This is a genomic window from Bradyrhizobium sp. Rc2d, assembly GCF_900099855.1.
In the GTDB taxonomy this organism is placed as follows: domain Bacteria; phylum Pseudomonadota; class Alphaproteobacteria; order Rhizobiales; family Xanthobacteraceae; genus Bradyrhizobium.
The window spans coordinates 1-57,671 of sequence record NZ_FNCU01000038.1 but is presented as its reverse complement, the minus strand read 5'-3'; the positions used below and the strand labels follow the sequence as shown (position 1 = coordinate 57,671).

The following is a 57,671-nucleotide window of genomic DNA, read 5'->3' as shown; positions in this document are numbered from 1 at the left end:
CGCCGAGATGGCCCTCTCGGTTCTGGCCTATAATCTGACCCGAGCAATGAATATCCTCGGAATCAGGCCGCTGATCGCCTCGATCGCGGCTTGAGGTCAACGTGGGCACTGATCGCCACCAACTCGCCAACATGGCCAGGAAGGCTCGCGACGAGACGTCTGTCGAGACGCTCGAAGTCGTGGCAGACCGCGGCTATTACGATGGCGAGGAGATCAGGGCCTGCGAGGAAGCCGACATCACGGTGACGTTGCCGAAGCCGATGACTTCGGGCGCCAAGGCTGCTGGCCGCTTCGGCAAACAGGGCTTCGTCTATGTCCCCGCCGACGATGTTTATCGCTGTCCCGCCGGCGAGCGGCTAACTTATCACTATACGAACGTAGAGGACGGAAAGACACTGCGCCGCTATTGGACAAGCGCCTGTAAGACCTGCGCGCTAAGAGCTCAGTGCACGACAGGTCCCGAGCGCCGCATCTCACGCTGGGAGCATGAGGCCGTTCTGGAAAAAGTTCAGGATCGGCTCGACCACAACCCCAATGCAATGGGTGTCCGCCGTCAGACAGCGGAGCATCCGTTCGGCACGATGAAGTGTTGGATGGGAGCAACGCACTTTCTCACGAAAAAGCTGCCAAAGGTGGTCGCCGAGATGGCGCTCAACGTGCTCGCCTACAACATGAAGCGCGTGATGATGATTGTAGGCGTAGGCGGATTGCTGGAGGCGATGCAGGCGTGAGGCCGGCCTCTGCGCGACCAAATCGGCGCCTGCACGAAGCTCCCGGTTGCCACCGAGATGACAGGAGATCGATTCCACCGAATGAGAAGCTCGGCGGCCGCAATGCGCCGGGGCTCCCCAAGTTGCCGGATTTTCACACGGCCTGGGCCATTATCGGACTAACGCGCTGCAGCAAAAAGCATCTCTATTCGATCACTTCATCAGCCCGAACAAGTAAGGACGGCGGCACGGTGAGGCCGAGCGCCTTGGCCGTCTTCAGGTTGATCATCATTTCGAATTTGGTCGGCTGCTCTACCGGCAGATCAGCAGGCTTGGTGCCTTTGAGGATCTTATCGACGTAGCCGCCTGCACGGCGGAACAGATCGGCTATATCGGGGCCGTAGACGATCAATCCGCCCTCGGCGACTTGTCGGAAGAGATAAATCGCGGGCAGATGATCCTTCGCCGCGAGCGCGATAACTCGCGGACCCTCGACCCAGGTCAGAGCATCGCCGAAAACAATTATTGCATCGGCGCGCTGAGCGGCGGCCGAGGCAAACGCAATATCGAGTTCCTCGGCCGTGGTCGCCTCGACTATCGGGAGCGCCACGCCAAGGTTTCGGGCGGTGCTTGGTATCTCCTCGGCTAATAGCAGCCTGTGAATTGGGTTGCCCGGATTGACCAGGATCGCAATCTTCGAGGCGCCAGGAACCAGTTCCCGGAGGATTTCTATTCGTTTTGCAACCCACTCGCCTGGCACGTAGGTCGCAAGACCCGTTATGTTGCCGCTTGGCCGCGACAGGCTCTCGACGAGGCCGAGCGCCACGGGATCGAACACAGCCACGAATACGATCGGAACGGTAGCAGTTGCCGATTTCAGGGCTAGCACTGCTTGCGGTCCCGCGGCGATGAGCACATCGGGATGGAGCGGAATCAGCTCGGCAGCCAAAGCTGGTGCGCGATCCTGAGGCTGTGCGAAACGGTAGTCGATAGTCAGATTTCTTCCATCTATCCAGCCGTGGTCTCGTAGCCCATCAAGCAAGGCAAGCTCGGCTTGATTGGGAGCCCGCCCGCTCGCGTCACCTAGAGCGAGAAAGCCAAGCCGACGGCGAGGCCCCTGCGCCCAGGCACGCCTTGGCGAAACGAGCAGCGCCGCAGTAGCTGCTATGAACTCCCGCCGCTTCATTCGATCCTCATTGCAGCTTGAGGACGGTGCAGAGTATCACCTCTCGATGGTCGTGGCACCAGGCGGGTTGTCCGTTGCAAACGCGAGGGCACATGCCCGCTTCGGGTTAAAAGGCGATATCGTTCGGACTTAGAGGCACTTCTGCTTTGCTCCCCAAAGGCGGATATCGTCCGGCCCGCTCGACATGGCCGTTGCGGGCCAAATCCGGACTCATGCGCCGCAGCAAAGCGGATCGCTATTGGGAGCGAATCTGGGTGGTTCAAGCATCGGCAGCGGCCGAGGGTAAACTCGGCCGCTGTCACGTGATGTTAGCAAAGGCATTTAGGCGTGCGCCGACATCAGCGCGCGCTCACCGCTTTCGGGTGCGTTGAGCATGAAGGTGACGAGGAGAACCGCAGCACCGTTCGCCCAGTAGTACCAGGCGTCCAGCCCCTGCAGGCCGAGCACGAAGGGCACGGCGACGAAAACAATGCCGACGAGGCGGTCAACCGCGACATGCAGCCCATATGGTAGCACTCGGACTACACCGGTCTTGTGATCGGTGAACAGGGTCAGAATGAGGGCGGCGACGCCGGTTGCGACCGACACCCAGAGCGCCAGCGGATTGCCATGGCCGAGTCCGAGCAGGAACGGCGTTGCCATCAGGCTCAGCGCGACGGGATAGTCGAGGAAGGCGTGAACGGTCTTTGTGACGAAACGGATATTCATGACACTCTCTCCAGTTGATCAAGGCCTGCGTAGGCCCGGTGGGGACTTGCACACCGCTCATATGGAAGACTATGGGTGATGCCGGGTGCCAATAATTTTGCTGATCGTCCCGATGGACCCTTTTGCTGCCCTGTTCGCCCACGTGACGCCGACGGCCCGGAAGTTCTTCGCCGGGAACCTGTGCCAGACGTTGCAATTCACTGGTGTGGGTCATTTGCACCTGTTCAAGGCAGGCGCGCTCAGGGTCACCCGGAGCGGAGAAGCCGATCTTGAACTCGTTGAGCCGACCCTGCTTTTTTTACCGCGCGGGCGGACCCACAGTTTCGCAGTTGATCCCGAGCGCGGAGCCGACCTCGTCTGCGCGACCGTCGAACTCGGGGGTGCGGAGGGCAACCCGATTGGGCAGGGCCTACCTGAATGTGTGGTCCTGCCGCTCGCTGCGCATCCGGCGCTGGGCCCGGTTTGTGATCTGCTGGTCGGCGAAGCCTTCTCAGAGGGTGGTGGCCGCCAGGCGGCGCTCGACCGGCTGTTCGACTATCTCCTGATCCTGATCGTGCGTCACGTCGTCGAGAGCGGCGCCGTTTCGACCGGCGTGCTCGCCGGGCTCGCCGACCCACGCCTGGCCAAGGCGCTGACCGCGATGCACGAGGCGCCGAAGAAGCCTTGGAAGCTTGAGGATCTGGCCGACGTTGCGGGCATGTCACGCACGCGGTTCGCCGATCATTTTCGGACGCTGGTCGGCCTGACGCCCATTGAGTACCTGACGGTCTGGCGCATGACGATCGCGCGCCAGCTTCTCGGCAAGGGCAAGCCGGTCAAGAGTGTCGCGGCGCAGGTCGGCTACGACAGCGCGGCCGCCTTCTCCCGCGTGTTCAGCCGGGTGACCGGGCAGCCGCCGCGCGAATTCGACGCGCTGCGGGATGGATCTCGCTAATCGATGAACTCGGCACTAAGCGTCCGTACAATCAACGGCATGCTTACGGGAGCCTTGCGGCGAGAATTGAAATTAATTGGTCCGCGTCGCGCATGTCCGGTCGGGGTCACGAGCAGTAATGCTCTGACTGAGCGTAAGATTTCCGCTTGGCCGTCAGAAGCTGACATCTACGCCTTATGAGCACACCTACTACCCATGCCGACGCTCGGGGTCGATTTCGATTTCTCGCAGATCAAGCAGCACGCATGGACCTCGGCGCGACCGCGGATCAAATCCCCTACATCATGGCGACCACGCTCAACATGGCCGCCGAGAATACTCGGTCCTATCTGATCGAGACGACGTGGCCGACGTCGGTTACCGTCCGCAATCGTTCGTTCATGAATGCTGCGTTGACCACGAAAGGCTCGCGCGCGACGAAGGGCGATCTGACGGTCGAGATTTATGACAAGCTCAGTCGGGCGAACCTGTCCCTGCATGCCAAGGGCGGCACCCGGCGCGCCAAGGGCGGCAACCTCTCGATTCCGTCATCGGTCAACGTGCAGCGGACGAGCGGCGGGACCGTGCGGACGCAGCAGCGGCCGAAGAACTTGCGGAACAGCTTCAAGCGCGGGCGCTTCATCTTCCAACGCCAGAGCCGATCGACCCGCAAAGCGAAGAGCCGCATCAAGCTGATGTATTCGCTGCGGTCCTCGGTCCCGATCCGGCAAGACGTGCCGTTCTACAAGGACTTCGCCGAGGTGATGCGGCAAGAGATGACGCTAAACCTCGCAATCGCGGTCATCCGGGCGATGTCGACCCAGCGCCGCTAGCATGGAGAGAGCCATGGCAGGCAAGCCGAAAGAGGACGAGCACGAGGACCGGCGCCATGCGGACAAGCCGCCGGCGGATCAAGCCGAACAGAAGCAGACGCCAACGTAAGATCCCCCGCCCGGCGTCCCGCCTTACAAGGACTAGGCCGTGGTGATCCAGTGCGTTGCGCGAGATCGATCGGTCAACCGCCTCGATCCCGAGTACCTCGCGCAATGGCGCGGCTACTATCGCAACATCGTCGAGCGATACGTCGCTGGCGCCCTGTCATGGACCGAGGCGCACAATGGGCTGGTCTCTCTCGGCTTTCGCGACGCAGCGCTCAAGATCGAACTGCTCGAATTGGACAAGGCCCGCGCCAAGCAAGGCCTCGGCCCGACGCGCGAACGTGAATTGACTTGTCAGTATGGTTCGCCAGTTTGGACGGGCTAACGCTTTGACCTCAATGCCGAGGAGGTTCAGATGCGCACTCAGGCCTTGCTGATCCTGGCGACCGTGGCAGTTTTGACGTCGGCGCCTGCTCTGGCTCAGACATATGATCCGAACTATCCGATCTGCCTACAGGCCTATCGCTTGGGTGGAGGCTACATCGACTGCTCCTATACGTCACTGGCGCAGTGCAACGCGACGGCGTCCGGGCGCGCCGCCCAGTGCTACGCCAATCCATATTTTGCGTATGCGCCAATGCGACGGCAGTCTCGTCGGGTCTACTAAATTCGGCGCTCGTCGCGGATTCGCGCGGCACCGATCCTCCGCTACATGATCGGCTGGGATCGCCGGCGCGTGCTCGGATATGCCGACCGCAAAGGATGGCGCCCGACGTGGATCGATTGACCCTGCCGAGGGCCATCGATTGCAAAGGTACTTTGGGAAAGCCGACGCGGGACCGCGAACCTTGCGCATATCAGGGCCTTTCCGTTTCGGGCTTTGATTGAGCCCCGGAGCCCGGGAAACGGCCAATAAACCGGCAAATCATCGGACCTGAAATGGACGCTTTGATCGATAAAGCCACCGTTGAGGTATGGCCGATCGGGCGCCTGCGGCAGAAGCGCTCCTATGTCATCGCGGACAATCGGCTCACCGACGCGAGCGATTGGGATGACGAGATGCTGCGGCTCGAATTGACCGACCTTCTCGAAGGCGGCTTTGAGCTATCGCTGACCGGCATCACGGAAAGCGAGTTGTCGCGCCTGTCGGTTGGCGTCGGGGAGCTGGAAGCGATGCCGGAGGGCGAGCGGTCGCCTTACCGGCAACGGTACTCGCCTTTGGTGCTCGGCCCGATCGCCAATTCAAGACGCCGAAAGCCAGCCCCGCACCCAGAACACGTCGCGTCGCCCTTTTTCATACAAGCCCCGTAAACACCTCGGTGCTGCACCCTAGCATGGGTGATGGCGCTTTGATGGCTCACCGGCCAATTAGTAATATTATTGCGGCCAGTAGCAGAGCAACGCCCCGATAGCAGGTACAACGATCCGCGCGGTCTCATTCTTCATGGGACCAGAATTTACGAGAGGCTGGACCCGTTTGGCGAGGAGCATCTTTCCCGAGCGAGGTTTGGCTCTCACCAAATGCCCGGGACGAGCCGCCATCGGACCCGCGCGGCGTAGTCCGAATAGCCCGCAAGCTCTACGTGAAGAATTCGATCCTCGGTGATGGCGCGATGGAGCAGAAACGGCAGGCTGAAGATCACAACGAGCGCGGCCGCGAGCCACGATCCAAGTGCAGGTCCGCTTGCGGCTATGATCAGTATCCCGGCGGTGTATCCAGGATGGCGGACGAAGGCGTAAGGCCCCGTGGTAACGACGTACTGGTCGGACTGGATGCGAATGACCGAGGAGAAGAACCGGTTCACGTGCATCGCCCATAGTGCCAGGGCGTAACCGGACCCGACCGTGAACAGACAAATGCCTTGCAGCCAGCCGGGCACGTCGTCGCTCCAATGGAAACGGCCACGGTCGAGCCCGGCAACGATCCAATGCATAAACAGACCCAGCGAGAAGACTTTCAGCGCGAGTGGCGGCTTCATGCCGCCCGGCCGCATACGTTCGCGCAAGAGGTCTGGATCGAGCATCGCGAACGAAACGATCATGACGACGGCAAAGATTGCGAGATACGCCCAAAAGCCCGGGATGGCGACCGTGCCAGCTGCGACGAATAATGCGGCGGCCGCGGCGACCACGAACAAGCCTGCGTTGAGGTAAGCCGAGACTGGCATCCGCTACTAACCATTTCAGAAGAAGCGAAGTGGTGCCAAGCATGATCCTAGATCGCGTGGTCGCTACCGTTACTTCAGCAACAGCCCGGCAACAATCATCAGGATGCCGGTCGTCGGGATGTTCCACACGAGCGAACGAGCTAACGGGAAACTTGCCACATACAGAATTGCGTAGAGCATGCGACCCCAAAAGTAGAAGTGGGCTCCCCACACGGTCAGCCAGCTGTGGGTGTTTGTCACGGTGACGGCAAGAATTGCAGCGGCGAAGAATGGAAAGGTCTCAAGATAGTTTCGAAGTGCTCGTTCAGCCCTTCCGGCAATGCCGGTGAGCGGCGCAACGCTGTGTTCCCTTGAGCTGGCAGTCCACCAATAGCCTCGTTGCCAGCTCTGCAGATGCGACACGATGATGATGTGCACGATGCCGAGGACTACGCTTGCGGCGAGCAGGACGAGTTCGATGGTCATACAGGACAGTATACCCGCAGCCGCGTGGATGTCTGTTGTGGGTCAATCGCGTCGATCTCGCCGACGGGCGGTGAGGTCCGCTTTACCGTCAGCAGCCGACAGGTGGACGAACGCCCGATTTCGTCGGTATGGGCCGATTCCGTTGAAAAAGGCCGGCAGTATTCCGTTGTAATGGTTGGCCGGGGATGAGATCGAGGTGGTCCCTATGCGGGCCTCGCGATCAGCTTGGCCATCTTGCGAAGGTTCTGTGCGGTGGCTGCAAGAGTGAACTCGTCGCGTGCGCCGTTTGGGCCTCGTAACCGTAAACGGTCAAGCTTCAGAATGCGCTTGAGGTGCGCAAACAGCATCTCGATCTTCTTCCGCAACCGGCGTGAAGTACGGCCCTCCCATGATCGTGCTATCTCGCGCGCCATGTCGCGAGCGCCCTCGTAGATCGAGCGAGACACTTTGCGGACCAGGTCCTTGGGACAGCAGCGAGCCTTCAAGGCGCAGCCGGTGCAATCGTGCTTGCTCGCCCGGTAGAGCATCGTTGCGCCGTCGTTCACCAGTGTTCCGGTTGTGGTCAGCATCTTGCTACCGGGGCAGGTATAGACGTCGCTGGTGTGGTCATAGGTGAAGTCCTCGCGCGAAAAGGTCCCGTCTGCGCGGGCCGACTTGTCGAACACCGTCACGTGCGGCTCGATCCCGTGCTCGTAAACCAGCCAGCCGAGCATCTCGGCCGAGCCATAGCCGCTGTCGCCGAGGAGCCGGGTGGGGTAAAGGTCGAACCGTTCGCGCGAGCGCTCAATCATGCGCTTGGCAGCCAACACCTCCGCCTGCCGAATTGCCGTGCTTGCCTCGACATCGACGATGATCGCGTTCTCGACGTCGACCAGGTAGTTTGTCGAGTAGGCGAAGAAGGCTTGGTCGCCATGCGCGCCCGTCCAGCGTGCCGCCGGATCGGCGGGCGACACGAACTTCGGGGTGACCTCGGTCGCTGCTCCGAAAGCGGCATCGTCGAGGACGGCCAGGTACTCCCTTATCGCTCGGCCTGCCGCCTCCGGTGGGAGCCCCACGCCATATCGTGCAGGCGTGAGGCTCGTGATCGGCGGGAAAGCGAATCTCATGATTTCCGCTCACGCGTCCACCACCGACGGAAATGGCGCGCTCAGCCACTCGCGATACCCGGGATGGCCCCAGAGCCACGGGCGACTGGCCTGGGTGGAGCGAAATGCTCATGCTTGCCCCTTGAACGGCGATGATGCGGTGGGGCGCTCGGCGAAAGACGCCCGACGCGCTCGCGGGCAGCTTCGTCGGATCCGACGATACTGCCAAACAATCACGGGCTGAGAGCCCGAAGGCTCGTCGTCTTGGTCACCTCGACAATGGAGAAGGAAATCCGCGGCCAAAGTTCTGCGACGCAACGGCGGCGCTGAACTTCGTCATCATCGCGTTCGTGCTGTTCCTCGCCATCAAAGGCATGAACAAGCTCAAGAAAGAGGAGCCGTGCAAGAGTCTGTCGTTGGCAGCGAGCCTTCGATCCGGAAGGTAGCCCCGTCTCGCGCGAGAGGGCAGGTAGGCTGTTGATCAAGGGGAGCAATCGGCGAAAGCGGGTTCCGCGTTGGCCCTGTTCACACCTCGAAATGACTTGCGCCTTCAACAAAAGAGGCGAACAGTTTCGTCGTCCAATGCGATGGAGACGTCGATGAGCACTGATAAAGCGAGCTCTTCCGATCCGGCATTGCGCAATTTCGATGCCGCGCTTCCCGACCTGGTCGACCTCTACAAGGATGTCCATTCGCACCCCGAGCTATCTATGCAGGAGACCCGCACGGCGGGCTTGGCGGCCGACCGGCTTCGTGCCGCAGGCTACGAGGTCACGACCGCGGTCGGAAGAACCGGCGTCGTGGGCCTGCTCCGGAACGGCGAGGGGCCGACCGTTATGCTGCGCGCTGATATGGACGCGCTGCCGATCCAGGAAGCGACCGGTCTCCCCTATGCCAGCAAGGTGACGGCGACGGACAAGGAGGGCAAGACGGTTCCCGTCTCGCATATGTGCGGCCACGACATGCACGTCACCTGGCTCACAGGCGCCACCAAGCTGATGGCGGAGGCCAAGACTTCTTGGCGCGGTACGCTCATGGCGGTCTTCCAGCCCGCGGAGGAAACGGGCGAAGGCGCGCAAGCCATGATTGACGATGGCCTGTTCAAGCGCTTTCCGAAGCCCGACGTGATTTTGGGCCAGCATGTCATGGTGGGCCCTTCCGGCACGGTCGCCGGGCGCGCCGGCGCGATCACGTCGGCGGCGGACAGCCTGCAGATCCGCCTGTTCGGGCGAGGCGCGCACGGCTCGATGCCCCAGGCCAGCATCGATCCCGTCGTCATGGCCGCTTCGACAGTGCTGCGGCTGCAGACCATCGTCTCGCGCGAATTGGCCGCCGCTGACGCCGCCGTGCTGACCGTGGGTGTCCTGCAGGCGGGCACCAAGGAAAACGTCATTCCGGACGAGGCCATCATCAAGCTCAACGTCCGGACCTTCGACGCCGGCGTGCGCGCACGGATGCTGACTGCGATCGAGCGGATCGCCAATGCCGAAGCGGCCGCTTCGGGGGCGCCGCGGCCGCCGGAGATCACGACCATCGATCGGTACCCCCTGAACGTAAACAACCAGGAAGCCACCAGTCGAGTGTTGGGTGCATTCAAGGGACATTTCGGCGCCGAGCGGGTCCGGGCGACGGGGCCGGCGCCCGCCAGCGAGGACTTTGGATCGTTTGGGTCCAAGTGGCACGTGCCATCGGTCTTCTGGTTCGTCGGCGGTACGGATCCTGAAACCTATGCGAAGGCCAAGGAGGCGAACAAGCTCACCGAGCTTCCGGTGAACCACAGTCCGAAGTTCGCGCCCGTTCTCCATCCCACGCTGCAAACCGGCGTCGAGGCGCTGGTCGTAGCGGCCCGCGCCTGGCTACCGGCATAAGGAGGCGAGGAAAGCTGCGTCATGGACAAGCTACCTATCGCGCTCGATCTGGCCGGCACTTTCGTCTTCGCGCTTAGCGGGGCGGTGGCGGGCACCAGGCGCGGGCTGGACCTGTTCGGCGTCATGGTCTTGTCCTTCGCGGCGGGGAATTCGGGAGGCATCACCCGCGACCTCCTGATCGGCGCGGTGCCTCCCGGGGCGGTCGGCGACTGGCGCTATCTCGGCGTGTCGCTCCTCGCCGGCCTCGTCACCTTCTACTTCTCGCCCCTCATCGTGCGGATGACGAATGCGGTGCTGATGTTCGACGCGGCGGGGCTCGCGCTCTTCGCGGTCACAGGCTCGTCGAAGGCCCTATCGTTCGGGCTCAATCCGGTGATGGCGACGGTGCTCGGCATGGTCACCGGAATCGGCGGCGGCATGGTGCGCGACGTGCTGCTCGCCGAGATCCCGACCGTGCTGCGCGCCGATCTCTACGCGGTCGCAGCACTGGCGGCGGCGGCCATCGTGGTGATCGGCCACATGCTGCAGTTACCGGTCGCCGCGGTGACGGCGGTCGCGCTGACTTCATGCTTCGTGCTTCGCGTCATGGCCATCAGACGCGGGTGGAAGCTTCCGGTCGCGAAAGGGGCCGAACAACAAGACCCCGGGATTCAGAAGGAAGACTCGAAGTCTGAAGGGTGACGCTAGGCGGCGTCGGCTGCGGAATTCATGCTCCGAGCGGAGTCTGGAATGGCAAGGGCAGTCGTTGTGTGCGGAAAATTGTTCGACGGTCTAAGCGACATGATGCGCGGGCCGTCCGAGATCCTGATCGAAGACGACACTATTTCCGAAGTGTCGAACTCGGTCGGCCGCCCGGACGGTGCGAAGGTCGTCGATCTGAGCGATCGGACGGTGTCGCCCGGGTTCATTGACACTCACGTCCATCTCTGCGTCGACGGCTTGAATCTGGCGCGGCAGACGCTTCACTGTTCGCCGGCCAAGGCGCTTGCGGGCCTCTACTACGCACAGCAATACATGCGCTACGGGTTCACGACGCTGCGCGACATGGGCACGCTGGATCCGGAATGGCCGAGCGTCAACCTCCGCGACGCCATCGACAGCGGCATGGCTCGGGGGCCGCGGCTCATCGTGGCGCCGCACATGATCAGCGCGACCGCGGGACACGGCGATATCCAAGGCATGTTCCCATGCCGATGCCATATGAGACTGTCCAGGGTCGCGGACTCGCCGGCCAAGATTCGCGAGCTGGTCCGCATGGAGCACGCCTTCGGCGCCAACTGGATCAAGACCATGAACACCGGCGGATATATGAGCGCCGGCGACGATCCGGCGAGAGTGACCTGGTTCGAGGACGAGATGCTAACGCTCGGGCAGACCGCGCAGCAGCTCGGCCTGCCGCTGGCGGTCCACACCGGCGCTGCGGAGGGGTGCAAACAGGCCCTGCGCCGGCGCGCGCAGCCTCGAGCACTGCTATCTCATCGACGACGAGGGCGTCGCGATGGCGGAGAAGGCGGGAGCTTCGGCCTACTCCTGCGATGGCTCGCAGGGCTCTTGCGTGTCATCATCCGAGCTTTCATCGAAACCTTCCGGCTCTAAAGATCGCTTGAGCCGGGACGCTGCGTCAGTTCTTCACAGACGACTCCTTGGCGGTCCGGTGAGAGAGGCTGCAACTGGCAGGCCGATGTGCCCTCGCGCGTCCGCGCAGTCGACGGATCGCACTTTCTCTCGCGCCCAGGCGATCACTATACCAGATGAAGCCAGCTTCATCGCCAACGCGCCCCGGGATTTCGACTTTGACCGGGCGCAGGGCCGGGCCGGGTTGGATGAGTACCACGAGGCTTACAAGCCTTTCCTGCCGACTGTCTCGTCGTTCTCAGGCACGCGTCCGCCAGAGAGTAACCGCAAGCAGTACATAGGCAGCGCAGGTCCATAGCGACTGCCAGTTGGCCGGCCCTTCGTTGAACCCTATGTAGATCGCTGACACAATAAGCACGCCGACAAATATCGATTCCGCCATAGGGCGGATACCTTTCCTAGCCGGATCGAGCAGCGTCACAGCCGCAAAAGGCACCGTCGCCATCGTGAGAGGCGCGAAAGGAAAATCAATAAAGCGCGGATCAAAAACCAAGCCGAGTGCTGTGGCCGTGCCGATCACCGCGGTTGCGATCCGGACTAACCCGCTCCCGGTCGCGAGCACCGATTGGGTCCGGTGCTCCGAGGGACCCAGCAATTCCAGGAAACTGGGTGATACGCGGCCCGACATCAGGGCGTTGGCGCCAAACATCGGCGAGGCAACGGCCGCCGCCAGAAACGAGCCCCACAGAAGCCAGCCACCTGCTCCGTAACTTTCATAGAACGTCTTTTGGGCGGCAACCCCAAACAGGATTCCGGCCGTGGTTGCCGATATTGCTACTGCAAACCATGGGGCCGCTCCGGGCTCCCTGCCCTTGCGCCGCAGGGTCAGCCATGCCACGCCGAACATCAGGACTGACAGTGCCATTCCGCTGCACATCTGCAGTTTCCACAGCGGAAAATTGCTGATGGGGACTCCGGGAGGATATTTCAGCGTGCGCTGCACGGAATCGAATAGACCCCAGTATCCACCGATCGTGCCCTCGATTTCCCGTTTCCACGATTCATCATAGGCCTCGAACACGTTGACGCGGAAATTCTCGCGTCGGGCGAGGTCGAGGATCTCCGAGACCACGCGGGCCTGATTGACGCGCGACGGCAACGCCGATTCGCGCATCCGCCCTTCACTTGGCCAACCTATTTCTCCGATAAAAATTTCTTTACCCGGAAAAGCCGATGCAATCTGCCGGCGGATCGTGTCAACGTGCGCGGCGGCAAGCTCCGCCGGGACCGGAACATTTTCCCAATATGGCAGGATATGAATCGTGACGAAATCGACAACGTCGTAAAGTTCGCGATTGCTCAGCCAGAATTCCCAGACATCGGCATAGGTAACGGGGACAGAGACCTGTGCCTTCACCGAGCGGATCGTAGCGGCGAGGTCGGAAACTGTTATGTCATGACGCAACAAGGTCTCGCTGCCGACCACAAGCGCAATGATGGTTCCCGGATGTTTTTTGGCGAGACGCACCCCCGTGGATATCTGCGTCAAATTCTTCTGCCGATCCTTATCAAGAAAAATGCCCTGAATGACCTTCAGTCCCGCCTTGGCCGCAAGCTCGGGGATTTGATCAAGCCCAAGATCGTTCGCATAGGTACGGATGCAGTCGGATATCTTCGCAAGCTCGGCGAGATCTTCTGCAATCTGTTCCCGCGACACCCGCGTCGCCGACGAAAGCGACGTCTGATGGTTGCGGAAGGGAGCGTATGATATGCACTGAACTTTGTCGTTCGGATCGATCGGTGCGCGTACCAGGTCGACCGGGATCCCCAGCCACCACCAGACTGCGGCGATGGCGCCTAAGGATATCAGCAGAAGCGTTAGCGGTGTGCGGTGAGAAACCAGTGTCCTGCCGGCAGAAGTGGTATGCTGGGCCCCGTCAACGCGCGAGTCCGGCTCGTCGATGACCTTTCTTGTTTGTCGATGATGGATCGCGCGATCACACGTAGCATGTGTTGTCTCGCTCGCTGGCGGGCTCATCCCATCACGCATCAAGAGCGCCCCTGTGGTTGCGACTGCAGAGAAAGCAAGAGGATCAATAGATTGAGCTTGTTCGGCGCTCCCGGATCGGCTCACAATTTTCGCGAGATTGCTGCAAGCTCATTGATCCAGATCAGCCTCCAGGCCTCGCCAAGAATGACACGATCGTGAGCTGCCCGGAAGCACCATGCGTCCATCCTGCCTCGAGGCAGCTTGCGACGTCATCCCGGGCCGCAGCGAAGATCGCCACGACGCGCGCGCCTTGCACGAGCATTCCGGTCGTGAGAAAGTCGAGGCAAGCCGTCGCTCCGGAGGTCCGTCGGACGCCTGCGGACCGCCCGAACATTCTGTGGACCCTCAAGCCGCCCGACCATGCACTTTCAAACTGAAAAAACCGTACTGCGCTGCCTTGCCGCGGCAGCGTTGGTGATTTCTTTGATCGTCGGATGGGCGTTTGAACTAAGCGCCGAAGCCCGAACGCCGGCTGTAGGAACTCTTTCACCCGCGGCCCTGAAGCGAATTGACGACACCATCCGCAATGAGATCGCGACCGGTAAGATTCCCGGAGCCATTCTGCTGATCCAACAGCACGGCAAGCCGGTCCATTTCGAATGTTTCGGCGTGCGGGACCCCGACACGGGGCTGCCGATGACTCCCGACGCAATTTTCCAGATCTATTCCATGTCGAAGGCGGTTACGTCGGTTGCGGCGATGATGCTGGTGGACGAGGGCAAGCTCGCTCTCGATGATCCCGTGTCGAAATACATTCATTCCTTTGCGAAGACCAAAGTCGGTGTCGATGTTTCCGATGAGGCCGGAGAGTATCCGCTCAAGCTCGAGCCGTTGAAGCGCCCGATTACGATCAGGGACCTATTGCGGCACACGTCGGGCATCACCTACGGCTTCCTCGGTCGTACCCAGGTGCAGAAACTCTATGCAAATCCTCTATTGTACGCCGGGGATTTCGATAACGCCGACTTTGCCGACCGAATCGCAGTGCTGCCGCTTGACGATCAACCCGGAACGCACTGGAACTACAGTCATTCAACCGACGTGCTCGGCCGGGTCGTCGAGGTAGTCTCGGCGCAAACGCTGTACGAGTTCGAAAAGCAGAGGTTGTTCGATCCGCTCGGCATGTCCGATACCGCGTATTACATTTTGGATAGCGCAAAATTTCCGCTGATTGCGAAGGGATTTCCTGTTGATCGATCCCGGGTCGCCGGAATCAGGGATCCTACATTGCCGCGGCGCTGGGAGTCCGGCGGAGCGGGCTTGGCCTCCACGACAAGGGACTACGCCCGCTTCCTACAAATGCTGCTCAATGGAGGTGAACTGGATGGCAAGCGATACCTCAAGCGTGAGACCGTCGCGCTGATGACGTCGGATCAGATTGGGCCGGAGACCGGTATCATTCATGATCTCTTCTATTTTCCCGGACCCACTAGTGGCTTCGGTCTTGGCTTTGCCGTCCGCACCTCGTCACCTCCTGGTACGAGCTGGCCACTCGGCGAATACCGTTGGGACGGCGCCGGCGGCAGCTTCTATTTCGTCGACCCCGTGGACGACATGCTTGGAGTCTTCATGGTGATGTCGCCCACACAGGGCGGACGGATCCAGCTGAACTTGAAAACGATGATCTACGAAGCGATGGGAAAGGGCCTGCGCAAGGATTGACGGGCAGCCAGCAAGATCGATGCCATTTTTGATGCAGTGGACGGCTGCTCCATCGACAAGGGAGTGCCTTGACCGCTTAGCGCTTCGTTTTTGCGTCACGGCAAGCGACGACGGTCCCGGCACCGGCTGCTGAATTGGCCGCTAAAGCGCCGCTACGGGCCGGAAGCAACCTGTCTGTCGCTACGTTCGCCAACTATCGGAGGTCCTATATTGAATCGCTGACTGATCCGCAGGGTTTGAAGTTCTTGACCAGGTGTCCGTGCAAACACACATCATGTTTCTGGGCGAAGGCGAGCACGCCAATGATCATAAAACCCAGCAGGACAAGTCCGGCTACGATATTCTTCGTCATGGCTACTTGAATCCATCCCCACGCAATTGATCTGATACAACCCTAGAGCACGTGGCCTGCGCCCGGAATCCTTCGCAACGCTTCAGTCGCGCCCCAGCTCAGGAAGACAGTGAGCACGAATGCGGTCAGGCCCTTGGCAATCGCCGGGACGTCGAAGTCGAACATCCAATATACGAGCCAAAGCACAATCGGGTAGTGCACCAAAAACATGCCGAAGGCGGCAGGCTGCAAGGTATCGAGGCTGCTCCAGCCTGATTGCTTGAATCCCAGGAAATAGGCCAGGATCGTAAACATGATAGCCACGCTGAAGGCCGCGAAGAACAGTCCATAGATGGCTTCATACCAGTGGGGCAGCGGGGTCGGATTTCCCAGAATTTCGCGCTTGATGTAGATCAGCACCCACATGAGGCAATAGGGAACGAGCGCCGGAATCGTCCAGGCCAGGCTGTGCTTTCCGAGCTGGCCATCGGGAGCCAGCAATCCGCGGTGCAGGTACCTGGCGCCGATGCCCGCGCCAAAAAAGAAGTAGGTCGCATACAGCAGTACACGTCCGTGCTGGACCGAGAATGGACCGAACTCGAACCAGGAGTATGGTCCAAAGTGAACTCGCCCCGGGATGTAGAGCACGGTCGTGACGGCAAGCATGACTGCGAAGAATCGCGCCGGCTGGTCATGGCCGCGCAGCGACAGGCGATTGATCGGGTCGAGAAGTGTCGGCGAGAGCTTGTAAAGCAGGCTTGCGATGACGTCGAAGGCAACCAACACCCAGAGGAACCAGATCGGACCGCTCGGCCAAGGTCCTTCGGTGATGGTTTTCCACCAGAAGTCGGCGAAGCCGACGTCTGGATGCTGACGCAGTTCAATCGCGTAGTAGGCCAACGGGATGATCGTGAAGGCACCAATCACGAAGGGCAAGCCGAGCCGGATCAGGCGATCGCGCAGATAGTCGAGCGGTCCCTTGCGAGCGAGTCCAGGACACACAAACAGGCCCGAGAGAAAGAAGAACATCGCCATGAAGAAGCTGTCTGTGGCGAGCACGATGATGTCAAAACCGATCCACGACTTCGGATCGGTATGCCCGAAATAGGTATATGGAATGACAGCGTGATGCAGCAGTACCACCAGCGTGAGGAAGGTGCGGCAGCGATCGAGCGCGGCGTTGCGCACCTTTGCTTCTTGGGGCGCCTGAGCATCCGCAGGCACTGGCGTCCGCGCGATCGATGTCATCGTGCACCTCGCCTCGTTTTGTGAGTTCACGTCTCCCGCCGAGAGCAATAAGTATATATCCCGCCGCATATAATTACGAAGCATATTGATATCGGGCGCGCTCTTTTGCCTCTCCCAACGGCCGCCTGAAAGTTCGGTCACTGCGTGCGCGAGGTCATCGCACGGTTTGACGACTACTACGCCTCATTCACAGGGTGCGCATCGGCGAGATAATGCCTGAGGAAGCTGAAGCCAAAGCCCAACGCCAAGGGATCGGCGCACCTGCGACTAAGCGCCAATCCTCCACAAATGATCACTTGCAAGAGGCATGTGCACTCATCAAACGGATCTCGAGTTCTCTAGTTACGTATTCGCCCGTGCAGCTGAACTGTCTGAAAGAACAGAACCGCCGGCCGGTGAGTTATTTCCGAACTTCGAGCAGAATCTGAGCGCGGCACATCCTCGTTTGCGCGCTGGTGGAACAGTTACGTTTGAAAGTAAATGTCAAGTCTTCCTTGTTCTTCAACGCGTCCTGGGCCTTGCCGTAGGCCTTGCCGTTGTTATGAGGCGCGATGCGATAGATCTTGTGGAGCTGGGCCTGCAAGTCGTCGCGACGCTGCCGCAGCTGGGCCAGCGAAAGCGAGGGATCGCGTATGTCGGCCAGCAGGCTGAGATAGGCTTCGCGGATGTTCCAGATGTCGGAGGCGGCTTCGCGATGCTTCTGCGCGGCCTCACCGGGGTCAATGTCCTTGACGTAGCCGTTGACGAAGAACAGGGCGAAGGCCAGCACCGCCGTCGCGTAAGGAAAGTAGCGCGAGCTCGGATCGAAGATGACGCCGACGGCGCCGACTGTGGTCAGTCCAGACACCACGATCTGGCCGAGCTTGATGTGGCCGAGACGGGCAGTATAGCCTTCGGCCATCTTCTCATGGGTCTTGTGGGTGTAGGCGCAGCGCCCAAAGCTTTCCCGCACTTGGCTTTCGAAGGCGAGGCGCTCGGCCTCAGCCGGGATAAAGGGAGCCAAACACGTCTCTCCATTTCTGTCGCCGGGACCATTCGTGGTTGTCGTCATTGTACTGGATCGCCTCGCTCGCGCGCAGATATGCGCTGCGCGCCTTGTGTTCGAACACGCCCTTGCGGTGGACGTGAGAGCCGCTGCCGGGCGCGCGCCAGACGGTCTGGTTCTGATTCTGTTTGGCGAGATAGTCGAAGAAATCGCGCGCCATGAAGTCGTGATACAGGAACGACTTGTCACGATACTGGTAATTCTCGATGAACTGATAAGCCAGCGTGTCGATCAGCATGCCGCTGATCGGGACTGCGCAGTGGCGCGCCCAGACTCGCATCATCCGGCCGAGATATTTTAGATTTTTGTTAGTCAGCGCGCTCCGGGTGTCGATTGCGGCGATCTCGGCGCGGGGGTTGCAGTCTTTCCAGCTGCCGCCGTTATTCGCATTCGGATAGGTCCAGCCGTTGCTGCTATTCTCGAAGGCCGGCAGCACCTCGAACGTCACGTTGTCATCGAACGAGATGACTACGACCTGGCCATCGCCAAAGCTCTCCGAGGTCCGGTAGGTCTTCTGTATCGAGCGCTTGACGGCCTGGAGCAGGGCCGACTGTCCGTTGCCCTGATGGTTGTTGTACTGATGATAGACGGTATTGGGCAGGATGAAGCCGATGTCGAGATCGCTGAGGCCCTTGGCGGCGGTGTCGCGGCCGTAGGAGCCGACATAGAGGCTGTGGGCGGTGTCAGAATTGGTGTTCCAAAAATCGGTGTTGAGCTGGCGAGTGATGCGCTTGTAGCGATAAGAGACGAGGGTTCGATTCCCTTCACCCGCTCCAAAATGATTTCCTCATTGAATACAGGTAGTTGCGCCGTTCCTCTGAGCGGATTTTCCCGCTCGTTGTCGATTTTCATACAACCTCTGTACAACGAGGCTCAAATCAGCCCATTGCTTTAATCGAGTTCTTGGTGCGCCGATGGCGATCCATAGGGATTCGAATCCTTGAAACGGGCGGCTGGCGACCCTGTGCGGGCCAAATTCGGTGAACTGAGGTCTTGTTTGCGTCGGGCTGGTACGTTGATCGAAGACGGACGGGCCGCCGACGCGCACAGCGCTTTTGGACGACGATACCCCACGCTTATCGAATGCATGTCCAAACGGAATTTCAAATTTCGTCCGCTGCATCCGATCCTGAAGTCCACCGGGCTGGTTGAACACTGATTGGCAACACCGGGGCTGCATGATGGTGAATGCCATCGTCGACGCCGCATCGCAGGACGTTGACCTCAAACGCTATGTGGCGAACGAGACAGTGCAGATTGAAGCCTTCTTCCATCGCGGCACCGTCGCTGGCCAAGTGGCCGCTGAAATCTCGGCAACGCGATCAGCCCACGGTCTGGCGCGACACCTTCTCGCCGCTCTTATGCGGATACGCATTCTGGTTCGCGTACGTGCAGATCCCGGCGTGCTTGCCGAAATAGCCCGATCCACGCTGTCGATTCTTTGTGCGTAACGGCTGCCAGATTCAACCAGGACAACTTGAAAAGGAGACTGAAAATGAACCAGACGCTCACGCGGCCGAGTATTGATGAAAGCAAGGTGGCGTATCAGCTGCCACATCCGGCCGGTATGGTAGCGGACACGTTCCTCCCTGCAGTCTTGGATCTCGACGACGGCGATCCTCGCGAATGGGTGCCGCAATCGAGTTCTGTTGACTTCAAGCCGCTGATCTTGAACGTTACAGCCGGCTACTACATCAACATCCTGCGCGTTAGGCAATCAGGCGTTCTCTCCCGCCACCGCCACAGTGGGGCCGGTTCACGCTTTTACGCTGCGCGGTAGGTGGCAATACCTGGAACATGACTGGATCGCATCCGCCGGTGACTATGCGTTCGAGCCGCCAGGCGAAACGCATACGTTGGTAGTGCACGACGATGTCTCCGAGATGGCGACGCTGTTCCACGTCACCGGAGGCTATACCTATGTCGACCCTCATGGCGTGGCTCTCGGCTATGAAGACGTGTTCACTAAGCTCGAAGCCGTGTCCAAGCATTACCAAGCGGTGGGTCTCGGTGCCGACTACGTACGGAGGATCGTGCGATGAGACGGTTTTCAATCGAGGTCGACGGTGTCCCGACGAGCTATTTGACTGCGGGAAATACCGACCATCCTCTGCTGCTCCTACTTCACGGAACCTATTGGAGCCGGGTTTGGGAGCCCGTGCTCGAGAGCCTGGCGCAAAGCGGTCTGCGTCCCGTAGCAGTCGATCTGCCGGGCTTCGGACGATCCGACGGCGAACTCACGCCAGAACAGGCCACCATTCCCGCACTTGCAGCGTGGACCGAGCGCTTCGTCGAGGTTTTAGGCAATGGAAACAGGCCTGTGCTTTTGGCCGGTCATGATATCGGCGGCGGCATTGCGCAGCATATGTTCGTCAACGCCAAGCTGGACGTGCCGCGCTTGGCTCTCATGAACAGCGTCATGTACGATTCCTGGCCGGCCCCCACCGTCCTCCGCTTCCGCGACCCAGCTGTGGCAGCAGCGACTTCGCCGGCGGACATTCTTGCTGCGCGCCGACAATCGGTAACCCTGGCGCTAGGTCGACCGGCAGAAGAAAGCGAACTCCAGGATTGGCTTGACCCATGGAAGGACCCAAGAGTTACCCGCTCTTGGCTTTCCATGGCGATCTCAGCCGATAGCCGTTACACGCTCGCGCTGGTACCGGCATTGAAGGCCTCCCCCAAATCGAAGTTGTTGATCTGGGGCGAAGACGACAGCTTCCAAAAGGTCGAATTCGCGGAGCGCTTTGTACAGGAAATCCCAAACAGTCGACTGATCAGAATATACAAGGCCGGGCACATTCCCACAGCGACCGCCTCTGAAGCCATAGCCGCAGAAATGCAAAAATTTTTCGGAGCCTGAACGCTCGAATGACGTGACACCGTTTTGGGTCGTCCGGATCGGTCGTTTCAGATTCGCTATATCCAGCCCCGCCTTATGAGGAATCTACAGTGAAAGTCGCCGTCCTTGATGACTATCAGAATGTCGCGCTTCGATTGGCCAACTGGTCGGGGTGTTGAGCGACACGCCGAAATTGTGATTTTCAATGATCACCTTGCAGAGCCGTCCCGGGTAGTCGAGCGATTGCGGCCATTTGACGTCGTCTGCGTCATGCGCGAGCGGACGCCGCTCACTCACAAGATTCTGCGGCAGCTGCCAAATCTCAAACTGATCGCCTCTACCGGAGCGAAAAATGCCTCGATCGATTCCCGAGCGGCGGCCGAGCTCGGCATCACGGTAACTGCAACGGGTTACGAGTCGACGGCGACCATCGAGTTCACCTGGGCACTTCGGGTCGCATCGCCGCGGGGGCCGCCGCGGCGATCTTTCTCGAAGTCGACGGAATACAGGCAACGGATCGCCAGACTGTGCATCCGCCGCTCGTATGCGTTCTTCCTGAGGGTGCAGCGCCGTCGCAGCTACACCGTATACGCCTCACCGGGAGCTGCGGAGGCTTATCGCGCCACGGGCAAATTCCCTGACGGATCGGTCTTGGTGAAAGAGGTCCAGACCACATCGACTGCAGTAATGACCACGGGCACGGTCAGTCATGTAGATCGCCTCAAGGGCCGGTTCATTACGGTGAAGGACAGCAAGAACAGCCACCCTGACAACAAGCTGTGGGGTAACGGCTGGGGCTGGTCCTGGTTCGATGCTGACAATCAGGTCAAGACCACCTCGAAGGATTTTCGTACTGATTGTCTGGGCTGCCACGTTCCAGCCAAGACGACGGATTGGATCTATGTCTCCGGTTATCCCGGACTGAAGAAGTAGGTGCGAAGCCGCCAAAAATAGTGGTCCGGCCAAGGCCGGCTATGACAGCCAGTGATCGGAGCGATTATGAAATCCGGCAAACTTCTTGGGAAATGCGTTTTCGGACCGATGATGACTCTACTTGTGTCGTTTTTCGCCACTGAGGGGAACTCGGCGGCGGATACATCGACCGAAAAGAAAATCACGAAGCTGTTTCTCACCTCGGGCCAAGTCGATCTTGCAAGAGATGTGGTAAGATTGCCGATTCATCGCGGTCGCCTTTCCTCGGAGAGACAGTTTGGTTCGTCCTCACCGACGTAAGCGATTTCGCCACTTCCAAGAAAATGGGCCTCACATGGGCGCCGAGCCTAAGTAAGGCAAAAGACCTCGCGAGCACGCGGGTTGCGGAATTGGATGAGTCCAATAACTTCACCTTCAAATCGGGGCGGGTTGATTTCTCACCAGTTCAAACGTTGACGGCCGGAGAAACGCCAAACTTCTTTCCGCCTAGGTTGGCGCGGGCCGGGTCTGTCGGGGATGCGCACTATAGCCCGTTGGTTCGGGTGGCAAACCGTAATGACATTGTTTTCAACGCCCCCATGATCGCCTTCAACGTCGGACCAGAGAAGATCTCGTTCTGACGGCGGCAATCCCGATTACTCGGTTGTGACCGACTCGGTGGCAAGCATCTGCCCTGACAATGGCACCGTCGACTTGAAGCTGCGCCTCGGATTTGCGGACGGCAAGCACCTGCGGTACCTCAGCTTCGACGCCAACTCCGAGGAATCAGCAGCGCTCGAAGCATCTACCTTTGCGCCTGCGGAAAGCGACATCCTCCAAAGCGGCGCGACGGAAATTATCTACACAATCGTAAATGGTAGGACCGGTCCGAAGGATCCTGGGCGCCAAGGGCTTAACAGCGCGCTCAGTGGCGAAGGCCCTGCACTCGACATCCTTGCGAATTTCAAGGAGATCAGTGCCGGATATTCACCAATGTGGGATGTTCAACTGACCGAGTGGACCAAAGCGGCTGTTGGGAACAATCAACGGAAGCTGACGGTAACGACATTGCAGCAAAAAGCGAAGCTGGCTTATTGGTAAGCCCTGTCGGAGGTCCGGTTAAAACGACCGGACATCTGGTGAACGGCCCGGTCGTGGGCTTCACCAACGAATGATCGGCGCCAGTACCGTGAGTATTCAGGTGGTTCAAGCAACCTCACTGATCTCGACCCTGTCTACGATCGTATCAAGCAAGCCGCTCGGAAGTTCGCCGTGGTTTTGGCGAATGCGGGCGGAGGGTCCGGTCTTGCACTTGCGTCCATCCCCGAAGAGCAATCCGGCGACACGTTCGGCCGCAACGTGGCGGTGTGTTCTGTCGCTGTCCAGAAGGCGCTGTCTGATCCCGCGTTTTGATGGGGCGTCCTTGTCCTCCGGATCAAAGGACGCACTATGGGCTAGGTTCTTCATCGAAGCGCCACGACGACAGAGGCGATCCGAGCGAATGACCTGAGGCCCTTCGTTCATCCAGCCGATGGGCAGAGTCTCATTTGATTTGGCAGCTCCGAGTTCCCTCGGGACCAGTGGGCACGGCGCTTATTGACCCGCGTGTGCCGCCGTAGCGAGGAGAGCCGGGCAAATCGCTGCAAATTGCGGCTAAAAAGAAAGAGCATCCACGTCCGCCGCATCCGGCAAGACCATGGGATGGCTGGAATTTCTCGGGCGATGGAGTACGATTTCTCCAGGCTGCGGAGAGGCCGCGCGTGTGGCGCACGAAGAGCTTGATCAGCCGACTTCAAGCCGAAGCCCGACACCGGAGTCTGACAGATGGTGCAGCAGTCGCTGAACATCGCGTACTCGGACGGTAGCTCTCAGGTGTTGTGGGAGGACGGCGAGCGCGTGTTCAGCCGTGGCTGGCGACTGGACGAAAATGGGAACCGGCTCGCCGTGCTGCTTGTTGCCCCTGCCGCCGACCACCCATCCCGCTCAAGACTCGATCGCCTCACGCACGAATACGAGCTGAAAGATGAGCTCGACGAGGCATGGGCGGCGCGGCCGCTGGCCCTCATGCGCGACGCCGGTCGGACCGTGCTGGTGCTCGATGATGTGGGTGGCGAGCCGCTCGACCGTTTGCTCGGCGAGCCCATGGAGGTAGGACGCTTCTTGCGCCTAGCCATCGCTGTTACCTCGGCTCTGGGCAAGCTGCATCAGCGCGGGCTCGTCCACAAAGACGTCAAGCCGGCCAACATCCTGCTCAACGAAGCGACCGGCGAGGTGCGGCTCACCGGGTTTGGCATCGCATCGCGCCTGTCCCGCGAGCGGCAGGCGCCCGAGCCGCCCGAGACCATCGCCGGTACGCTTGCCTACATGGCACCCGAACAAACCGGGCGGATGAACCGCTCGATCGACGCCCGCAGCGATCTCTACGCCCTCGGCGTCACGCTGTACCGGATGCTCACGGGCGTTCTGCCCTTAACGGCGGCCGATCCCATGGAGTGGGTGCACTGCCATATTGCCAGAAAGCCGGTGCCGCCAGGGGAGCGGTTAGAGAGTGTCCCAGCGCCCGTCTCGGCGATCATCATGAAACTGCTCGCCAAGACGGCGGAGGAACGCTACCAGACGGCGGCGGGCGTCAACAGCGATTTGCGGCGCTGTCTTGCCGAATGGGAAGCTCAGTGCCACATCGGCGAATTTCCGCTTGGCGAGCACGACACAGCAGACAGGCTATTGATTCCTGAGAAATTGTACGGGCGCGCGCGCGAGATCGACGCCCTGCTCGCCACTTTGGACCGGGTCGTGTCCAGCGGCAGGCCAGAATTGGTGCTCGTGTCCGGATATTCCGGTATCGGTAAATCCTCTGTCGTCAATGAGCTGCACAAGGTGCTCGTACCGCCCCGCGGCTTTTTTGCCTCGGGTAAGTTCGACCAATACAAACGTGACATCCCTTATGCCACTTTCGCGCAAGCCTTCGGGAGCCTTGTCCGCCCGCTTCTCGGCAAGGAGGAAGAAGAGCTGAGCATCTGGCGCGATGCCTTTCGCCAGGCGTTGGGGCCAAACGGGGGACTTGTTATCGACCTTGTCCCCGAATTGAAGTTAATCATCGGAGAACAACCGCCGGTTCCCGTCCTTCCGCCATTTGATGCGCAACGCCGATTCCAGTTGGTATTCCGGCGATTTATCGCCGTATTCGCACAGCCGGAGCATCCGCTTACGCTCTTCCTCGACGATTTGCAGTGGCTCGATGCAGCAACGCTCGATTTGCTCGAAGATCTTCTGAGCCGGCAGGACGTGCAGCACCTGATGTTGATCGGCGCCTACCGAGACAACGAAGTGGACTCCGCCCATCCCCTGATGCGCGGGCTCGAAGCGATCCGCAAGGCTGGCGCGATAGTGCAGGAGATCGCTCTCGCGCCGCTGCCCCTTCAAGACTTGGGACAATTGATTGCGGATTCTCTTCACTGCGAACCGGAGCGCGCCACCTCGTTGGCGCAACTGGTTCAAGAGAAAACGGCTGGCAATCCATTCTTCGCTAATCAGTTTATTTATGCGCTTGCCGAGGAGGCGTTGCTGATCTTTGACCACTCCAACGCACGATGGTCTTGGGATCTGAATCGTATTCACGCAAAGGGTTATACCGATAACGTGGTGGACCTCATGGTTGGGAAGTTGACGCGGCTGCCCGTTGGAACTCAGAACGCACTGCAGCAGCTTGCCTGTTTAGGCAATACCGCGGATTTCGCACTACTTACGAAGGTTTACGGAGACTCGAAGGATGTAATGCACCGCGATCTCCTGGAAGCGGTCCGAGTTGGGCTCGTGCTCCACTCTGAAAATGCCTATAGGTTTCTGCATGATCGTGTCCAGGAAGCGGCTTATTCACTAATACCTGAAACGGCCCGCGCCGAAGCTCATATTCGAATTGGCCGCCTCCTCGCAGCCGGAATTCCGCCAACGCAGATCGAAGAGAAGATCTTCGATATCGTAAACCAGCTCAATCGTGGCTCTCATCTCATAACGTCAGATCAGGAGCGTGAGCGGGTCGCAGAATTGAATCTAATTGCAGGTAGACGCGCGAAGATCTCAACGGCGTATACTTCAGCGCTTTCGTATCTCGCTGTTGGGCGGGCGTTGTTGACCGAGCAGATTTGGGACTACAACTACGAGCTCATCTTCGCCATCGAATATCTAACAGCCGAGTGCGAATTGCTGACCGCGAGTAAGGTGGCGGCCGAAAATCGACTATCGATGCTAGCGTGTCGTGCCAGAAGCGGCTCCGATACCGCCGCCGTCACACGTTTGCGGCTCACGCTTTATACCACTTTGGACCAGAGCGATCGCGGCGTCGAGATATGCCTTGAATACCTCCAACGTGGAGGCGTTGATTGGTCACTTCATCCGACCAGTATCGAAGTACAACGCGAATACGATCGAATCTGGTCCCAGCTTGGAAGCCGACAAATCGAGGAGCTCGTTGACTTGCCGTTGATGAGCGATCCGGACCTACTCGCCACTCAAGACATATTAGCCGAGGTCGTGATTCCGGCAATGCATATCGAGGAGAACTTGTCTTCGCTCGTTGTTTGTCGAATGGTGAATCTGAGCCTCGAGCATGGCAACAGCGATGGGTCATGCTTCGCTTATGTATGGTTCGCCCATATCGCTGGACCTCGCTTCGGCAACTATCAGGACGGTTTTCGTTTCGGCCGGCTTGGCTATGAACTGGTAGAAAAGCGCGGCTTAAAGCGCTATCAAGCTCGAACGTACATGTCCTTCGGGAACATCGTCATGCCGTGGGCAAGACATGTCTTAGAGGGACGTGATCTGGTACGTCGCGCCTTTGTTACGGCCGACCGCACGGGGGACGTTACATTTGCGGGTTATAGCTGCAATCACTTGATAAGCAACTTTTTGGCAGCGGGAGACTCGCTTGCTGAGGTGGAAAGGGAAGCCGAGAGGGGTTTCGAATATGCGCAGAAGGTTCGGTTCGGTTTCGTCATTGACAATCTCACCGTACAGCTCGGATTTATTCGGACTCTTAGGGGGCTGACTCCGACGTTTGGCTCCTTCAACGATGAGGGATTCGATGAGCTTCGATTCGAGCGCCATCTAGCGAGTAATCCGGTCTTGAGGCTGCCCGAGTTTCGATATTGGGTCCGCAAGCTACAAGCCCGGTTCTTCGCTGCGGATTATGCTTCCGCCATGGATGCGTCATTGAGAGCGCAACAGCTACTTTGGACTTCACCATCACATTTTGAAACGGCGGAGTATTGCTTCTATAGTGCGCTCGGCCACGCGGCAGCATGGAATTCCGCATCTCCGGACGAGAAACAGCAACATTTTGAGGCTCTTGTCGCCCATAGCAGACAGCTCGAACTTTGGGCGGGGCATTGCCCGGAGAATTTCGAAAACCGGGCCGCACTGGTGAACGCTGAGATCGCACGTATCGAAGGCCGCGAGCGCGATGCCGCGTACCTTTACGAACATGCGATCCGCTCTGCCCACGCAAACAACTTCGTTCACAACGAGGCGCTGGCCAATGAGCTCGCCGCGCGTTTCTACGCGGCACGTGGATTCGACAAGATCGCACTCACGTATTTGCGGGACGCCCGGCACCACTATCTCTGTTGGGGAGCCGACGGAAAGGTACGACAACTCGATCAACTCAATCCTTGGCTGAGGCAGGAGCGGCGCGTGCCGGGTCGGACAGGCACGATCGAAGCACCAGTCGAATATCTCGATCTCGAGACGATGATTGAAATATCGCAAGCGCTATCGGGCGAGATGGTTCTGGATAAGCTCATCGACAAACTCATGCGGGCGGCTCTCGAGCACGCTGGTGCCGCGCGAGGTCTCCTGATTGGACTGCGAGGCGATGAGCTGCAGATACAGGCGGAAGCGACCGCTGGCCGAGAGAACGTAACTGTGCATTTGCGGGAAGCGTGCCCGACTGCAGCCGCGATGCCGGGGTCGCTCGTTCGTTATGTAATACGCACCCAGGAAATCGTGATTCTCGACGATGCGTCATCTCACAATTCATTTTCTGCCGATCCCTACATCGTTGAGAGTTATCTCCGTTCTATTCTCTGTTTGCCGTTAATCAACCAGGGAAAGCTTACAGGCATTCTCTACCTGGAGAACAATCTGGCACCGAGAGTGTTTACGCCCGATCGCGTCGCTTTGCTGAAGGTGCTTGCGTCGCAGGCGGCGAGCTCGCTCGAAAATTCGCGGCTTTATCGCGATGTCGCAGATCGCGAAGCGAAGATCCGGCGTTTGGTCGACGCCAACATCATTGGGATCATCATTGCCGACCGCGAAGGTAGAATTCTTGAGGCCAATGACGCGTTTCTATGTATGTTAGGATATGACCGTGAGGACCTGACTCGGGGCCGCGTGCGCTGGACCGAGCTGAGCCCTCCGGAATGGCGCGAGCGCGATATACTGACGCAGGCAGAACTAAACTCAACCGGGATAGTTCAGCCATTCGAGAAGGAGTATGTTCGGAAAGACGGTAGCCGCGTTCCTGTGCTTATTGGCGCCGCGCTGTTCAGGGAAGGAGGCGACGAGAGCCTTGCCTTTGTGCTCGATTTGACGGAGCGCAAGCGCGTCGAGGAGGCGCTTAGCCAAGCACAGAGACTCACCCGCACGGGCAATTGGATCTATGACGCGACAACGATGCGTTACCTCTATTGGTCGGACGAGAGTTACAGGATCTGGGGGTTTGATCCGCTGCAGGGCCTTCCAAGTCGACAAAGTATGTGGGAGCGCATTCACCCAGAGGACCGCGACAGAGTGTGGGGAGCGGTTCAGGCGGCCGTGCACCAGAACAGAGATTTCACGGCCGAGTTCAGACTCCTCCTACCCGATGGAACAATCAAATGGGTCGAAGGAACGAGCTATCATGCGTTTTCTCCCCGCGGCACGCTGTCTGAGGTTATCAGCACAACTGTCGATGTGACGGAACGAAGGCGGGCACAGGACGAACGTGAAAAGCTGCGCCAGCTCGAATTGGATTTCGCCCACATGAACCGCGTGAGCATGATGGGAGAATTGGCCGCCTCGCTGTCGCACGAAATCGCGCAACCGATCGCCAGCGCGCGCAACAACGCCCGCGCGGCCCAGAATTTTCTGAAGATGCAGCCGCCGGACATGGACGAGGTCAGAGAGGCACTCTCCTGTGTCGTTGGGGACGCTGATCGAGTCGGAGAAATCATCGATCGCATCCGAGAGCAAATCAAGAAAGCGCCGCCGCGAAAAGAGTGTTTCGATCTCAAAGTGGCAATCAAGGAAGTGATCGTATTGGCTCGAAGCGTGACCCTCAGGAATGGCGTTTCGGTCCAGACCCGGCTTGAAGAGGGACTACTTTCGGTTCCGGGGGATCGCGTTCAGCTGCAACAGGTCTTGCTAAATCTGATTCTGAATGCGGCTGAAGCAATGGGTTCGATGGAGGAGGGGACGAGAGAACTGTTGATCAGCACAAAGAAGGATCAAGCAGGCGTCGTCGTGGCCGTGCGCGATTCCGGGCCGGGCATTGATTCGGAGCATCTCGAGCTGGTCTTTGACGCCTTCTACACCACGAAGCCCGGCGGAACAGGCATGGGGCTGTCAATATGCCGCTCTATCATCCATGCGCATGGAGGCAAACTGTGGGCGGAAGCGAATGAGCCTCGTGGCGCCGTATTTCAGTTCACCTTGCCCGGCACCGACGGCGAACTCACGAGTCCGCTTCAGGTGGGTCGCCGGACCTCAGAGCTGCACAAATGCATTGGGTGAGATGCTCTTCGTTAACTGGCTTGCGCAGGCAGCACACGACCCCGTCGGTCAAGGCGCGAGTCCGGTCAACATCGTTGGGGAAAGCGTCACGAGAATTGTCGGAATCGCGTGGCCTCTGATCGCATTTGCCGGGCTGTGGACCAATTGGACCAGTGTGCGCAAGGCGAAGGAAGGCGAGATCACCACCGACGTGTTCGGATTCCTCGCTCGGAAGTGAGGAGGTGAACGGTGACCGGTCGCCCGAGCAGCGTTGGGAATCGCTACTGGCGGTACTGCCGCCGGCGGATGTCGGCTTGCTCACGCCCCACTTCCGGAACGTCTCATTCAAACCCGATGCCTGGTCCGGTCGGGCGATGAACTCGACCAGGTCTATTTTCCTCACAACGGCGCCATCGCCTTCATGGTCGATATGCCCGACCGCCCTCCACTTGCCCTGCGGATCCGCCGCGCTGATGCCATTCTACGCGCAGGGAAATAGCATACGCACGGTAGTTCCCTTGTTTTCCGCGCTCTGAACATTAATCGCTCCATTGCAGCGTTCGACAAGGCGTTTGACTTGCGCGAGACCCAACCCTGTGCCTGTGCCGCTTTCCTTCGTCGTGAAGTAGGGTTCGAAGGCTCGTTCGAGCACGTCCGGGCTCATGCCGGTCCCATCGTCGGAAACCGATATCTCGACCCAGGGAGCGCCTATCTGCACGCAGACGTTCCGCGCGCAAACACTGATCGTCCCACCTTCGGGCATCGCGTCGCTTGCATTCTTGCAGAGATTGAGGAGTGCAAGATGGAGCTCCTCCGGATCAGCTTGGAATTGCCTGAGGTCCGGGTCGATGTGCGTGTCGACAACAACATCAGCGCGTAGCGTCTGGTCGACCAGATCACCGATGTCCACGATATCGTCATGGGAGACGGGCCGAGCTGTGCTGCAATACGGACGATTGCTGTCCAGCAGTTTGCGGCTGAGCGACGCGCCGCGCTGGATTGCGCGGCGGAGCCTTTCAACGATCACAGCGCGATCTTGCGCGTCGGTCTTTACATCAAGCAGCCGCAGGCCTCCATCGATAACTGCCAAGAGATTTGCGATGTCATGGACTAAGATCTTCGTGGTGTCTCGATCGATGTCTGCGGACCCGCAGATCGGAATATCGATGGAAATGATCTTGCACAGGACGCCGGTGATCTCTCCATCTGCTCCGCGCAAAGGGATCTCCGCCCGACCATTATGGACATTTGGAGATGTCGCCCCTGTCACGGCGGAGAGATCCATCGCGAACGCTCCGTCTCCGATAGGAACAGGGGCCGCATCTGGTAGCGAGAGAATAGCTCCCAATGCGGACTTCAGCGTTTCTCGCAAGCTCACGACCGACATTCCCGTCTCCATCAAGTTCTCGTCACAGCGCCGACACGCGATACCGCGACGAGAACGACCTTGGACCGATTTGGAGACATCGGTCGCCATAAGTTCTATATCCCTGCGTTATCGTGGCCCCTCGCGAGGCGCGGGTTCGACTTCGCGACACTAAAGGGGATCCCTACAGTCAATCGACTTGAAAGGATCAGGCGCGCCCGATAGACGGCGGACGAGCGCGGCGTCCTCGAAACGCAATAGCGATAGGTTAGGGCGCACGCGAGCGCGGCGATAACGGTTGCTTGTGATGGTCGTCAACAGGCCCGCGAGCTCTTAGGACGTGACTCTCTGGTGCATCTATGGCTGTCGGAGATGACCTAGGAACGCTATCCTCTAAGGGGACGCTCTGTGGCAGCGACCGCCGGGATATTGGGAATGCGGGGTGATGGAAAATTGCGTTCCGTCCGCGTTTCAGCAGCGGCACTACATCCATTCCCATTGGGAATTGAATCGATGCCTACCAATGTTTCCCAAAAAAATGATAGACGGGACGAGCGCGTCGGATCGACCGGGAGCCGACGCTTGGGGACGAAATAGCTATGTTGGGCGACGCTATCGTCCATGTCATCGACGACGACGACCTCATGAGGCATTCGATCGACGACCTTCTGCGATCAGTCGGTTACACCGTGAAGCTCTACGGTCGTGCGGAGGATTTTCTTGCCGCCGATCCAGCTGATGTGCCTGGATGCGTGATCATCGACGTCAGGATGCCGGGGCCCAGCGGGCTCGAACTGCAGGCGTCGCTCGCTCAGCGTAATAGCCGTTTGCCAATTATCCTGATGAGCGGCTATGGCGATATCCGCATGTCGGTGCAGGCGATGAAGGCGGGCGCTGTTGACTTCATCGAAAAACCTTTTCGGGATCAAGAGATGTTGGAGGCAGTCGCCAACGCGATCCGAACGTGGAAGCCGCCATCGGCGGCGCCGGACCGGCTGTCGGAATTGCGCAAACGATACGAAAGCCTAACCGCACGTGAACGCGAGGTCATGGCGCTGGTGTGTGCAGGCCAAATGAACAAGCAGATTGCGGGCGCATTAGAGATCCAGCAGACCACCGTGAAATTTCACCGCAGCGCGGTCATGACGAAGATGATGGCCAGCAGCCTCGCGGAATTGACCCGGATGGCGGCACTTCTGGAAGGCGAGGAATAGGTGCTCGTCGAAGCCTGTCCAAATGGACAGGACTAACCTCAGCCGCGGGAGAGTAGGCGAGCGCGTCGAATAAGCGCAGTTTCGCTTCATGAACAAGAAAGCTCTCATCTGCGTGGTCGATGACGATGCCCTTCTCCGGAACTCGCTGAGTAACCTGCTGCGTGCTGCTGGCCACGAAGTGGCCTGCTTCGAGAGCGCGGAGTCCTTTCTCGATTCCGAGGAGAGCGATCGCTGTGACTGCGTGGTCTCGGACATCCATATGCCGGGGCTGTCCGGTATCGATCTGGTCGAGCGCGTCGCCGAGATGTCGGATGCACCTAAGGTCATTCTCATCACCGGGCACCCTGAAGAGTCGTGGCGCGAACGCGCGATGTACTCCGGAACGGCCGGGTTTCTCAGAAAGCCAATCGAGGCGCAATCGCTGCTCGACATCGTTCAACGGAGTGTTGACGCATGACGGACGTCCAGTCGGATCTCCTTGGCGAACGAAGTCCCCTGAGGAGAGCCCGCTTGACGGGTAGTTGACGATATAAGAAGGAGCCACCATGGAATTCCACCAGGTTCGGTATTTCGTAACCCTTGCCAAGTGCATGAATTTTACTAGGGCGGCCGAACAGTGCAACATCACCCAACCTGCGCTGACCAAGTCGATTCAGAAGCTGGAGTACGAACTTGGTGGCGCACTGGTTTTCCGTGAAAGGCACCTCAGCCAGTTAACGGATCTTGGAAAGCTAATGCTGCCCACGCTGGAGCGGACGCTGCTCGCCGTCGAGGAGGCTCGCACCAATGCTAAGAAATTCAAGCGGAAGAAGGTCGCCACACTCCGGGTAGCCCTGACACCGATGATCTCGGCGTCGATCCTGATGAAACCGATCGCCGCGCTCACGACCCAGCTACCGGGCCTCCAAGTCGATCTGGTCGATGCTGAATCCTCTAACGTCTTCGAAGGCTTACTGAGCGGCGACGTCAGCGCCGCCCTGGGTAGCAGCTGCATTGGGCCAACGCCCGAACGCATCGAGCGTTTCAGCTTGTTCGGCGAAAGAGTCTTTGTCGCATGCGCCGAGGGGAGCCAGATGGCAGAGGAGTCCACCGTTACTCTGAAGGATCTGCGGTCCGCGAAGTGGCTTGAAGCGATTGACTGCGAGATCTACCGCGCGTTCCGCGAGCACCTGTGCGAGGGGCAGGTCGCCCAGCCCGGGCACCGCGGGCAAGGGCTGCAGCACCTGCAGCACCTAGTTAGCGCAAACCTTGGCGTTATGCTAACCCCAGAGCACGCGCCAGCACTTCCGGATGCTGTCGTCCGTCCTATCGCGGACGTCGACTTCAAGCACACTGTTGAGCTCTTTGTTGTCGGTGGACGTCAATATTCGCCTGCGCTCGATGCCTTTATAAAGATTTGCAGGCGGTTCGATTGGCAGACGCTGCTGACAAAGGCGCAGGCGCGGATCGCGCCAAAGGCAGGTCCGTTCACCGCCATGCCGCGACGTCAACGTGACCCGGAAGTCGTCCGCATCACCGCTTAGGGTAGAGCGACGCACGGCCTCTCGCGCTAGAGCCTCGTCGCTATCGTTTCGATACGATCACAGGAATGAGTTAATCTCTTGAACGAACGAGATCAACAGTGAGAAACAGCGGAATAGATGTCCTATGGAGAGACGGCGAACGCATTTTCTGTCGAGAATGGCGAACAAACAGTAATGGCGAGCAAACGAGGGTTTTCACCGTCAGCACCTTGGCTGCGACCCCGTCCGCTGAAAGCCTGGCCCGTCTTTCTCATGAATATGAATTAAAAGATCGGCTTCACGGCGCATGGGCACTTTGCCCTCTCTCGCTCGTCAATCGAAGTGGGCGCATTGCATTGCTGCTCGAGGACAACGGCGAGGAACCTCTCGAGGCTCTCCTCGGGACGCCTCTTGAGCTTGGCCGCTTCTTGCGGCTCGCCATCAAGTTGACCGAGGCGCTCGCTTGTGCTCATCAACAGGGACTCGTCCATAGAGACCTGAAGCCCGTGCATATTTTCATTGCGCTCGGCGATGAGCATGTCCGGCTGACCGGATTCGGAATTGCGACACAGCTACAGCGCATCCGGCGTATGTCCGAACTGCCCGAATATGTCGCAGGCACTCTTGCCTACATGGCGCCGGAACAAACTGGCCGCATGAATCGTTCCGTTGATGCGCGCAGCGACTTGTACTCGCTCGGTGTGATCCTCTATCGCATGCTAACGGGCTCGCTCCCATTTAGCGCATCAGAACCTGGCGAGTGGATTCATTGCCATATAGCGCGAACGCCAGTACCTCCAGAACAAGGACTAGCTGACATTCCTGCCCAAGTCTCGAATGTCATCATGAAGCTGCTCGCGAAACCCGCGGAGCATCGATACCAGACGGCAGTCGGTCTCGAACATGACCTGCGGCGCTGTCTTGTGGAATTTGAAACGAATCACCAGGTCGTTCCGTTTCCGCTAGCAGAGCTAGATCTATCGGACCGTCTGCTCATCCCTGAGAAGTTATATGGTAGAGAGGAGCAAATCAGAACGCTTGCGACGGCTTTCGATCGCGTCGTCCGGAGCGGCACTCCCGAGCTGGTACTGGTGTCCGGGGGCTCCGGTATCGGCAAGTCTGCGATTGTTGGAGAACTACGTAAGGTCCTGATGTCAACGCATGCGCTATTTGCATCAGGAAAGTTCGACGAGCGTAGGCGAGACATCCCGTACTCGACATTGGCACAGGCCTTCCAGGGGCTTGTACGCCAATTGCTCGGGAAAAGTGAGAACGAGTTACGAGGATGGCGCAACACTTTTCTGGAATCAATCGGACCAAACGGCAGGCTCATTACCGATCTCGTGCCTGAACTCGAGCACATTATCGGTGAGCAACCGATGGTACCAGAACTCCCTCCTCAACAGGAAAAAGGTCGCTTTCAGCTGGTATTTCGTCGGTTTGTCGCGGTTTTTGCGAGACCGGAACATCCGCTAGTGCTTTTTCTCGATGATCTGCAATGGCTCGATGCTGCAACGCTGGACCTCATTGAGGACATGACAACGCGGCTAGACCCGCGTCATATGCTTTTACTCGGTGCCTTCCGCGAAAATGAGGTCGATGCGCTTCATCCGCTTTCACGGACACTGAAATCAATGAGAGATGCAGGAACCGCAGTCACTGAGATTCGTGTCGATGCCCTTGAGCACCATCATCTGGCGCAGTTAATAGCGGATGCGCTGCGCTGCGGTCTCGAACGCGCCGCATCGCTTGCGCGGCTAGTGCATACGAAGACAGATGGTAATCCGTTCTTCGTGGGTCAGTTCTTGAATGCTCTGGTGGAACGCAACGCGATTGTTCCCGATCGCGCTTCGGGAAGTTGGCATTGGGATGTTAAAAACATTCAGGCGTCGCGGCACACGGACAACGTCATTGAACTGCTGGTCGAAAAAATCAAGCGTCTTCCGGACGAGTGCAAGGAGGCACTACAGGAGCTTGCATGTCTGGGCAACACGGGAGATGTTCTGGTCATCTCCAGAATTCGACAGTCAACTGAAAAAGATGTGGATGCGGATCTATGGGAAGCATGCCAGTTGGAACTTATAGAACGCCTGCCGGATGGGTACCAGTTCGTCCACGATCGGATACAGGAGGCCGCGTACTCGCTCATACCCGAGCAAACACGCGCACAGAAGCACCTGCAAATAGGAAGACTTCTCGTTGCACATACTCCCGCGGAGCATCTCGAGAAAGCGATCTTCGACATAGTCGGGCAACTCAATCGGGCCGTCAGTCATATCGTGACGGGCGAGGAACGCGAGCGACTGGCTAACCTTAATCTGATCGCCGCCCGGCGTGCAAAAGCATCGTCAGCTCACACTTCTGCACTTAAATATCTCATCGCGGGGGCCGCTCTATTAGAGGAGAATAGCCCGCTTCGTCTACGCGATTTGACATACGCACTCGAATTCGAGCGTGCAGAATGCGAATTTCTGACGGGTGAACTAATGGCCGCGGACGCGCGCCTCGCGAGGCTGTACACCCTTGCTGTCGGTACAAAGGAGCGCGCCGCCGTCACCTGCCTGAAGATGGATATTTGCACCGCACATGGCCAGAGTGATTGTGCGATCGCTATCGCGCTGGACTTCCTGGCGCACGAAGGCATTCACTGGTCTGCCCATCCAGCGGACGAGGAGGTGCGCCGGGAGTACGACCAGATCCTGCATATTCTGAACAGTCGGCCTATTGATGACATCCTCAGGGCCCCATCCATGGAGGATCCAACATCGTTGGCTGTCATGGAGGTACTAATCAAGGCGCAGACGCCTGCCATGTTCACGGACCTGAACCTCGCGTCGCTAGCAGTCTGCAGAGCAGTAAGCATCAGTCTCGCGCATGGCAATAGCGATACGTCATGTTTTGCCTATGTAATGTTCGCGCGCGTTGCGGGCCCACGTTACGGCCAGTACGACGCGGGCTTCCGGCTTGGTCAAGTAGGATTCGATCTCATCGAACGGCAGGAAAACAGGCGATTCCGTGCGTCGACGATTCTGGTGTTTGTGTTCGCCGGCCTCCGCTGGATCAAGCACGTTCGGTCGAGTAATGCCTTGATCCACCGCGGCTTCACGGATGCAAACAATATTGGAGACCTGCTGTATGCCTCGTACGCTCGGAACAATCTGAATTCGCATCTTCTCTTTGCCGGTGACCCATTGGACGATGCCGAGCGCGAAGCCGAGTGGGGACTCCATTTCGTGCGAAACGCACGCTTTGGGCTCGTCGAACACATCATCGCGACTCAACTTGCATTGATCAAGGCGTTACGTACGTCAGGTAAACAACCTGCTTGCCTCGGCTATGACGACATGGACGAGCACCAGGTCGAGCAATACCTGTCGAACAGCCCTGCCTTGGCTATCGCTCAGTGCTGGTACTGGATTCGCAAATTGCAGCTGCGTTATCTGATCGGGGATTATCCCGCCGCGGTCGATGCGCTGTCCAAAGCACGCACGCTGCTCTGGACATCCCCGCTTTTTCTCGAGGAAACGGACTTTCATTTTTATGCGGCGCTTGCGCTCTGCGCATGGCTGACCGGTAAGCCGATCGAAGAACGGCAACAGCTGTGCGAAACGATTGCTGCTCATCATCGACAGCTCGAGATCTGGGCGCGGAATGGCCCGGAAAACTTCGAGGATCGGGCCGCGCTCGTCGGCGCCGAGATAGCGCGCCTCGAAGGACGAGACCTCGACGCGGAACGCCTTTTCGAAAAGGCAATTCGCGCCGCGCAGTTGAACGGCTTTCCGCACAATGAGGGCCTTGCCAGCGAACTCGCTGCGCGCTTTTACACTGACCGCGGCGTGGAGATTGTTTCACACGCCTATCTGCGCAACGCCCGCGGCTGCTATCTTCGCTGGGGTGCCAACATCAAGGTCCGGCAACTCGAGGAGTCGCATCCGCATCTAATCGCACACGAAACCATCACATCACCCGACACCACTTTCGGCGCGACTGTCGAAAGTCTGGATCTTGGCACTGTGCTTAGGATGTCAAAAGCGCTATCAGTCGAAATGGACTTCGAGAAGTTGATCGACACGATCATGCGAATGGCCATGGAGCATACCGGTGCTGCACGTGGTCTCCTGATGCTTTCGCGAAGGACGGGTTTATATGTCCAGGCCGAAGCCGTCACCTCGAGCGACTCGGTCACGGTGAGGTTCTGTGATGAGCCCATAAACGATACGACCCTGCCCGAATCGGTTCTTAATTACGTTGCGCGCACAAGACGCAATGTTCTACTCGACGATGCTGTGTCGGACGTTTCGTTTTCCGCCGACCCTTATATTAACGCGCAGCAGGCACTCTCGGTGTTGTGCCTTCCGCTGGTCAACCAAGCCAATCTGATCGGAGCCATATACCTCGAAAATCACCTGGGCCCGGGAATCTTCGTATCCAGCCGGATTCCCGTGCTCAAGCTGCTTGCATCGCAGGCGGCGATCACGCTAGAGAACGCCCGGCTGTACCGCGATTTGTTCGAACGCGAAAGCAGGATCCGGCGTCTCGTGGACGCCAATATCATCGGAATTTTCATTTACGGAAGCCAAGGCACCATCACTGAAGCCAATGACGCATTTCTTCAGATCGTCGGATACGACCGCGATGACTTTCAGTTCGGCGGAGTGCGGTGGACAGATCTGACTCCTCTGAATTGGGCCGAACGTGACGAGCAGATTTGGGATCCCAAGCTGAAACGCGACGGAACGTTACCTCCATTCGAGAAGGAGCTTTTTCGCAGGGACGGCCGCCGTGTCCCGGTATTGCTGGGCGTCGCCAACTTCGAGGGGAGTATGGACGAAGGTGTTGCCTTCGTGCTGGACCTGACTGAGCAAAAGCGCGCTGAAGCGGAAGCCAGTGAAAGCGAGTCGCGATACCGGGAAGTGCAATCGGCGCTCGCCCATGCAAATCGGCTGACGACAATGGGGCAACTGCTGGCGATGATCAGTCACGAGGTGAAGCAGCCTCTCGCCGCGACAATCACACTTGCGGACGCGGGGCAGCGCTTTTTGGACCGCGCCGATCCGAATGTCGACGAGGCACGTCAGGTATTCTCGCGTATCCGACAGGGCGGAATTCGGGCGAACGATGTCCTTGATCGCATTCGCAGTCTGGTCAAAAAAGCACCGCCGCAAAAGGAGACACTTGATATTAATGCGGCAATTCACGATGTCGTTGCCCTTTCACGGGCCGAAGCGAGTCGCAAGGGCGTTATTATGCAGACGCAACTCTGCGAGGCGCTACCCCTCGTTGAAGCAGATCGGGTTCAGCTGCAACAGGTCATACTAAACCTCGTGTTCAATGCAATCGAGGCGATGAGTGAGGATTATGACGGTCCGCGGGATTTGGTCATTAGTACTAGTCGGAGCGACGATGAAAGCGTTACCGTTGCTGTGAGCGATACGGGCCCCGGTGTCACTCAAGCGGACATTGAGCGGCTCTTTGAGCCGTTCTACACGACAAAAACATCGGGCATGGGGATGGGTCTGTCAATTTGCCGCTCAATCGTGGAAGCGCACGGGGGAATCTTGCGCGCATTCACTAATGCGCGAAGAGGCGTAACTTTTGAAGCTTCCATACCAACGAAGAAATGGGACGCCGATTGACCCTGTCAATGCCGCGCACCCGCGAGCGGGAGGCGGCCGCCTGAACATGCGGCAAGGTAAGGCCGCAATATTGCGGCCCCAGACTGCTGACAAAGTCCTCGCCAAGGGCTGGGGTTTTTGATTCAGTGTGGCATGCTTCGCAAACCCTCGCCGCAACAGACCGCTTTGGAGATGGTAAGTCTCGACGGTCTGGTTCCGAAGGATCGCCTGCTTCGCAAGGTCGATGCGGTGATCGACTTTTCTTTTATCCATGATCGGGTTGCCGGACTTTACTGCGCGGACAACGGACGCCCCCGCTCGATCCGACGCTGATGTTCAAGGCGCTGTTCATCGGCTACCTGTTCGGTGTGCGCTCCGAACGGCAATTGGTGCGTGAGATCGAAGTCAACGTCGCCTACCGCTGGTTTCTGGGGCTGAAGCTGACTGAGGCGGTATTCGATGCCTCGACGCTGAGCCAGAACCGGCGCCGGCCGCTACAACGACACACAGGTGGCCCAGGACATCTTCGATGCGATCGTGGAGCAGGCAATCGCCAAGGGGCTGGTCGATGGCACCGTGCTTTATACGGATTCAACGCATCTGAAGGCCAGCGCCAACAAGAACCGCTGCGACAAGGCGGTCGTTGCCAAGTCACGCGCGGATTATTGGGATGCGCTTGATGGGGCGATCCAGGACGATCGCGAGGTTCACGGCAAGAAAAGAAACCGCTACCGGAGAAGGAGCGCCACCCGATCGAGAAGGAGAGACCAAGGTCTCTCGGACCGACCCGGAGGCCGGCTACATGGTGCGTGAGGGCAAGCCGAAGGGCTTTTTCTATCTCGACCATCGCACGGTCGATGGCAAGCTCGGCATCATCACCGATAGTATAGCGGGCGTGCGACCACACTAAACGCGCGTTGCTGAAGAGAGGATCTCGGGTGATAGCCGCCGAGACCTCGGTGCTCGTTCCTATGCAGCGCGCGGCTGAATTAGGCAAACATGTAAGACTTCTCTATCAGCGCCCGAGTAAATTGCTAAGAGAAACGGGGCGCGTGCCGGAAGTAACAGAACTTGCCAAGCGCGGGCTCATATTGGAGCAATGCGATGACCTCCACGGCAAATTCTTGCTCTGGGACGAAGACAGCCTAGCAGTCTCTAGTTTCAATTGGTTGTCTACGGTTGCCGATGGCACTCGGGTTTCTGGGGTATTCATATCCGGTCCATCGCTGAGGCAGTGCCTCGCTGAACAAATGCTTGCGGCTTCGGCTGGAAGAATAGACCTAGTTCGAAAAGAGGAAAGCCAAGGAATGCTGGACTTGAAAACGACTCCTTTGACCGGAAAGGTTTGAAGGTGAGATCGGCTGCGTTCCTGACGATATCAGTGTGCTGAGACGTGTTCCCAAGGCGAAGCGAGAACGCGAAGCTGAAGAAGCTTTTGGCCAAGCAGATGCTTGGTGCAGATCCCTTTCAAAAATGGCAGAGCCCGCCGCCAAGCGCGCTCAGGTGGCGCATCCGCAATGAGCCTGTCGGGCGGCGGGCTTACTCGATCGTGGGCGCGGTCGGAATATGATCCGTTAGCGCTCCAACCCTCCTCCGGACGCGGCTCTCCGTCGCCGGCTGCGTGACCTCGTCAACGGGTGGCGACGTTTTGGCTATCGTCGGTTTGGCGAATTGTTGCGGAGCAAATCCGTCATAATCGATTTTCGATGAAGGAGCGTGATGCGTTTGTGCTTAAATTGTGAGAAGCGCGCCGAGGCTCGGTGCTTCTTGCTTTTTCATTGCATTATCCTTGCCTGCAATTGTGCCGTTATGTCCGGTGGCAGCCGCAACATTGAAGTTAAACCGAGTTCATCAGGAAAATGAATGGCGGCTCGGACTGATAAGGTTTGGTCGCAAAGCTTATCAGTGCGATCATATCGTTGGCGAGCCAAAACGAGCAGACCAAGACGTTAAATAGATCGCACACGGGGTCAGTTCGCCAACTGATAAGCTTTCGAGCAAAATAGAGACGGTTCGTGTCTGGCAAGCTTTTAGCTGAAATTATCAGTCGGGGGAGGCCCGGTATCAGTCGTGTGGAATGCTTGCTTTTCGAGGGCGAGACAGATCACTCAGGGACCAGATCTGCGGGGTTTAGGACAAGAGAGGTGGGTGGAGTTTTATCCTCAAGTGTGATCCTCTTCACAATATAACGATGGTGAGTTCGTTTACGATTGAGCGCGCTTAGATAAGCGGTTGTTCGTCGAGACGATGTCTACTCCAACTATAAGGCCACGACTTTCAACTGGCGAATTTGGAAGCAGACATGGCTGCAACCCATTTTTTGCCCAACGATCTCCTTCCGGTGAAACTGCTCGGCCGGATACACGGAGCCGATGGCCATCGGCCCAATTCGGTCGAATTTTCAGGCGTCGCAATGTTTGTCGACGTGTCGCGATACACAGCCTTGGTTGAACAACTGGCCCGGCGCGGACGTGAAGGGCTTGAAGACTTACCGAGATTGCTCAGCATTTCATACGGTCGTTGCTCGGAGTATATCGCGGATCACGGAGGAGAAGTGCTGTATTTTGCCGGTGATTCGCTGCTGGCATATTGGGATGCAAACTCAAATCTGGGCGCGGCGGTCCAATCGGCGGTCAATTGTGCGGAAGCAATCTGCAAGGCGGGCAATGAGCGACGCCATGACTCCGAAAGCAAAATTACGCCTTCGCTTCATATAGGCATCGGGGTCGGCCGGCTTTGGGCCGCAGCTCTGGGCGACCAGCCGGTGTGGAATCTTATCGCTGGCGGCGAAGCTGTCGTCCAGGCAGCAAATGCACAGGCAAATGCTCGTAGCTGGAGTTACGAATTATCCGACGCGGCCAGGCTGAGTTTGGCCGAGTTTCCGCCCCGCATTGATAGCTTGGGTCAGCAAAAGGAAAGCGGTCCGGCGGACCCGGATATCGATTGGATGGCAGCATTCTTGCCTCTGCAAGTCAGGGAATACGTCGCTGCTCCTGCGTCAGTCTCGAAAGCATTTCAGGGTTTGGTGGCGGAGCCCCGGCAGAAGCCTGCACCGTCCCTTTCCGACCTTACCGAGGTTCGACCTGTATCTGCAGTCTTTGCGCGGATTGTTGGTCTTGATTGCGCGGGTGATTTCTCCTTGCAGCGGCATCAGGAGCTATGCGTTGCCCTGCAAGGTATCACCAGAACCTTCGGTGGACCGCCGGGCAGCCTTGTCTATGACGACAAAGGATTAGTCTTCTCCACGACATTCGGTGCTCGGGGCAGCTTTCATCGAGACGATGCCCGACGCGCCGTCGATGCTGCCCGCACCATCAATGAAACCCTGCGTTCGCTGCGACTGGCATCGTCGATTGGCGTTTCAACTGGCGAAGCGCTGTTCGGCCTGGCGGGGAGCGAGCGGCGTTGCCAATTCATGCCGCACGGCGCCCCGATCAACCGGGCGGCTCGGCTGATGATGGCGGTTGATCGAGGTATCCTGTGCGATGCGCCAACGGAGCGCGCGACACGATCTGCATTCCGGTTCGAGCCTCGAGGGACCCTTCAGTTAGCGGGTCTCGGAGATATGGCCGCGGTTTTCAGTCCTATGGAATCGCAAGCAACCCCGTCGGATCCGGCCCCTTTGGTCGGCCGGCGCACCGAATTGACGTTGCTGAACGGCATCTTCGAAGAAGCACGGACCGGGAGCAAGCGGCTTGTTGTCGTCATGGGCGAGTCCGGGATAGGAAAATCGTCGTTGATAGCTTCATTTGCCGAGCAATTGCGAACCCAAGGCGCGACTGTTGCCGTCGCATCAGCGGAGCGGGACGACCGGCGATCTTCTCTTTTGCCATGGAGAAGGTTGCTGGTTTCACTCTTGCACATGAATCAGAATGCAGACGGCGCCGACGTCCTGGAAACCATTAGGTCTCGTGTCGCCAACGATCCAAAAATGGTCGAGCGACTTCCCCTGCTCGATGCGGTGTTGGGTACCAAAATCAGAGAGAGCGAAAGTACGCGCCATCTCCAAGGTGCCCACCGCGGTGATGCCACAATGCGGCTTGTCGGCGAGTTGGTTGCCGTTCTCATTCCCACGACAGCGGTCTTGATCTTGGAAGATAGTCATTGGCTGGACTCGGCGTCCTGGCGACTTGTCGAGTGGGTATCGGCCAACCAATCGGCGCTATTGATGGTGCTCTGTGTAAGATCCGAGGAGATACCGGAGGAACTTCGTAGTTTGCAAAGGCGGGCCGAAGCGAGAAGCAATCCCCCGGGAAGTGACTTCGACGATCCCGCCCGATCTTTTCGTGTTATTGCTCTCGAAGAGCTCAACGACCCGGAGATACGTGAACTGACGAGACGTACGCTCGGTGATGCTGCGCCTGAACGCGAGTTGGCGGACCGCATATGTTCGTTGGCGGGTGGCAACCCCCTGTTCGCCGAGGAGATTGTACTTACGCTGAAGAGCGAGGGGCTGATAGCCATCCGTCAGGGCTTGTGGCGCTCGCTTCGTCCTCTGGACGAACTTCGATACTTCGAAGGAATTGATCGAGTTATACGCGAGCGCATCGACTTGCTGCCCGCGAGGATGCTCGACGTTCTAAAGGCAGCTGCCGTCATTGGGCGCTCGTTCTCGTTACGGCTTCTCGAACTTCTTCACAAAGATGCATCGAGCCGAATGCTCCTTTCGGCGCTCGATAAACTCATCGACGCAAATTTTGTAAGCCGGAGTAATGCAGATAGCCTTTATGTATTTCGTCACGACCAGATTCGCGATGTCGTCTACGGTTCGATCCCCGCTGAGATGCGGCAGAACCTCCATGGGATTCTGGCCGACTCGTTGGAGGCCGACGCAGCAGCTGCGACGGGGACGGACATCGCCACTCTTGTTCAACATTTTGAAGCGGCCGGCAAATCCGAGAAGGCCGTGGCGTACGCCGAGATAGCGGCGGCAAAGGCGCTCCAGGTCGGGGCATATCGTGAAGTCGAGGCGTTCCTGGCCATATGTTTCAGCTATGAGTCCAAACAGTTTCCGCTCACGGAGCAGCAGAGAACGCGGGCCGTTCGCTGGAGAATACAGCTTGCGGAAGCTCATTATTGCCGGGGAGACATTCACGCCCAAGGGGTTGCGATCAGGCGAGCGTTGACGCTGGCCGAGGAGCCCATGCCCCGATCCCTTGCCGCAAATATTCTGCAGATAGCCAAGAGCTCGGCGAAGCTGCTCCTGCAGCAATTGATCCCCGTTTCTGAACCATCAACGGCCATGAAGAAATCATGGGAGCTGGAATTGTCCCGGTGTCACGGCCATGCAGGAACAGTTGACTATTTCGAGCTTCGGTATGTCGAGGGTATGCGTCATCTTGTAGAATCCGTCGTCCACGCCGAGCGAGCAGGAAACTCGACCGAGTTGGCTGTTTCGGCGTCCCAGTTTGCATGCGGTCTGGGATTTGCCGGTTACAAGAGAACTTGCGAATACTTTTTTCGAAAGGCGGAGCGCGCCGCGATTGCAATGTGTGATCCGGCGATACACTCCCATGTATACATGTTGGACGCTCTTTGGAGGGTCGGGCGTTGCGATTGGGAGATGGTCGACTATCGAGTTCACAAATCTCAGGAGTTAAGCTTGGCCGCCGGGGATCAATTGCGGTGGTCGAATGCTCAGGTTATTCGCTTCTGGTCGCTGTTCTACAGGGGAAACTGGGGATCTCTGGAAGAAATCGCTCAGGGATTGCTGACGCGCGCTCAGAGCAGCGGAAATATTCAGCAGGAAATCTGGGCCTTGCGGTGCAAATCGATGTGCGCGCTTCACGCCGATCGTCCCCGCGAAGCAACGGAAATTTTGCGCCTCATAACATCGGCGATGCTGGGGTCTGCTGATCTGGCCGCACATGTGTCGTCGAAGGGCTCGATGGCCTTGGCGCTTGCCCGAATGGGATCGAACGACGAAAGTATTCAGGCAGCGACCGACACACTGCGAATGTTACGTGGAATGCGTCGGCCGACATCCCACAGCACGCTCGTTGGTATAGCGGGTGTGTGTGAAGTCTTGTTGCGTGGGCGGGAAGCGGGGCTGTCGAGAGATTACGATTTGTGGTCCGAATGGGAGTCGGAGGCGCTGCGCGAGCTCAAGCGCTACAGCAACGTGTTCCATGTCGGAATACCGCAATACGGCTTATGGTCCGGAGTCGCCTTTTGGCTGGAAGGCGACCGCGATCGGGCACTGGCGATATGGAAGCGGGCATTGTCGGATGCCAGCCGACTGTCGTTGCGACAAGACGAGGCAATGATCGCAGCCGAGATCAGACGTCGCCAGGAGCGGCTTTGACTGGGTGTGCGAATTCAACGAGGCAGCGCTGCGCGTCTCGATGCGAGTGGTTGGGGCAGATTGAATGACGCGGGATCACGATTGTTCACGAGCCGGAGCGATGGCGTCGCGCCAAACCGCCTGGCTATCTCGCGGCCTAACAGCGCTAGTCGAAGACCTGTCGCTCTTGGACGAGGGCGGCAACAGGCCGGACTATGACTTCGATGTGGTCATTGTTGGAAGCGGCTACGGAGCAGCTGTGGCGGCCGATGAGCTGGCACTTTGCGAGGACGAGTCAGGGAAGCCGGTAACGGTCTGCATCCTCGAGCGTGGCAAGGAGTATCTTGCCGGCAGTTTCCCGTCCAATCATGCTGAACTTGCCGGATACGCTCGATTTGCTGCGGCAGGTGGATCTCGGCAGCGCGGAGTTCACGATGGTTTGTACGACATTCGCGTCAGTGAAGATGCTGTTGTTGTGGCGGCGTCCGGCCTTGGCGGCGGTTCACTGATAAACGCAGGCGTGATGGAAATGCCCGTGGACGAGGTGTTTCAGGAAGCACGCTGGCCAAGAGCTATCCGGAACGACGCCGGCAGGTTTGCCGGATTTGCTGATGAGATGCGTCGCCGGCTGGGAGCCCGGCCTTTGCCGTCACCTGTTATTCGCGGCCTGACCAAGACCACCGAGCTCGATCGGCTGGCCGAGGGGAAGGGTAGACCGACGCATATCACGGTCGCTGCAACAAATGGTCCAAACGAAGCCGGCGTGGAAATGAACGCGTGCCTTTTGTGCGGCGATTGTGCGACCGGATGCAATCACAATTCAAAAGAGTCGCTCGACCTTAATCTGCTGGTCTTGGCGAAACGCAGGGGTGCAGATGTGGTCACAGGTGCGACCGTGCTTCGCGTCGGGCCATACGCAGCGGGAGCCCCGGGTTGGATTGTTTATGTTAATCATACGGAAGCCCATCTCCGCGACCGCCAGCCGGCCGCATTCGAGATCCGGGCCAAGCGAGTCATCCTTGCTGCCGGCACGCTTGGGTCGACCGAAATCCTCTTGCGCTCGAGAGCTGCCCTGCCGCTTTCGGGACAGCTGGGCCACAAGTTCTCGGCAAATGGCGATATGCTGGTGACCGCCTATGATCTGTCGCGGCCGGTCAACGCAGTAGCGGATGAAAGCTCGCCGCCTGATGGCGCAGGTGCTTCGACGTTGCAGGGGGGGCGCGCGATTGGACCGACGATCACGTCGATGGTCGACTTGCGTCGTGGAAATCCAGAATGCGATTTGGTCATTCAGGACCTGGCAGTACCCGGAGCGCTTCGCCGCTTTTTCGAAGAAGTCACGACGACGTTTGATGTGCTCAATCAGTTGGGAACAGGGGATTTCGGATGGCATCGATCCCAAGCGCTACCGGATGATGCCGCAGTCAGCCCGGATGCGATACGGAACTCGCTTATCCTCGCAATGATCGGACGCGACAGTGCCTCGGGTCAACTGACCGCAGGCGATGAACCTATTTGCGACAATGCGGATGGGCTCCTTACCGTACGATGGCCAGAACTTCGGATGGACCGTCGCTTTGAAGACCATCATTGGCGTCTGGCGGAAATGATGAAGAAAGCCGGCGGCGGAGGCCGAATGGTCAACAATCCGCTTTGGCGTCCCTTTTCCGAAGAGCTCGAGCGACTTTTTGGGCGGCAGCGCGGACCGCTGCTAACCGTGCATCCGCTCGGCGGCTGTGCGATGGGGGACAATTGCCGCCAAGGCGTTACCGACCACTGCGGCCGCGTTTTTGACGTGGACGGTCCCGGCGACAAATCGGTGCATAAAGGCCTGGTCGTTCTGGACGGCTCGATCGTGCCGACTTCGCTGGGAATCAATCCAGCTCTGACAATTTCCGTTCTGGCTCTTCGGGCAATTACCCAGCTCAAGGAAGAGTGGAAACTGAAGCCTCGCTCGAGCCCGAAAAGCTCTGCCTCTCCCGAGGCGCGGCCGATTTTTGCCTCCCCAACCACCATCACAAACCCAAAGCCGACTCTGATTGAGTTGACAGAGCAGCTTCGAGGCCACGGCTATTTCCGGACGGGCATGGGGCGCAAGCATAAATGCGCGTTGCAGCTTACGCTTACGACAGCGCCGGCTCCGGTAACTAACCTTGTTGCGGATCGCGCGCTTGGTCTGCGAGGCTTTGAGATTCCGCCTGATAGGGGCAATCTCGTCATTCTCAAACCAGGAAAGGAATTTGATCGCGTCTCGGATATGACAAATCCCGAGGATGTCGCGCTTGAAGCCCGGATGCAGGGACGCTTGAGGTTGTTTGCTTACGAGCCAACAAATCCGATCTTGCGGACGGCGCGGGCCGTTCTCGCGTGGATCGTCAATCGTGGATTGCGCGATCTCGTGCAGTGGGCGATCCAGTCTGTCCTGGAGCTTCTCGACCTGCGGCCACAGATTGATCGGCCAACGACTCGGTATCTGTGGTACCAGAGATTTGGGAGATTCTGCGAGGGCATATTGCGTGTATGCTCGCGCGCAGGGGCTGTTCGGCTGATCGAATATGACTTTCAGATAGAAAAAGTCCTGTCTGCGCGCGGTTTCGATCCTGCGCTCTTTGATCAGCAGCTGGTTCGCGCGGTCAAGCGTATTACGTACGGCAGGGCGGCAAGCCCTTTTACTCAATTATTGGAGATGTCGCTCGAAAAGTTCCCGGAAATGCGAACAGGACTATTCGGCAAGGCTCCTGTGCTGCAGTTGAACAAGCGCTATCTTGCACGGCAGCAAAGTGCGCTCCTGCGAGTTGTCGACCAACAGGATGGCACTACGTCGCTGCTCGATTGCTTTGGCCTTCTGCTCTACCTGTTCCGGGTCACCATACAGCGCCACGCATTGAGTTTTCGGAAGCCCGATGCTCCTCCGGCGCGAACACCGGAGCGGCTGCCGGAAAAACTGGCTGGCTTGCCTGAGCCGGAGATCGACTGGCTGACAGTTGATCACAAAGGCCCGACGCCCGTGCGGATACGTTTGGCGCGCTACGATGGCACCAAGCTTGTCCCGATCCAGCAGGCCCCAACTCGCCCGGTGATGCTGATCCACGGCTATAGCGCCAGTGGAACGACATTCGCCCACGCCGCTATTCCCGGAAACCTGACCGAGACTCTATGCAAGTCCGGACGAGACGTGTGGGTGCTGGATCTGCGCTGTAGCGCGGGGCTGCCGACCGCAACTTGCGACTGGTCCTTCGAGACCATTGCCGGGGACATACCGGCTGCGATTGACCACGTCGCCACTAATGGGAAATTGGAAGCCGGGCAGCTTCCCCGCGTCGACATCGTCGCCCATTGCATGGGAGCGGCCATGTTCAGCATGGCAATCCTCGACGAAGGCGCCCGGCATGACCGGCTTTACCAAAAGATAGGACGGGTCGTTTTTTCGCAGGTTGGCCCCGTGATGATGCTGAGCCGCACAAACGTGCTCGCAGCATACATCATGCGTTATGCGAGACATTTTCTCGCCGCGAAAGAGTACACATTCAGTCCTCGCGAACCGGTGTCGGTCGCCGGTCAGCTTCTTGATCGTGGGCTGGCGGCCATGTCGATGCCTCGCCGCGAGTACAAGCGCGAAAACCCCTTCATTCCTCCGCTGGCAACTCCGTGGGCAGGTACACGGAATCGAATGGACGCCCTGTACGGACGAACCTTCTCGCTCAGGAATGTTTCAAAGAACGTACTTGACGTCATTGATGACTTTTTTGGCCCCGTCAGCATCGAGACAGTCTCCCAGGTTATTCACTTCGCGAGCTCCAACACGATAGCCGACGCGGCTGGCGTCAATCGGTACGTAAACCCCCGCCGGCTTTCGGAACGATTCAAGTTCCCTGTCATGTCCATTCATGGAGAGGAGAACGGCCTGGTTGATGTGGCCAGTTTGGACCTGATGAGCGACGTGCTCGCGCAGGCAGGGGTACCCCATTTGAACCGTGAGGGCAGTGCCAACCCGACGCCCGTCAAGGACATGTTGCTTGACCTGATCTGGTGCGCTGCACGCTTGCTCGACAGGTTGGGGATTGAATTGCCAATCAACCGGATTAGCATCGCTCGAAACAGGCGTCAGGTCGATTCGTTGATCGATCACCACGCAGCCGCTGTGGGGGCCGGTCAGCCTTCTTACCTCACATGGCGAATAGAACGACACGGCCATCAAGATTGTCTCATCGGAAAGCACGCGGCGACCGTTTGCGGTGCGATCGCCAAATATCTGAATGTTCCGGACCAATCAGGTGTAAATCCGCTCTCGCGCCGATCGAAGATCAGCGCCCGGGAGCGCATGTCTTCTTGCCAGGCAGTTGCTCCTGCGTATGGCATACGGGTTCGCGTATTCAGGAAGGTGGGAAAGGTTCGGGTCCAGGCCGCTGACAGTTCTGCGCGCGGTCCGGTGCTGCGAGCATTGATAGTGCCTGTCGAACAGCGCAACTCCCGCTTCGTCTTCCTGGGTGCGAAGTGCGGCCCGACGATCCCCGACGGCTCCAAGGGTCTCGATGAGGCGGGCGTGCGTGTTTGCAAGCCGATCAATACGAGGCGCAAATTGCATCAGAACAATAGGCCATGGCTCTTTGAAATTCCCTATGGGAGCTGGCCGACGCATGCTTCTGCGGCCCTGGTCTTGCTGCTCTATGATCAAGCAGAGGGAATCGGGGGAAATGCGCATCGACCTCCGGCTGCGTCGGTTTTCGGCAACCTCAAGTCACCCGTGGCGAGGGCCATATCGGAAAGTCTGGCCGGCAATACGATCGATGATCTGCGTGGTGGTCTGATTTCGGGCTCACTGGAAGATAACGATGCTCCCGCAGACCGGGTCGCCTTTGCATTTGCAAGCTGTCATTATCCCAATGACATTCTCAATCATATGCCCACGGCCGAAAATGCCTCAGTCGGCGTGGCCGACGCGTCTCTTCTCAGATTGAGCCAGTTGCTTGGGAAGCAAGGCTCGCCATCTTTGCTCCTGATGGCCGGAGACCAGATCTACTCGGATGCGACGGCAGGATTATTCGACCCCAAAGTCAAGGATGAGAGATATCGCATTCCGCACGAACGTCGTGGCGAGAGTCGCGGCTCAAAGGCGGTGATGCAGCGGCTCGACCTGGATGTTCACATGATGGCTGACGACCATGAATTCCAGGACAATTGGGCGCCTAATGATCCGACCATATCCAACGAAGATTTCAAGCGCGCGAAGCTTGCCTATTGTCTTTATGAACGAGCTAGTGCTGGGGAGCAGGACCGTCTTTGGTACAAGATGAGCCACAAGGGGCTGCCCTTCTTCCTCGGGGACACGAGAACCGAGCGTGATCCTCGTACCGCACAGGACTGGCGGGTTGCGAGGATCATGGGATCGAGGCAGTTTAGCAGGCTTCGGGGATGGATCGCTTCGCCTCGATATCGCAACATACCGAAGTTTGTGATGACCGCGGCTGCCTTGCTGCCGCGACGGCTCGCAATGTCTCAATCCGAGTATGGCTTATCGTCGGATGCCTGGGACGGGTTTCCAAGGTCTCGAAACGAACTTCTAAAGTTTATTTGCGATCAGGAAGTCAAAGGTCTGGTCTTTCTTTCCGGCGATGAGCACATCAGCAGCATCACAATGGCTAGCGTAGTTTGCGAAGACACCGGCAGGAGATGCGTCTTCCACTCCATCCACAGCTCCGGTCTTTTTTCACCGTATGCTTTCGCGAATGGATCATCCAATGACTTCATAGAATGCGATTCTTTCGCATTCGATGTCGACTCAAGCAGTCGCTACCGCGTCGAGGTCAAGACGAGTTTTTTTCCAGGCGATGGTTTCGCATTGCTCTCGGCCAAAAAGGATGATTCCGGATGGGATCTGGATGTGCGCTTTAACCGTGAAGGGCGAGTCGGGCAAGAACGAGGTGCGAATCTTCGGCTCATTTGAACTTCGCTATAACAGAACGTCCACATGTGAAAAAGACTGCGGCTTGGGTCGATTTCGGCATTACTCGACATTTGCGCAGGCTTTGCAACGTTAGGCCGATTTTCTCCAAGTCGATTTGCCGACTGATTAGCAAATGCGCAAATAGAGTCAGTCCGCCGATAGATAGCCGTGGTGTCAGCCTACGACTGTTAAGGTTTCATACGAAAGCTTATCAGTTCGGACAAACCGGCGCGATTCGGCCGCGCGCCCCGTTAGCGGACCGCGCCACACTGTTCGCTATGGCGGAACCGCGCTGGCGCGCTTTCACGCGATGGTGTTCGAATAGAGGCTGGCGTGGAAATACTTGCTCGCAGGCGTGAAGTCCTTGTGCCAGCATTGGCCATGAAAAAAATCTTCGATTGCTGCAGCACTTGTGACCGTCTCGTCCGAGGACATGCGTTTCCAATCCTTGGACGGGAACATCTTCTGGGCTCTGAACGGCTTGTTGATGTCCGCAAGGAGGGCTGGCCGTAGCGGCCATTCTGAAAGTTGCCGTGCTGTTCACGAGGATGTAGTCATTGGCCTCTCGCTCGTCAGCGCACAGCGCGCCGTGGTACCGTCGCGATGCTCAGAGATCGCTAAGCTCGACGAGGTCGAGCGTCCAACCTTACGAGAGGGAAAACTGCGCCGCGGTATCTTGCGATTGACTGATTTGTACGGCAAGGCTGCGAAGGGACGAGAGCGCGTCTGCCAGACCTGATCACAGTGTGAGTAGCTGGATCTGGCCTGGTCGACCGCGCTCCGTCGGTGGATGTCTAGAATCCCGCTAGACCCTGGGGACTGTTGTAGGGAATCGGGTTTCGACCAATCTCCGTCAGTCTGCCGCTCGTCTTGTCGAGCCGGTAGCTGACAAGCACCTGAGCATTTCCAAAGATCTGGTAGAAGTACTGGTCGTCGGGAGTCAACCAGCTGTCGCTGGGTCCGCTGCTGACGAGCCCGTTCACGGCGCGGAAGGTGCCGTCGCCCGGTATCGCTTTGTTGGCCGGGTCCCGGAGAAGGCTCAACCGGCCCTCTACGAGCCGGTAGGTCGAGACTGTTCCGTAGCCAAAGTTGGTCGCGAGCACGAGCGAGTTGTCAGAGGTCACCTGCAGCCAGCAGAGCTCAGATGGCTTCCCGAGCGCGGAGTCGATCGGAGCCAACGGGCCGTTGGTCACGCGACCCTCGCCATCAATGCGGCTCACTAGCACGCCGTCCCCTACCGCGAAGCCGTTCAGGAAGGTGTCGTGACTTCGGTTGAGGAAGGCGATGTAGAAAGGCCCCGCGCCGCCGGCATCGGCAAACGAAGCCTCATCGAGCGTGCCATCGTCGTGCACGGGGAATATTACGAGCCCGTCTGGGTCTGGGGCGTTCGCCACGACCAGATTTGGTGATCCGTCCGGGTTGATGGCCGGACGAGCGTCGAAGAGGATATCGACCAGCAGGAAGCGGCCGTCGGGAGACAGAACCGCTTGTGTTGACACCCGATCAGTCTTCGTCGCGGTATTTACCGAATGACGCTCCGGGCTCAGCTTCAGCTTGCCGTCCTCGGCAATCGTGTATGAGCGGATATGGTTGGGGCCGAAGGCATGGAGCACGTATAGTGTTCGACTTTGGGGGCGATAGGCGAGCGATTTCGCCGTTCCGCTGCGCCCGGTTACGGGCTCGCCAGTCGACTGCCGATCGATCACGGTCAGCTTGCCGTCTGGACTTACTCGAAAGCTCGTCACGGTGTTGTCGCCCCCGTTTGTCGCGAACAACAGGGTGTTGGAGTCGGCTAGGATCACGCTGCCAGCGCCCTCGAATGCGTTGGGCGCACTCTCCTGACCGCTGATCGGCTTGAAGACGCCCGAGCCAGCGCCGCCGGTAGGGATGCTCTCGATTAGTTTGAGTTGCCCATCCGCGTTGCGACCGAAGTGCATGATGCGGTTCTGAGTTTCATTCGTCTGCACGTAGACATGACCTACAAGCTCCGAAGCGCGTGCTTCCATTCCGATAGCTCCGAACAGAAGCAGCACGAGCGCTACAAGGAAGAGATTCGACGATCGCGGGCGAGGCATATAATCTCCTTAGGCCCCAGTTCTGACTGGCAGCTTCCAATGCGGTCGGATGAAGTGGCAAGTGTAGCCGTTCGGATAGCGTTCCAGGTAATCCTGGTGCTCGGGCTCGGCCTCCCAGAAATCGCCAGCGGACGAAAGCTCGGTCACAACCTTGCCCGGCCACAGCCCTGAAGCCTCAACGTCGGCGATCGTGTCCTCGGCGACGCGGCGCTGCTCCTCGGTCGTGTAGAAAATCGCCGACCTGTAGCTTGTGCCTCGGTCGTTTCCCTGCCGGTTGAGCGTCGTCGGGTCGTGGATCTGGAAGAAGAACTCGAGCAGGTCGCGGAAGGTCGTCTGACTCGAGTCGAACGTGATCTCGATCGCTTCCGCGTGCGTGCCATGGTTGCGGTATGTGGCGTTCTTGACGTCGCCGCCCGAGTAGCCGACCCGCGTCGAGACGACGCCGGGTAGGCGCCGCACCAGCTGCTGCATTCCCCAGAAGCAACCCCCTGCCAGGATCGCGCGTTCTATAGTCGCTGCCATCGTCAGACCTACTGCTTTGAGAACAGCTTTGAGTACTTGCCGTACCCTTCGCTCTCCAATTGGTCGCGGTGGATGAACCTCAAGGAGGCCGAATTCATGCAGTACCTCAACCCGCCCTTGTCGCGCGGCCCATCCGGAAAGACGTGGCCAAGATGGCTGTCGCCGTGCTTGGAGCGAACCTCGGTCCGTGTCATGCCGTGCGAGCTGTCAACGTTCTCGACGACATTTGCGGCCTCGAGGGGCCGCGTGAAACTCGGCCATCCCGTCCCGCTGTCGAACTTGTCGAAGGACGCAAAGAGCGGCTCCCCGGAAACCACGTCGACGTAGAGACCAGGCTCCTTGTTGTCCCAATATTCGTTGGCGAAGGGATGCTCGGTCCCGTCAGTCTGCGTGACGCGGTACTGCTCGGGAGTCAACTTCGAGACCGCTTCGGGGTTTTTCGTGTAGGTCGGCATTCGCCGTACTCCTTTTTGACGACAATCGTTTCGGCCCTTCCTTCGCCGGCGCAATCGATCGGAAGTCGATCAAAGTCCCATTGACGTCGAAAATCAGCGTGGAGAGCCTTTTCCACCGTTCCATTGAGCTTTCGCGGACTCACCTCGCTTAAGGTCATCGACTTCCGCAACTCCCGTTCACGCTGCGACGAGCCACGGCAAACTGCCAATTCCTTTCTGGAATGCGTTCGATAACTCATCGGCTACGTCGTCGTGAGCGATAGGTAACGCCGCGGCGCCTTATTCGAGTCTCTGAAGTCTTGCGGGAAGGTCTGCCCGCATTTCCGTTGATGCTGATTTACTTTGTGCTGGGATACCGCGTGTCCCGCGAGGCCCTGATCGACCACGAACGAGATAGAGCAGAGTCACAAAAGGCGGATTTGATGCGCGCGGCTTTCCCAATACCGCATTGCTTAAGTGGCAGTAGCCATGCGAAGCTTAGACGCGCTCGATGGGTCAATGATTGCGACTATAACCTGGGGAGGATGTTTGACGTGCTTGGGAAAAGATATGCATTTGCCGCACTAGGTCTCGCTAGCGCGCTGGCGGCCTCGCAGGCGCAGGCCCAATCGGCAAGCAGCAGCGAGCAGGAGATCGCGCTGCTGAAACAGCAATTGAAGATGCTGGAGCAGAAGCTCGACAAGCTCCAGAGCCAGACCGCGGCGAATACGGCGGCCACGGCGAAAGCCAGAGCCGAAGCGAAGGCTGAAGCCAAGGCCGAGGCGCGCTCGGAGGCAAAGGCCGCGGTTGCCAACGCCAATGCGGCGATCCCGGTCAAGGGACCGACGCCGGCCTCCGGCGTCGTCGTGACGATGCCGAACAACCGGCCAACCATCTGCACCGCTGACCAGGCGAACTGCGTCGCCATCACCAGCCGTCTGCATTGGGATGTCGGCGGCTATGACTATCGTCCCGACACCGCGGCGACCGTGCCGCAGAAGCTCGACAGCGGCCAGAACGTTCGCCGCGCGCGCATCGGCGTCACCGGCAAGTTCTTCAACGACTGGAACTTCGCGCTGGTCTACGACTTCGGCGGCTCATCCGATGGATTTGGCGGCACGGCGCCGGGATCCCTTCCGGGCGGTGGCGTCTCCGGCGTGGAGAATGCCTATCTCAGCTATACCGGCTTAAAACCGTTCGGCGGACGGATGGCGATCGAGGCCGGCATCATGGACCTGCCCTACACCATGGACGAAGCCACGAGCTCCAACGACATCATGTTCATGGAGCGCGCCTCGCCCGGCGTGATCGCAACCAACATCGCCGCCGGTGACTTCCGCTCCGCAGCTGGTGCGCGCTGGTTCAACGACCAGCTCTGGATCGGCGGCTATGTCACGGGACCGTCGACCGGTGCGATCCACTCCGCCTCGAGCGCGGCGCCAGCCGGCACCAGCGAGCAATATGGCGCCGTGGCGCGCGTGGCCGGCAATCCGATCAGCGGCAAGGACTATTCGGTGCATATCGGCGCCGACGCGCAGTGGCTGATCCAGCCGCCGCGCAGCCTGATCGCCAACACGCAGACGGTCACGCTCAGCGATCGTCCGGAATTGCGTCTCGACCCGACCACGCTGATCTCCACCGGCGCCATCGCCAATGCCTCGGGCGCGCAGGTCTACAGCGTCGAGGCGGCGGCGACCTACGGCCCGTTCATCGTCCAGGGCGAGTACTTCTGGTACAATGTCGATCGCACGGCCAACACCGGCGTGCCGCTGGTTGGCGCACCGAGCCTGAAATTCCAGGGCGGCTATGCGCAGGCCGGCTACGTGCTGACGGGCGAGGGCCGGACCTACAATGCTGCGAACGCCGCTTATAGCGGCGTCAAGCCGGCGCATCCGTTCTCGCTCGACGGTGGCGGCTGGGGCGCATGGGAGATCGCGGGACGCTTCTCGACGATCGATCTCAACAATCAGTTGGGAGCAGCGACCGGCATCGCCGGCGGCCGGCAGACCGTCTATACGCTCGCGCTGAACTGGTATGTCAACGGCAACGTCCGCTTCATGCTCGACTATCTGCACGGAACGGTGTCGCGGCAGGCCTCGCCGATCTCGACCGCCGATGTCGGGTCGAAGTTCGACGCAGTGGCGATGCGCACGCAGTTCGCGTTTTGAGGGATCTCGCGAGCTTGCCCGAGCGCATTCTCGCTATCTCGTAGGGACACCTCTCACAGCTTCGTGCCGGCGAAGCTCGTGAGAGGTAATGCTCCTACATCGGAGTGGCCATACTGGCGCGCTCTAGTCGACTCTCGCACTCGGCTCGGCGAACGCGTTTACTGTTGGACATATCCCAAGAAAACGACGGCAGATCCAGCGGCGATAAGTGCAAGCATTAGACAAGCAAGAGCAAAGGCGTGCATCTTAGGGCACTCTCAGCTGGATTGTACGGCGTCAGATAAATGGTCGCTGGCTGGGCTTGCAAGCCCGAATGCTTCTGTTTCGACGTCGATAAGGGGTCGTCCCAGGGCACCAACAGCTCTATAGAAGGTGGAAACTTCGGCGGCTGTTGTACTCGATCCTAATTGGTAGTAGCGCGCAACTGGAGCAGTTGGGTCTCTATTTGGGAAACGTCGACCTTGCGATAAAACGATTCTCTGCCGCGCTTCGTCTTAGTCCGCTCGATCCTAGTCGTTCTTGCCTCAAACTGGTACGGCATACGCCAATTTCTTCGCCGGCCGGTACGAAGATTGTCTTCCTTGGGCCACTCGAGCATGCAAAGCCGGCTCAATTTTCCCTGGCGTCCACTGAGCTAGCGGCGGCTACGGCAATGACGGGACACATCTCTGAAGCTCGCCGGCTTTGCGGTGAGAGCTTGAGATTCGATCCCGCTTTCAAGATGTCCAACCTTATAACCCGATTTCGGCAATCCGAATATGTCGAAAGCTTTGAGCTGGCGTTTCGACACGCACGCGTGCCCGAGTGGTGGCAGCCTGTGACCCTGGCTGTTCTCTAATTCCGGGCGCGAGGTCAAGCTCTCCTTGAACATCCTTGCCGGGTCCATGGTTCTCTCCGCGGTAGGGGCGTGCCCTCCGCATGATGGCGTAAGATGACGTTAGCGGATCAATGTGTGAAGCGCGCTTTGCCCTTTCGAGCACCGCAAAGCCAGGGGCGATCTCACCAACGCCAGCGTCCCGGCAGGGACGTTCGCTCCCGCTGTTCGGCGGGAACTCGTTATCCTTTATGCAGGCTGATCAGCAGCATCCTTTGATGACCATTTAAATTCGGTACCATCGATCCACATCCGATGCAGAATGACAGCAAGTTTTCGGGCAAC

General features: G+C 58.7%; 35 protein-coding genes and 6 pseudogenes. 27 read left to right on the top strand and 14 right to left on the bottom strand.

Going from position 1 to position 57,671, the window contains the following annotated elements; all coding sequences use genetic code 11:
* Nucleotides 1-98: 98 nt before the first annotated feature.
* Nucleotides 99-731 (top strand): annotated as a pseudogene (locus BLV07_RS33295) (transposase); the annotation flags it as partial.
* A gap of 184 nt (nt 732-915) precedes the next feature.
* On the opposite strand, the gene BLV07_RS33290 reads toward BLV07_RS33295, so the two are convergent.
* On the bottom strand, nt 916-1,896 hold the full coding sequence (locus tag BLV07_RS33290) for an ABC transporter substrate-binding protein (protein ID WP_091894389.1): 981 nt from the start codon (nt 1,894-1,896) through the stop codon (nt 916-918).
* Between the two features lie 321 nt (nt 1,897-2,217).
* On the bottom strand, nt 2,218-2,604 hold the full coding sequence (locus BLV07_RS33285; protein ID WP_091894387.1) for an SPW repeat domain-containing protein: 387 nt from the start codon (nt 2,602-2,604) through the stop codon (nt 2,218-2,220).
* A gap of 97 nt (nt 2,605-2,701) precedes the next feature.
* Here BLV07_RS33285 and BLV07_RS33280 point away from each other — a divergent pair, with 97 nt between their 5' ends.
* From BLV07_RS33280 to BLV07_RS47885, 5 genes are all read left to right on the top strand, one after another.
* Nucleotides 2,702-3,538: a helix-turn-helix transcriptional regulator gene (locus BLV07_RS33280; RefSeq protein ID WP_244551285.1), complete on the top strand. Its 837-nt coding sequence runs from the start codon at nt 2,702-2,704 to the stop codon at nt 3,536-3,538.
* Nucleotides 3,539-3,783: 245 nt separating this feature from the next.
* Nucleotides 3,784-4,350, top strand: a complete 567-nt coding sequence (locus BLV07_RS33275) for a hypothetical protein (RefSeq protein ID WP_091894384.1) — start codon at nt 3,784-3,786, stop codon at nt 4,348-4,350.
* A gap of 148 nt (nt 4,351-4,498) precedes the next feature.
* A complete protein-coding gene (locus BLV07_RS33270) occupies nt 4,499-4,780 on the top strand; it encodes a hypothetical protein (RefSeq protein ID WP_091894382.1) in 282 nt (93 codons plus the stop codon).
* Nucleotides 4,781-4,810: 30 nt separating this feature from the next.
* Complete coding sequence (locus BLV07_RS33265; RefSeq protein WP_091894380.1) at nt 4,811-5,062, top strand: DUF3551 domain-containing protein; 252 nt, start codon at nt 4,811-4,813, stop codon at nt 5,060-5,062.
* Nucleotides 5,063-5,334: 272 nt separating this feature from the next.
* Complete coding sequence (locus BLV07_RS47885; protein ID WP_176945919.1) at nt 5,335-5,706, top strand: hypothetical protein; 372 nt, start codon at nt 5,335-5,337, stop codon at nt 5,704-5,706.
* Nucleotides 5,707-5,909: 203 nt separating this feature from the next.
* Here the strand turns inward: BLV07_RS47885 and BLV07_RS33260 are convergent, their stop codons facing one another.
* The 3 genes and pseudogenes from BLV07_RS33260 to BLV07_RS33250 form a co-directional block, all read right to left on the bottom strand.
* Nucleotides 5,910-6,563, bottom strand: a complete 654-nt coding sequence (locus BLV07_RS33260) for a methyltransferase family protein (RefSeq protein ID WP_091894378.1) — start codon at nt 6,561-6,563, stop codon at nt 5,910-5,912.
* A gap of 69 nt (nt 6,564-6,632) precedes the next feature.
* Nucleotides 6,633-7,028: an MAPEG family protein gene (locus BLV07_RS33255; protein ID WP_091894376.1), complete on the bottom strand. Its 396-nt coding sequence runs from the start codon at nt 7,026-7,028 to the stop codon at nt 6,633-6,635.
* A 203-nt stretch (nt 7,029-7,231) separates the two neighbouring features.
* Nucleotides 7,232-8,077 (bottom strand): annotated as a pseudogene (locus tag BLV07_RS33250) (transposase); the annotation flags it as partial.
* Nucleotides 8,078-8,712: 635 nt separating this feature from the next.
* On the opposite strand from BLV07_RS33250, the gene BLV07_RS33240 reads away from it, so the two are divergent.
* The 3 genes from BLV07_RS33240 to BLV07_RS33230 are packed head-to-tail and all read left to right on the top strand — an operon-like array spanning nt 8,713 to nt 11,577.
* Nucleotides 8,713-9,981: a M20 family metallopeptidase gene (locus BLV07_RS33240; RefSeq protein ID WP_091894427.1), complete on the top strand. Its 1,269-nt coding sequence runs from the start codon at nt 8,713-8,715 to the stop codon at nt 9,979-9,981.
* Nucleotides 9,982-10,002: 21 nt separating this feature from the next.
* Complete coding sequence (locus BLV07_RS33235; protein WP_091894372.1) at nt 10,003-10,662, top strand: trimeric intracellular cation channel family protein; 660 nt, start codon at nt 10,003-10,005, stop codon at nt 10,660-10,662.
* Nucleotides 10,663-10,710: 48 nt separating this feature from the next.
* On the top strand, nt 10,711-11,577 hold the full coding sequence (locus BLV07_RS33230; protein ID WP_210187832.1) for an amidohydrolase family protein: 867 nt from the start codon (nt 10,711-10,713) through the stop codon (nt 11,575-11,577).
* A gap of 277 nt (nt 11,578-11,854) precedes the next feature.
* Here the strand turns inward: BLV07_RS33230 and BLV07_RS33225 are convergent, their stop codons facing one another.
* Complete coding sequence (locus BLV07_RS33225; RefSeq protein WP_244551284.1) at nt 11,855-13,606, bottom strand: glycoside hydrolase family 17 protein; 1,752 nt, start codon at nt 13,604-13,606, stop codon at nt 11,855-11,857.
* A gap of 360 nt (nt 13,607-13,966) precedes the next feature.
* Here BLV07_RS33225 and BLV07_RS33220 point away from each other — a divergent pair, with 360 nt between their 5' ends.
* A complete protein-coding gene (locus BLV07_RS33220; RefSeq protein WP_091894371.1) occupies nt 13,967-15,268 on the top strand; it encodes a serine hydrolase domain-containing protein in 1,302 nt (433 codons plus the stop codon).
* A 394-nt stretch (nt 15,269-15,662) separates the two neighbouring features.
* On the opposite strand, the gene BLV07_RS33215 is transcribed toward BLV07_RS33220, so the two are convergent.
* The 3 genes from BLV07_RS33215 to BLV07_RS33205 all read right to left on the bottom strand — a co-directional run bounded on the left by BLV07_RS33215 (nt 15,663) and on the right by BLV07_RS33205 (nt 18,619).
* A complete protein-coding gene (locus BLV07_RS33215) occupies nt 15,663-16,847 on the bottom strand; it encodes an acyltransferase family protein (protein ID WP_091894369.1) in 1,185 nt (394 codons plus the stop codon).
* Nucleotides 16,848-17,247: 400 nt separating this feature from the next.
* Nucleotides 17,248-17,850 (bottom strand): SLATT domain-containing protein, encoded by a 603-nt coding sequence (locus BLV07_RS33210; RefSeq protein WP_143035557.1) that lies wholly within the window; start codon nt 17,848-17,850, stop codon nt 17,248-17,250.
* The gene (locus BLV07_RS33205) at nt 17,828-18,619 is read right to left on the bottom strand and encodes an SMODS domain-containing nucleotidyltransferase (protein WP_143035556.1); all 792 of its coding nucleotides are present in this window, start codon (nt 18,617-18,619) and stop codon (nt 17,828-17,830) included. Before BLV07_RS33205 ends, BLV07_RS33210 begins: the two co-directional genes overlap by 23 nt.
* Nucleotides 18,620-19,070: 451 nt before the next feature.
* Between BLV07_RS33205 and BLV07_RS33200 the strand changes: the two genes are divergently transcribed.
* The 7 genes and pseudogenes from BLV07_RS33200 to BLV07_RS46700 form a co-directional block, all read left to right on the top strand.
* A complete protein-coding gene (locus tag BLV07_RS33200) occupies nt 19,071-19,343 on the top strand; it encodes a hypothetical protein (protein ID WP_091894367.1) in 273 nt (90 codons plus the stop codon).
* A gap of 116 nt (nt 19,344-19,459) precedes the next feature.
* Nucleotides 19,460-19,934, top strand: a pseudogene (locus tag BLV07_RS33195) (2,4'-dihydroxyacetophenone dioxygenase family protein).
* Nucleotides 19,931-20,752: an alpha/beta fold hydrolase gene (locus tag BLV07_RS33190; RefSeq protein WP_091894365.1), complete on the top strand. Its 822-nt coding sequence runs from the start codon at nt 19,931-19,933 to the stop codon at nt 20,750-20,752. Before BLV07_RS33195 ends, BLV07_RS33190 begins: the two are co-directional and overlap by 4 nt.
* 120 nt (nt 20,753-20,872) lie before the next feature.
* Nucleotides 20,873-21,664 (top strand): cytochrome P460 family protein, encoded by a 792-nt coding sequence (locus BLV07_RS48370; protein ID WP_210187831.1) that lies wholly within the window; start codon nt 20,873-20,875, stop codon nt 21,662-21,664.
* Between the two features lie 645 nt (nt 21,665-22,309).
* Complete coding sequence (locus tag BLV07_RS49080; protein ID WP_244551283.1) at nt 22,310-22,744, top strand: DUF7482 domain-containing protein; 435 nt, start codon at nt 22,310-22,312, stop codon at nt 22,742-22,744.
* A 723-nt stretch (nt 22,745-23,467) separates the two neighbouring features.
* Nucleotides 23,468-29,410 (top strand): ATP-binding sensor histidine kinase, encoded by a 5,943-nt coding sequence (locus tag BLV07_RS33165; protein ID WP_091894361.1) that lies wholly within the window; start codon nt 23,468-23,470, stop codon nt 29,408-29,410.
* A gap of 112 nt (nt 29,411-29,522) precedes the next feature.
* Nucleotides 29,523-29,615: pseudogene (locus BLV07_RS46700) on the top strand (SOS response-associated peptidase); the annotation flags it as partial.
* Between the two features lie 255 nt (nt 29,616-29,870).
* On the opposite strand, the gene BLV07_RS33150 reads toward BLV07_RS46700, so the two are convergent.
* A complete protein-coding gene (locus BLV07_RS33150; protein WP_176945917.1) occupies nt 29,871-30,776 on the bottom strand; it encodes a sensor histidine kinase in 906 nt (301 codons plus the stop codon).
* Nucleotides 30,777-31,354: 578 nt separating this feature from the next.
* On the opposite strand from BLV07_RS33150, the gene BLV07_RS33145 reads away from it, so the two are divergent.
* The 9 genes and pseudogenes from BLV07_RS33145 (at nt 31,355) to BLV07_RS33115 (ending at nt 51,313) form a co-directional block, all read left to right on the top strand.
* Nucleotides 31,355-31,969, top strand: a complete 615-nt coding sequence (locus tag BLV07_RS33145; protein WP_091894355.1) for a response regulator transcription factor — start codon at nt 31,355-31,357, stop codon at nt 31,967-31,969.
* 88 nt (nt 31,970-32,057) lie between these two features.
* Complete coding sequence (locus BLV07_RS33140; protein WP_091894352.1) at nt 32,058-32,426, top strand: response regulator transcription factor; 369 nt, start codon at nt 32,058-32,060, stop codon at nt 32,424-32,426.
* Nucleotides 32,427-32,514: 88 nt separating this feature from the next.
* Entirely contained in the window at nt 32,515-33,492 is a 978-nt protein-coding gene (locus BLV07_RS33135) for a LysR family transcriptional regulator (protein ID WP_091894350.1), read from the top strand.
* Nucleotides 33,493-33,590: 98 nt separating this feature from the next.
* Nucleotides 33,591-39,107 (top strand): trifunctional serine/threonine-protein kinase/ATP-binding protein/sensor histidine kinase, encoded by a 5,517-nt coding sequence (locus tag BLV07_RS33130; protein WP_244551282.1) that lies wholly within the window; start codon nt 33,591-33,593, stop codon nt 39,105-39,107.
* 132 nt (nt 39,108-39,239) lie between these two features.
* Nucleotides 39,240-39,972 (top strand): annotated as a pseudogene (locus BLV07_RS33125) (transposase); the annotation flags it as partial.
* 52 nt (nt 39,973-40,024) lie between these two features.
* Nucleotides 40,025-40,435 carry a phospholipase D-like domain-containing protein gene (locus BLV07_RS46695; RefSeq protein WP_143035554.1) on the top strand — a complete coding sequence of 137 codons (411 nt, stop codon included), beginning with the start codon at nt 40,025-40,027 and terminating at the stop codon, nt 40,433-40,435.
* A 179-nt stretch (nt 40,436-40,614) separates the two neighbouring features.
* Nucleotides 40,615-40,766: pseudogene (locus BLV07_RS50420) on the top strand (IS3 family transposase); the annotation flags it as partial.
* Nucleotides 40,767-41,388: 622 nt separating this feature from the next.
* Entirely contained in the window at nt 41,389-45,390 is a 4,002-nt protein-coding gene (locus tag BLV07_RS33120; protein WP_091894348.1) for an AAA family ATPase, read from the top strand.
* A 100-nt stretch (nt 45,391-45,490) separates the two neighbouring features.
* Entirely contained in the window at nt 45,491-51,313 is a 5,823-nt protein-coding gene (locus tag BLV07_RS33115) for an alkaline phosphatase D family protein (protein ID WP_176945916.1), read from the top strand.
* A gap of 303 nt (nt 51,314-51,616) precedes the next feature.
* Here the strand turns inward: BLV07_RS33115 and BLV07_RS49810 are convergent, their stop codons facing one another.
* The 4 genes from BLV07_RS49810 to msrB form a co-directional block, all read right to left on the bottom strand.
* Nucleotides 51,617-51,748, bottom strand: coding sequence for a hypothetical protein (locus BLV07_RS49810; RefSeq protein WP_283806550.1), 132 nt, complete (start codon nt 51,746-51,748; stop codon nt 51,617-51,619).
* 359 nt (nt 51,749-52,107) lie between these two features.
* Nucleotides 52,108-53,319 carry a lactonase family protein gene (locus BLV07_RS33110; RefSeq protein WP_091894420.1) on the bottom strand — a complete coding sequence of 404 codons (1,212 nt, stop codon included), beginning with the start codon at nt 53,317-53,319 and terminating at the stop codon, nt 52,108-52,110.
* Nucleotides 53,320-53,397: 78 nt separating this feature from the next.
* The gene (gene msrA, locus BLV07_RS33105; RefSeq protein ID WP_091894344.1) at nt 53,398-53,910 is read right to left on the bottom strand and encodes a peptide-methionine (S)-S-oxide reductase MsrA; all 513 of its coding nucleotides are present in this window, start codon (nt 53,908-53,910) and stop codon (nt 53,398-53,400) included.
* Between the two features lie 8 nt (nt 53,911-53,918).
* A complete protein-coding gene (msrB, locus tag BLV07_RS33100) occupies nt 53,919-54,365 on the bottom strand; it encodes a peptide-methionine (R)-S-oxide reductase MsrB (protein ID WP_091894342.1) in 447 nt (148 codons plus the stop codon).
* Nucleotides 54,366-54,898: 533 nt separating this feature from the next.
* Between msrB and BLV07_RS33095 the strand changes: the two genes are divergently transcribed.
* A complete protein-coding gene (locus BLV07_RS33095; protein ID WP_244551281.1) occupies nt 54,899-56,512 on the top strand; it encodes an OprO/OprP family phosphate-selective porin in 1,614 nt (537 codons plus the stop codon).
* Nucleotides 56,513-57,671 lie beyond the last annotated feature (1,159 nt).

Coding starts and splice junctions, on each gene's coding strand:
- BLV07_RS33290 (WP_091894389.1), bottom strand. CDS start 1,896: ATGAAGCGGCGGGAGTTCATAGCAGCTACTGCGGCGCTGCTCGTTTCG.
- BLV07_RS33285 (WP_091894387.1), bottom strand. CDS start 2,604: ATGAATATCCGTTTCGTCACAAAGACCGTTCACGCCTTCCTCGACTAT.
- BLV07_RS33275 (WP_091894384.1), top strand. CDS start 3,784: ATGGACCTCGGCGCGACCGCGGATCAAATCCCCTACATCATGGCGACC.
- BLV07_RS33265 (WP_091894380.1), top strand. CDS start 4,811: ATGCGCACTCAGGCCTTGCTGATCCTGGCGACCGTGGCAGTTTTGACG.
- BLV07_RS47885 (WP_176945919.1), top strand. CDS start 5,335: ATGGACGCTTTGATCGATAAAGCCACCGTTGAGGTATGGCCGATCGGG.
- BLV07_RS33260 (WP_091894378.1), bottom strand. CDS start 6,563: ATGCCAGTCTCGGCTTACCTCAACGCAGGCTTGTTCGTGGTCGCCGCG.
- BLV07_RS33255 (WP_091894376.1), bottom strand. CDS start 7,028: ATGACCATCGAACTCGTCCTGCTCGCCGCAAGCGTAGTCCTCGGCATC.
- BLV07_RS33240 (WP_091894427.1), top strand. CDS start 8,713: ATGAGCACTGATAAAGCGAGCTCTTCCGATCCGGCATTGCGCAATTTC.
- BLV07_RS33235 (WP_091894372.1), top strand. CDS start 10,003: ATGGACAAGCTACCTATCGCGCTCGATCTGGCCGGCACTTTCGTCTTC.
- BLV07_RS33230 (WP_210187832.1), top strand. CDS start 10,711: ATGGCAAGGGCAGTCGTTGTGTGCGGAAAATTGTTCGACGGTCTAAGC.
- BLV07_RS33225 (WP_244551284.1), bottom strand. CDS start 13,606: ATGCGTGATGGGATGAGCCCGCCAGCGAGCGAGACAACACATGCTACG.
- BLV07_RS33220 (WP_091894371.1), top strand. CDS start 13,967: ATGCACTTTCAAACTGAAAAAACCGTACTGCGCTGCCTTGCCGCGGCA.
- BLV07_RS33215 (WP_091894369.1), bottom strand. CDS start 16,847: ATGACATCGATCGCGCGGACGCCAGTGCCTGCGGATGCTCAGGCGCCC.
- BLV07_RS33200 (WP_091894367.1), top strand. CDS start 19,071: ATGATGGTGAATGCCATCGTCGACGCCGCATCGCAGGACGTTGACCTC.
- BLV07_RS33190 (WP_091894365.1), top strand. CDS start 19,931: ATGAGACGGTTTTCAATCGAGGTCGACGGTGTCCCGACGAGCTATTTG.
- BLV07_RS48370 (WP_210187831.1), top strand. CDS start 20,873: ATGTCGCGCTTCGATTGGCCAACTGGTCGGGGTGTTGAGCGACACGCC.
- BLV07_RS33165 (WP_091894361.1), top strand. CDS start 23,468: ATGGTGCAGCAGTCGCTGAACATCGCGTACTCGGACGGTAGCTCTCAG.
- BLV07_RS33150 (WP_176945917.1), bottom strand. CDS start 30,776: ATGTCGGTCGTGAGCTTGCGAGAAACGCTGAAGTCCGCATTGGGAGCT.
- BLV07_RS33145 (WP_091894355.1), top strand. CDS start 31,355: ATGTTGGGCGACGCTATCGTCCATGTCATCGACGACGACGACCTCATG.
- BLV07_RS33140 (WP_091894352.1), top strand. CDS start 32,058: ATGAACAAGAAAGCTCTCATCTGCGTGGTCGATGACGATGCCCTTCTC.
- BLV07_RS33135 (WP_091894350.1), top strand. CDS start 32,515: ATGGAATTCCACCAGGTTCGGTATTTCGTAACCCTTGCCAAGTGCATG.
- BLV07_RS33120 (WP_091894348.1), top strand. CDS start 41,389: ATGGCTGCAACCCATTTTTTGCCCAACGATCTCCTTCCGGTGAAACTG.
- BLV07_RS33115 (WP_176945916.1), top strand. CDS start 45,491: ATGGCGTCGCGCCAAACCGCCTGGCTATCTCGCGGCCTAACAGCGCTA.
- BLV07_RS49810 (WP_283806550.1), bottom strand. CDS start 51,748: ATGTCCTCGGACGAGACGGTCACAAGTGCTGCAGCAATCGAAGATTTT.
- BLV07_RS33110 (WP_091894420.1), bottom strand. CDS start 53,319: ATGGAAGCACGCGCTTCGGAGCTTGTAGGTCATGTCTACGTGCAGACG.
- msrA (WP_091894344.1), bottom strand. CDS start 53,910: ATGGCAGCGACTATAGAACGCGCGATCCTGGCAGGGGGTTGCTTCTGG.
- msrB (WP_091894342.1), bottom strand. CDS start 54,365: ATGCCGACCTACACGAAAAACCCCGAAGCGGTCTCGAAGTTGACTCCC.